Raw genomic sequence first — 54381 nt, forward strand, 5'->3', positions numbered from 1 at the left:
GCCATGGCCGGGATCAATCGAAATTCGCCTCGAACACAAAATTACTGACACTCCCTTGAGTTGAACGGGTTCATGTCCGGGTTGAACAAGTTCAAGTCTGACTTGATCTTGTTCAAGGTTTACTTGAAGTGGTTCAACCCGAAGGTGAATGGCTTCATCCCGGATTTGAACAGGTTCAAGTCGGACTTGAATTGATTCAAGGTTTATTTGAACCGGTTCAAGTAAAACTTGATCTGCTGGAGCCGCCGCGGGTTTGTTGCCGCTTGAAGGGAACTCGCGCTGCCAGAAAGGGCGAGTCTTTCCGCTATTTCCCGTTCTTATCCCCGAAGGTCTTCAGCATTTCCACCGCCAGCCCGGGTGCGCCGGTGAGGGCGCTGGCGGTAAAGCCGCGTTCGAAGAACTGGGCGTAGCCCGGCCAGGTGGCGGCGTCGGCGGGGGTGAGGGCGCGGAAGCCCATGCTCCAGGTGCCAAACTCGCGGGCGGCCACCGGGCCTGCGCACAACTCGTAGATGCTGTGGTGGCGGGGGTCGGCGCGGATGCGCGACATGGTTTCGGCGACGGCGGCTTCGTCGCCTTCGAGCACCTGCATGAACGCGCCGTTGGCATACAACAGCATCCCGGTGACGGCCTGGGGCGTGTTGTGGCGCACGGAGGATTCGAGGATGGCGCGCAGCGCCTGTTCGTCCAGAAGGTGCGAAGCGCTGCTGACGTAGATGAGCTGAACAAGCCGACCCATGGCATCCGGAAGCTGTGTGTGGAAACGGCATCAGCATACACCAGCGGCGTCGGGTGGCTCGCCGGTGGCTTGCGTATGGCTTATTCCGGCACGCTGCCGGTGAGGCTCTCCACCAGCGCTGCCGCAAAGCCCGAGAGCTGCTCGCGCTTCTTCACGCATACCTTGAGATCGCGCTGGGCCCAGGGCTCCTCCAGCTCGAGGATGGCCAGCGCGGCGCCGTCGGGGATGGCGCTCCTGGGCACCATGCCGAGCCCGACGCCGGCGCCCACCATCCGGCAAACGGCCTCGAAGCTGCGTACCTGGATGCGCACTTCCAGATGCCTGCCCAGCGCGGCGGCGGCGTTCATGGTGAAGGTGTGGATCGCCGAGCCGGCGTGGAGCATCACGAAGGGGTGGTCGAGCACTTCCACGAAGGCCATGCTGGGCTGCGCGGCGATGGGGTGATCCACCGGGGCGATCAGCACCAGCCGGTCGGCCCGGTAGGGGATGCAGACCACCTCGGCGCCCTCGACCGAATCGGCCACCACGCCCACTTCCACCTCGCCCCGCGCCACCGCCATCACGATCTCGGGGCTGGTGTGTTCTTCCAGCGTGATGCTCACCTGCGGGTGGCTGCGTAGAAAGGCCGACAGGCTCTCGGGCAGGAAGGTGTGGGTGGCGTGGGTGTTGGCCCACAGATTGACGTGGCCCTTCACGCCCTTGGCGAAGGGCGAGAGGTCGGCGTGCATCTGCTCCAACTGGGCAAACACCTGGCGGGCGTGGCGCAGCAGCGCTTCGCCGGCGCGGGTGAGCTTGACCCCGCGGGCCTCGCGGATCAGCAGCGGGGTGCCGATGGATTCTTCCAGCAGACGGATGCGATGGCTGGCCGACGACGGTGCCAGATGCACCCGCTCGGCGCCGCGGGTGAGGTTGCGCAGCTCGGCAATGGCCACGAAGAGGCGCAGGTCGGTGAGGTCGTAGTGCATCAGTGTTGGTGAGTAACGAATGCTGGCTTGGGGAAAAGCCAATTTTCAGGGGCAGGGCTGGCCTTCATCATTCGTTTTATCACAACACTGGCAGGAGCGCCCCAAATGCCCTGGAAACATTGGTCCACCGAACGGATGGGCGTTGCCCTCGCGGTGCTGGCTGCCTTCGGGTTCTCGTTCAAGGCGATCTTCGTCAAGCTGGCCTACGCCGCCGCGTCGGTGGATGCCATCACCCTGCTCACCCTGCGGATGAGCTTCTCGCTGCCCATCGTGCTGGGCGTGGGCCTGTGGATCGGGCGCGCCGCGCCGCCGCTGGCCCGCGCGGACTGGGGCATCCTGGTGATGCTGGGGCTGCTCGGCTACTACGGCAGCAGCATCCTGGATTTCGTCGGGCTGCAGTACATCTCGGCGGCGCTGGAGCGGCTGATCCTGTTCGTCTATCCCACCCTCACCGTGCTGATCGGCGTGCTCTTCATGGGCAAGCGGCTGGAGCGGCGGCAGGTGGCGGCGCTGGTGCTCTCTTACGCCGGCATCGGGCTGGCCTTCGCCCACGATCTGAAGATCGCCGGCGACACCCACGCGGTGTGGCTGGGCGTGGCCTTCGTGTTCGGCTCGGCCCTCACCTACGCGCTGTACAGCGCCGGCACCGAGCTTGCGGTGCGCCGGCTCGGGGCGATCCGCTTCGCGGCGCTGGCGATCACGGTGTCCACGCTGGCCACCCAGCTCCACTTTGTGGCCACCCAGCCCCTTTCGGCGCTGGCCCAGCCGCTGCCGGTGTATCTGTATGGCGCGGGGATGGCGATCTTCTCGACGGTGTTGCCGGTGTTCTGGCAGTCGGTGGCGATCCGCCGCATCGGCGCGGCGCGGGCGGTGCTGATCGGCACTCTGGGGCCGGTGCTCACCATCTTCTTCGGCTGGGTGCTGCTGGACGAGTCCATCTCTCTGCAGCAGATGCTTGGGGCCGCGCTGGTGCTGGGCGGCGTGCTGATGGTGACCCGGCGCGCCAGCCCGCGGCCGGCCGTGGGGTTTGATGGAAAACCCGCCTGAGTGGAGACATGTGCATGACGCTGTGCGCACGTCATGGCGAAACCTTAAAATGTGTGGGCTGCCGCCCGGCCTTGTGAGGTGCCTGCGGAAGGGCTCCCCCACCAACCGGAATCAAGGAATCGTCATGAGCAGGGTTCAATCGGGTTGTATCTCTTCAGTCAAACGCATCCTGCTGGCCGTGCCGGCGCTGATGCTGATGGGCGCCGTCGCCCATGCGGACACCACCGCCACCGGGCCGACCTTCGGGCAGTGGGGCGTCGAGACCCGCTACATCGCCCCGGAGATCGCGCCGGGCGACGACTTCTACCGCCACGTGAACAAGGGCTGGCTCGACACCGCCCGGATCCCCGCCGGCCTGCCCATGAACGGCGCCTTCGTGGCCCTGGCCGTCAGCACCGAGCAGCAGCTGCAGGTGTTGATCGACGAGCTCCAGGCCCAGCGCCCGGCCCCCGGCACGCTGGCCCAGCAGGTGGCCGACCTGCAGGCCAGCTACCTGGACGTCGCGCGCCGCAACGCCCTGGGCAGCCGCCCGCTCCAGGCCGGGCTGGACGAGATCCTGGCCCTCGATGACCGGCGCGCCCTGTCGCGCCACATGGGCAAGCTGGGCCAGCGGCCGGTGGTCGACGTCGTGGTGGACCGCGACGCGGTCGATCCTTCCCGCTACCTGCTGCAGATCGCCCAGGGCGGCCTGGGGATGCCGGGGCGGGATTACTACCTCACCAACGAAGAACCCTACATCGGCCTGCGCAGCGCCTACCGCGACTACATCGAGGGCGTGTTCCAGCGCGCCGGTGTCGGCGACGGCAAGGCCCGCGCCGAGGCGATCGTCGCCTTCGAGACGGCGCTGGCCGCCACCCAGTGGACGCCGGAAGCCCAGCGCGACCCGATCCGGACTTACCACCCCGTGTCGGTGAAGGCCCTTGCCCGCTACGCCCCCGGCATCGACTGGCAAGGCCTGTTGGCCGAGCGGGGCTTCGACGGCGTGAAGCGCGTCAATCTGATGAACGACACCGCGGTGAAGGGCGCGGCCGAGCTGTTCAGCAAGACGCCCGTCGACACCCTGCGGGCCTACCTCGCATTCCACTATCTGGACAACCGGGCCCCGCTGCTCTCCCAGGCCTGGGTGGATGCCAGCTTCGACTTCCACCAGCGGCGCCTCGGCGGCATCGCCGAGCCCCGGCCCCTCGACAAGCAGGCGCTGGATTTCCTCGGCACCGAGCCGATGGCCGAACAGGTGGGCCAGCTTTACGCCGCGCGCTACTTCCCGCCCGAGTACAAGGCCGCCATGGAGAAGCTGGTGGGCTTCCTGCGCGCCGCCTTCCGGGAGCGCCTGGCCCAGGCCGCCTGGATGGACGCCCCCACCCGCAAGGCCGCCATCGCCAAGCTCGACGCCATCACCTTCAAGATCGGCTACCCGGACAAATGGCACGACATGAGCAGCGTGAAGGTGGCCCGCGACGACCTGCTGGGCAACGTGATGCGCTACGAGGCCTGGGCCCGTCAGGACGCCCGCGCCAAGCTCGCCGGCCCGGCGCGCACGTGGGAATGGCCCGAGTACATCACGCCCCAGGTCATCAACGCCGACTACAACCCCAACGCCAACGCCATCGCCTTCCCGGCGGGCATCCTGCAGGCGCCGTTCTTTGATCCGAAGGCCGACCCGGCGATCAACTACGGCGCCATCGGCATGGTGATCGGCCACGAGATGGGCCACGGCTTCGACGACCAGGGCAACCGCTTCGACGGCAAGGGCGTGATGCGCAACTGGTGGACCGAGAAGGCCCGCGCCGGCTTCGAGCAGCGCGCCCGGCAGCTGGTGGCCCAGTACGACCGCTATTCGCCGCTGCCTGGCCTCAACGTGAGCGGCAAGCTCACCCTCGGCGAGAACATCGGCGACCTGGGCGGCCTCACCATCGCCTGGACGGCCTACCAGAAGCTGGTGGCCACCGAGTACGCCGGCAAGGCGCCGGTGATCGACGGCTATACCGGCGAGCAGCGCTTCTTCCTGGGTTACGCCCAGCTGTGGCGCTCGCAGTACAACGAGGGCTTCCTGCGCCGCATCACCCTCACCGATGCCCACAGCCCGGGCGAGTTCCGGGTCAATGGCGTGCTGCGCAACTTCGGGCCGTGGTACGACACCTTCAACGTGAAGCCCGGCAACGCGCTGTATCTGCCGCCGGAAGCGCGGGTGAGCATCTGGTGATCGGGGCGCCGCTTACCGGGCGAGCAGCGTGAGCGTGCGCGCCCGGTAGTCCCACACCGTCACGTACTGGCGGAGAAACTGATAGCCCAGCCCCACCCGGTTGTGGGGGGGCAGTGGTGAAGCTGAGCGCCCCCACGTCGTGGAGCGCCTGCCCGTCGTGGCTGAGGCCGCCGAGGCTGGCCACCCGGCGGGCCTCGTAGGCGCCGTAGGTGTAGGGGCTGGCGCTGATGTGCAGCCGGCCCTGGCTTTCCAGCCGGGCCTGCATGGCCGCGGTGAGCTCCAGCGTGCCGAGGTTGCCGGTGTCGAAGCGGGCGGTGATCGTCTCCTCGCCGATCCGGATATCCACCTCGGGCATCTTTCCATCCACCCCGGTGGGGGTGAAGGGCAGGGTGGCGACCACCCGCGCCGGGTCGATCACCCGGTCATCCCGGCCGTAGGGGTGGAAGGCGATGGTCTGGGCGTCGTAGTCGATCACGAACACGTAATCGCGGTTGAAACCGTGGCCGATGCTGCCCAGGAAGGCCGGGGTGTAGGCGGCTTCGAGAAACTGCCAGTCGGTGTGGATGAGGCCGGGCACCGCGTCGAGGCGCACGTCCCGGCCGATCTCGATGGCGACCGGCGCGCGCTGCCGGTACAGCACCATCGGCTGCCCGGATGCCGCGTGGCCCTCGCCGATCCGGCTGTCCTTCGCCAGCGGCAGGTAGTGGTTGTTCAGGAAGAACGGGAACTCGGTGCCCGTATCGAACATGAACTTGCCCCGCCGGCCATCCACCGCCCCGTCGATCAGGATGTGCCCGTTGAAGGTGTAGAAGGGCAGCGTGAAGCCGGTTTCGGCGGCGGGCCGGGCCTCGTCGGCGGACGCCAGGCCGGGTGCGAGGAGGCTCATCCCCGCGAGCATCCATCTGGCGAGCATCGTGTGGGGCTTTCGGTTCATGGGCACGGCTTTCCGGGTGGGGATCGAGGGCGCATTAGAGCACCGGGCCATGACGTCGGCAATTGCCGGCAGCGGTGGCCCGCCCGGCGGGAGAATTCCGTTTCCCTTTTGCCCGGCCCGGGCCATACTGCACTGACGATGCGGTGCACCAAAAGGCGCGCCGGCATCGGTTCATGCCAACTTGACCACCGATCGACGCCTGCCAGCCGGGCGCCGGTGCCTGGCATCGCTCCGCCGGTATGGCAGCGGGGAAACCCGTGGCGGTGCGGCAAGCGGTCGCGCGCAGTGCCGTCCATTCAATCCTCCCCGAAAGGACGGACGCGTCATGCCCAACCGCGACAACGAGCGCTGGCAGCAGTGCTGGCGGGATCACGAGATCGGCTTCCATCAGGCGGCGGTCAATCCGCTGCTGATCCGCTACTGGCCGGCGCTCGGGCTTGCCGCGTCGGACAAGGTCTTCGTGCCCCTGTGCGGCAAGAGCCGCGATCTGCTGTGGCTGCACCAGCAGGGCCACGAGGTGATCGGGGTGGAGCTGAGCCCCATCGCCGCCCGCGCCTTCTTCAAGGAAAGCCACCTCCAGCCGGTGCGCCACAAGCTGGGCGCCTTCACCCGCTGGAGCAACGGCCGGCTGGCGATCCACTGCGGCGACTTCTTCGCACTCACCGCCGCCGATCTGGGCGACGTGAAGGCGATCTACGACCGGGCGTCCCTCACCGCGCTGCCCGAGGAGCTGCGGGCCGCCTATCTCGCCCACCTGCGCGCCATCGTGCCCGCCGATTGCCGGATTTTGCTGCTCACCACCGAGGACGCCGAAGACCACGAGACCGACGAGGAAATCCTCGCCATCTCGGCGGAGATCGCCGGGCTTTACGGGCGGCTCTTCAATGTGGAGCTGAAGAGCGCCCAGTGCTTTCTCGAGGCCCTGCCCGACGGCGCCCCGGGCGAGCTGGGCCGGGTGGTCCAGAAGGTGTACTTCCTCACCCCGAAGCCGGTTTAGCCGGCCATCGTTGCCCGTGCGCGATCCGGCTTCAATCCGCTGCCCGTGCTGCCGTTAAAACTGTCTTTGAACAGGGATGGAGCATGAGCCTGCGATATTCCCACGAAGAACTGTTCCGCAGCCTGCAGGCGCTCGAAGAAGCCACGTTTCCGAAGGTGTGCCGCAACTGTGGTCAGGCGTATGCCGACGCCGAGGAGTTTCTGGCCGCCACCCGCCAGGTGCGGGCCGATCATTCCGGGCTCAAGGCGAGCATCGACGATGACGGTAGCGCCGTCGTCGAGGTCTTCCGCAACTGCGTGTGCGGGTCGACCCTGCTCGAAGTCTTCTACGATCGCCGCGACCAGACCGCGAACGGGCTCAAGCGGCGCCAGCGCTTTGGCGAGCTCCTCGACAAGCTGCTTGCCGACGGCGTCGATTTTCAGGTGGCGCGCACCGAGCTGCTGAAGGTCGTCCGCGGCCAGCCCCACAATCTCATCGGCCTGATCCGCGCCACCAAGGACGGCGCCGGCGACTGAGCCCGCCGGGGGATTCCCGGCCCCGCGGCAACATGGGACGATGGCGCCCATCCGATCCCTCGCCCCGCTGCCGCCATGTACATCCCGCCCGCCTTCCGCGAATCCGACCCCGACGCCCTGCACGCGCTGATGCGTGCGCACCCGCTGGCCTTGCTCGTCACCCACGGGCCGGGCGGGCTGATGGCCTCGCCGGTGCCCTTTCTGATCTACCCGGATGAAGGCGAGCACGGCGTGCTGCGCGCCCACGTGGCCCGGGCCAATCCCCACTGGCGGGAGCTGGCCGGGCTGGACGAATGTCTGGTGGTGTTCCAGGGCGAGGAGGGCTACGTGACGCCCTCGTGGTATCCCTCCAAGGCGGCCACCGGCAAGGTGGTGCCCACCTGGAACTATGCCACCGTGCACGCCTGGGGCCGCCCGACGGTGGTGGAGGACGCGGGCTGGCTGCGCCGCCAGATCGGCGACCTCACCCGGCTGCAGGAAGATCGCCGCCCCGAACCGTGGGCGGTGGATGACGCCCCGGCGGATTTCATCACCGCGCAGATGAAGGCCATCGTCGGCATCGAGATCCCCATCGTGCGGATCGAGGGCAAGTGGAAGATGAGTCAGAACCGCCCCGCCGAAGATCGGGCCGGCGTGGCGGCGGGCCTGGCGGATGCTGCCGACCCCCACCACGACGCGGCGCTGGCCGACGCGGTGAAGCGCCGCCTGTAAGCCCGCCGGGCTCAGGCCCTCAGGGCGCCAGCCGGGCCTTGTGCCACTGGCTGCCCTGCAGCCGGTAGGCGATGCGGTCGTGCAGGCGCGACGCGCGGCCCTGCCAGAACTCCCAGTAATCCGGCACCAGCCGGTAGCCGCCCCAGTGGGGCGGGCGGGGCGGGTTGAGGCCAAACTTGAGCCCGTACTCCGCCGCCCGGGCGACGATGGTGCCCCGGCCCGGGATGGTCTCGCTCTGGGGCGAAGCCCAGGCGCCGATGCGGTGAGTCAGCGGCCGGCTGGCGAAGTAGGCGTCGGATTCCTCGGCCGACACCTTCTCGACGCGCCCCTCGATGCGCACCACCCGCTCCAGCTCCACCCAGTGAAACTGCAGCGCCGCGAAGGGCTGGTGTTCCAGCTCGCGGCCCTTGCGGCTGGCGTAGTTGGAAAACCACACGATGCCCCGGGCGTCGCAGCCCTTGATGAGCACCACGCGGGTGGACGGCCGGCCGTCCGGGCCGACGGTGGCGAGGGTCATCGCGTTGGGTTCGGGCAGGCCGCGGGCGAGGGCTTCGTCCAGCCAGGCGGTGAACTGGGCGGTGGGTTCGGCGGCCACCTGGTCTTCGTCCAGGCTGCCGTGCTCGTAGCTCTTGCGCAGGTCGGCGAGGTTGGGCTTGTCGGTCATGGTGGGCTCCGGGTCAGGTGGTCGATTGGACGCCGGCCGGGGCGCGCAGGTTCGCGATGGCCCGCGGCGCCACGCCCAGGTCGCGCCAGTCTTCCGGGTGGCAGCTGAACAGCAGGATCTGGTGGCGGGTGGCGGCGTCGAAGAGCACGCGCTTCATCTGGGCGAGGCGTTCGGCGTCGCTGTGGACCAGCGCGTCGTCGAGGATGATCAGTGTCGGCCGGCCGGCTTCCTTCAGCAGGTCGGCGTAGGCGAGGCGGCTGATGACGCCCATCTGCTCCCGGGCGCCGAAGCTGAGGGCATCGAAGGGGCCGGTCTCGGTTCCGGCGCTGCCGTTGGGCCCACGGCGGGTGAGGGCGCCGGGCTGCAGGCGTTCGTCGATCTCCAGGCTGGCGTCGGGGAAGAGCAGGTGCAGGTAGTGATCGAGATGGTGCTTGAGGGGCGCCTGCAGGCGCCGGGTGAGGGCCTTGCGGCGGGCCTGCAGCAGCCCCAGCAGGTGATCGAGCGCGCCGGCCCGGCGGGCGAGCTCGGCCCGGCGGCGCTGGGCCTGGGCGAGGTCGCGGGCGACTTCGGCGCGCTGCTCGTCGAGGCCCAGGGCGCCGGCGGTCTGGAGCTCCACGTCGAGGCGCAGCAGGGCGTCGCGGCGTTCGGCGAAGCGCTTTTCGTGGAGTTCGGCGCTGCGGGTGAAGCGCTCCACGTCCTGCCGGAGCAGCTCGGGGCGGGCCGCGTCGATCTGGCGGGCGAGGGCCTCGATGCGGCTGGCGAGGGCGGCCTGGGCGGCCTGGGTGTCGATGAGGTCGGTGCGCGCGCGGGCCACGCTGTCGGCCCGCCCGGGGGCGTCGAGCACGGCCTGGGCGGCGGCGGCTTCGCGGCCGGCGGCGGCGTGGGCGGCTTCGGCGGTGGCGGCGTCGGCCTGGGTTCGGGCGAGCTGCGTGGCGAGGGTGTCCGCCGCGTGGCGGGCGGCGTCCTCGGCGGCCTCGGCTTCGGCGATGGTGGGCGGCGGGGTGTCGGGCGCGGCGGGCAGGCGGTCGAGGGCCTGCTGGGCGTCGGCGGCGCGGGCGAGCTGGGCGTCGCGCTCGTTCCGCAGGGCGTCGAGGCTGCGGGGGGCGAGATCCTTCAGCCGGGCGGCGGCGGCCTTCACCTCGAAGTCGAGCTGCTGGCCGGCGCGCTGGCGGGCCTCGGCGGCTTCGAGGGAGTCGAGGCCCAGGCGCGCCAGGTGGGCGGCGTGGGCGTCGGCGAGGTCGATGCCGGCCTGGGCCAGCCGGGCCAGATCGGCGCCGCCGGGGGTGATGGTGAGCTGGCCGATGCCGGGCAGCGCGACGCGGGTGGCCTCGAGGAGCTGGCGCTCGCCGCTGCCGCTCACCGGGTCGTCGCCGATGCGGATCGTGCGGCCGTCGTCGAGGGCGAACTGCAGCCGGGTGGCGGCGGCGGACTGGCGGATGCGGTTTTCGTCGAGCTTGCGCTGGCGCTCGCGCAGGGCGGTGAAGTCGGCGTCGTCGAGGCGGCTGGCGGCGGCCTGGGCCTGCAGGGCGCGCAGGGCGGCCTGGGCGGTTTCGGCCTCGGTGAGGCGGGCGGCGCCGTCGGCGGCCTGCTGGCGCAGGGTGGCGAGCTGGGCGGCAAGCTGCTGCCGGGTGTCTTCCTGGCGGGCGAGGCGCAGGGCCTGGCGGGCGGTGTCGGCGGCGCGGGCGGCGTCGGCGTGGCGGGCCTGCCACTGGGCGGACTGGCGGCGGGCGTCGTCGGCCCGGCGCGCGGCCTCGATGACGTCGGTGTGGCGGCGGCGGGCGTCTTCTTCCTGGCGGGCGAGGGTGTCGAGCTGCTGGCGCAGCAGGCGGACGCGCGCGTCGAACTGGCCGGCCTGCTGGCGGGCGGCGGAGAGGTCGCGCTCCACGTCCTGGATGGCGGCGAGGCGTTCGGCGGCGTCCCGGGCCTGGGCGCGGAAGCCGAGCCAGGGCTGCTCGGCTTCTTCGGCGCGGTGCTCGCGGCGCAGGGCGGCGAGGTTGTCCACCTGCCGGCAGTAGCTGGCGATGGCGCCGTCGAGTTCGGCGAGGCGGGCTTCGAGGGCGGCGACCTGGCTTTCGGCGTCGGCGAAGGGGCCGCGGGGACGGCCGCCGGCTGGCGTGAGAAGCTCGTTGCGGGCGGCTTCGACCTTGGCGAGGATGGCGTCGCCGCGGCTGCTGGCGACTTCGCCGAGGGATTGGTCGAGAGATTGGCCGAGCACCCGGTTGAGGTGGCCGGCGGCGTGGCTGACCGGCTCGGCGATGGAGTGGGCGGTGCCCTGAGTGATCCACAGCAGGCCGGGGATGCCCCAGTGCTCGCTCTTGCTGCTGCCTTTCTGGGCGAACTGGAAGCCGAGGAGTTCGGCCAGCTGGTCCTCGGCGTCGGCGCCGTCGAACTGGCGGGCGCCCAGTTGGAGGTCGCAGCGGGCGCGGCCGAGGAAGCGCTTGGCGAGCCGGCAGGGCTGGCCGTTGAGGGTGAAATCCAGCTCGATGGTGGGCGCGGCGGCGGTGTCGCCCCAGGGCTGCAGATCATCGACGCTCTTGGAGCGGTGGCGCTCGAAGAAGGCGGCGCGGATGGCGGCGACGAGGGTGCTCTTGCCGGCTTCGTTGGGGCCGGTGAAGACGTTGAGGCCGGGCTCGAAGCCGGTGATCTCCAGCGGCTGGCGGAACTGACGGAGCTGCTCGACGCGCAGGCGGGTGAGTTTCATCGGGCGGCGCTCCGGTCGTCGGCGAGAAAGCCGGCCAGCAGGGACAGGGCGTCCCGGGCGGGGCCGTCGGGGCGGGCCTTGAGGTCGGCGCCCAGCTCGGCGATCACGTCGCCCAGATAGCCGTCGGCGTCGAGGGCGGCGATGTCGGCGTCGGTGGGTTCGAGGCGCAGGGCGTCGAGATCGGCGCTGAGGCTGCGGGCCTTGCCGCCGGCGCGGGCGATGGCGTCCTGCAGGCGGCGGTGGCCGGCGAGGTCGGTCTGGCCGCTGACGTTGATCTGCACCACGTCGGCCGGGCCGAAGGCGTCGATGCGTTCGAGGGCGGCGTCGAGATCGGTGGGCACCTGCAGGTCGATGGCTTCGCTCAGCCAGCGGTACTGGCCGGTGGCGACGGGCGTGACTTCGGGCAGCGCGCCGGGGCCGGCAAGGCGGACGAGCAGGGCCTGGCCGGAGTCGTTGGCCCGGTGGCGGTCGGTCTCGGGGGTGCCGGCGTACCAGCAGCGTTCATCGACCCGGCGGGTGCCGTGCCAGTCGCCGAGGGCCAGATAGTCGAGGCGGGCCTGGGCGGCGCGGCCGGCGGCGATGGGGTTGGAGGAGTCGATGCCGTCGGCCAGCAGGCCCTGCACGCTGCCGTGGGCGAGGCCGATGCGCGGCAGGCCCGCGGGGGTGTCGGCGCCGGCGAACCATTCGGTGAGGTCGGTGTGGGTGATGCGCTGGGTGAGGGGCGCGGGGAGGATCGCCAGCCCGGCGACGATGAGCGGGGCGGGCTGCAGGCACACGTGCACGTTGGCCGGGATCGCGCCCAGCCGGGCGGCGCGAGTCCACACCGATTCGGCGAGGCCGGCGTCGTGGTTGCCGGGGATCATCACCCACGGCCCGGCAAAGCCGGCCATGGCGTTGAAGAGGCGGTAGATGGTGCGGTCGGCGACGCCCTGGGCGTCGAACACGTCGCCGGCGACGAGCACGGCGTCGGCCCGGTGATCGGTGGCGAGGTGGGCGAGGCGCTCCACGGCGGCGAAGCGGGCCTCGGCGAGGAGGGCTGCGTCGTCGGGGTCGAACTGGCCGAAGAGCTTGCCGATCTGCCAGTCGGCGGTGTGCAGGAGGGTGATCACGGGCGGCAATCGAAAACGGGGAGGCGGCGCGGATTGTGGCACGCCCGGCCCGCGGACGGGGCTGGGTGCCGGGTCAGGCGAGGCAGAAGGCTTCGAGCTGGTCGGCCGGCACCGCGCGGGAATACAGGTAGCCCTGGGCGTAGTCGCAGCCGATCTGGCGCAGCAGGTCGCGCTGGAGCTCGGTCTCGACGCCTTCGGCGATGACCTTCAGGCCCAGCTTGTGGGCCATCACGACGATGGCTTCGCAGAGGGCGAAGTCGGGGGCGTCGGGGCTCAGGTTGCGGGTGAAGGACTGGTCGATCTTGAGCACGTCGATGTCGAACTTCTTGAGGTAGGCGAGCGACGAGTAGCCGGTGCCGAAGTCGTCGATGGCCACCCCGATGCCGGCGTCACGGAAGCGCAGCAGGATGTCGAGGATGCCCGGCTCGGTGTTCATCAGCAGGCCTTCGGTGATCTCGATGACCAGGTTGGCGCCGGGCAGGTCGCCGCTGGCGAGGAGTTCGGCCCACTGGCGGCAGCTGGGGCCGCTGACGTTGAACTGCACCGGTGACAGGTTCATGCTCACCTGGAAGTCTTCGCCGAGGGTGTCGCGCCAGCGGCGGGCCTGGCGGATGACCTGGCGGAAGACCCAGTCGCCCAGGTCGTGGATGATCCCGGTGTCTTCGGCGACGGGGATGAACACCGCCGGGCTGACCGTGCCCTGGGTGGGGTGCTTCCAGCGCAGCAGGGCTTCGGCCTTGGTGACGCGGTTGGTGTCGAGCTCGACGATGGGCTGGTAGTAGACCTCGAGCTGTTCGGCCTCGACCGCCCGGCGCAGCTCGCCGGCGAGGTGCACGCGCTGCTCGGCGCTCTGCTGGAGGGCGCGGGTGAAGAAGCGGAAGCAGCCCCGGCCGGCGTCCTTGGCGAGGTACATGGCCTGGTCGGCGTGCTTGATGAGCTCGCTGATGGTGAGGCCGTCCTCGGGGAACACCGCGATGCCGATGCTGGCCGAGACGAAGTGTTCCTGGTGGGCGAGGAGGAAGGGTTCGGACAGGCGGTCGATGATGTCCTGGGCGATCCGGCCGATCTCGCTGCCGCCGTGGAGCTCGGACAGGATCACGGTGAATTCGTCGCCGCCCAGCCGGGCCACGGTGTCGTAGTCGCGCACGCACTGGCGGATGCGGCTGGCGGCTTCGATGAGGAGCAGGTCGCCGATCTCGTGGCCCTGGGTGTCGTTCACTTCCTTGAAGCGGTCGAGGTCGATGAACAGCAGGCCAACCGTGGTGCCGTTGCGCTGGGCCTTGCGCACCTCGCGCTCCATGCGGTCGTTGAACAGGCGGCGGTTGGGCAGGCGGGTGAGGTGGTCGTAGTTGGCCTGGGTCCAGATGAGGTTGTCGACCTTCTTCTTCTCGGTGATGTCGGAGAACAGCACGACGCGCCGATGCACCGAGGCGTCCTCGCGATACACGGTGCTGACGGTGGCCCAGGCGATGAACTCGCGGCCGTCCTTGCGTCGGCTGGTGATCTCGCCCTGCCAGCGGCCGGTGGTGTTGACCGCCGCCCACAGGTGCCGGTAGGGCTCGGGGTCGGAGGGGTCGGCGGGCAGCATCACGGGTTCGTGGCCGGCGGTTTCTTCCTGGCTGAAGCCGGTGATCTCGGTGAAGGCCGGGTTGACGGTGAGCACCCGGTTGGTGGCGTCGATCACCATCACCGCCTCGGAGGTGGTGGCGAACACCGTGGCGGCCAGGTGGAGTTCTTCTTCGGCGCGGACCCGGCTGGTGATGTCGCGGTTGCTGCCGCGGCTGCCGAGGAAGCGCCCGCGGGCGTCCACCACGGGCTGGCAGATGTGCTCGATCCAGCGCTCGGAGCCGTCCCGGGCGCGGATGCGGAAGTTGAGCAGGTGGTGGCCGCTGGGCGAGGGCTGCTGCTCGTCGTGGGCGTCCCAGATGGGGAGGTCGTCGGGGTGGATGATCTTGCGCATCAGGCCGGGGTCGCCGACGAAATCCACCGCGCTGTAGCCGGAGACGTCCTGGCAGGCTGGCGAGACGTACAGGTAGCGGCCCTGGGGGTCGATCCAGTATTCCCAGTTGGGGGAGTACTCGGCCAGGATGCGGTACTTCTCCTTGCTCTCGGCGAGGGCCTCGTTGGCTTCCTGCAGCGAGGCCATGCGCTCTTCGATGAGCTGTTCGAGGGAGCGCTGGAGGCGGCTGAGATCCAGGTGGGTGCGCACCCGGGCGCGCACTTCGTCAATGTCGAAGGGCTTGGTGATGTAGTCGGCGGCGCCGATGGAGAAGCCGTGGAGCTTGTCCACCACGCTGTCGGCGACGGTGACGAAGATCACCGGGATGCGGCCGCCGCTGGGGCTGGACTTGATCCGCCGGCACACCTCGTAGCCGTCCATGCCCGGCATGATGATGTCAAGGAGCACCAGATCGGGCGGGTTGGGGCCGGTGGCCAGTTCGACCGCGCGCTGGCCGTTGGCGGCCACCATGATTCGGTAGTCTTCGTGGAGCGCGGTGGACAGGCCGTGGAGGTTCTCGGGGATGTCGTCCACCAGCAGCAGGGTGGGCTTCTCGGCGCGCAGCACGGCTTCGGCGCCGTTGCCGGCGGCGGTCTTGCGGCGGTGGCAGCGCAGTTCGAGCTGGTTGCGCACGCGCAGCAGCAGGAGCTCGGGATTGACCGGCTTGGTGACGTAGTCGGCGGCGCCCAGGCGCAGGCCGACGGCTTCGTCGGCGGTTTCGGCCAGGGCGGTGACGAAGATCACCGGGATGTCGGCGGTGGCGGGATCGGACTTGAGGCGGTGGAGCACCTCGTAGCCGTCCATCCCGGGCATCCGGATGTCGAGGAGGATCAGCTCGGGGGCCGGCTGGCGGGTGGCCAGATCGAGGGCCTTGGGGCCGGAGGTGGCGACGACGACGGCAAAATCGTTGCGCAGGATGCCGACCAGCACGTGCAGGTTCTCGTGCACGTCATCGACGATGAGGATGCGCGGCTTGTGGTTCTTGTCGGCGGGTGCGGCGGGGGTCTCGTTCATGGCGGGCCGGCCAGTTCAGCGTGCAGGCGTTTGAGCAGGGCGATGGCTTCGTCGATCTCGAAGAGATCGAGCTTCTCGGCGATCTCCCGGATGACGGTTTCCACCGCCGTGCCGGCGACGCCTGCGCGCAGCGTCGTCATGACCGCCTGGGCAGCGCCCAGGTCGGATTCCAGCAATTCGATCAATTGTGCCACCTGTTGGCCTGCCTCGGCAGGCTCCATGCTGGCGGCGGATGGCGCGGCTTCCGGCGGGGTTTCGAGGCGCTCGATGTCGGCCATCACCTCGCCCAGCAGCCGGGCCATCCGGGACAGATCGGCGGGCTCGGGGCGGGTCTCCTGCTTGAGCTGGTTGTCGATGTCGGTCACGCAGGCGAACAGGGCGTCGGCGCCGATGTTGCCGCAGACGCCCTTGAGGGCGTGGCAGAACTCCTCGGCTTCCCGCAGGGGGCGCTCGTCGATCATCGTGGCGAGGGTGTCGGCGGCGCCGGCGTAGCGGGCCCGGAAGCGCAGGAGCTGCTTGCGGTAGGCGCCCTGGTCGCCACCGATGCGGCGCACGCCCTGCTCGCAGTCGATGGTGGTCAGGCGGTGCAGGTCGTCATCGAGGTTGCTGGTGCTGGCGGGCAGCAGCTGGGCGGTCTGGGGAATCTGGAGCCAGCGGGCGAGGGTGGCCTGCAGGCGATCCGGCGCCACGGGCTTGGTGATGTGGTCGTTCATGCCGGCGGCGAGGCTGCGCTGCTCGTCGTGGGCCATCGCCAGGGCGGTCATGGCGATGATCGGCAGATCGCGGAAGCGTTCGCCGCCGGGCTGATTGCCCAGGGCGCGGATCTGCCGGGCGGCTTCGAGGCCGTCCATCACTGGCATGTGGATGTCCATCAGTACTGCCGCGTAGGCGTTTTCGCGGACCATTGCGACGGCCTCGGCGCCATTCACGGCGGAATCGACCACGGTGTTCATGCTGCGCAGCAGCTCGGTGGCGAATTCGCGGTTGATGTCGTTGTCTTCGACCAGCAGCAGGCGCGCGCCGCGCAGATCGCAGCTGCCCGGGCGCAGGGCGCTGGCGCGCCGCTCTTCGAGAATGCGCCCGCGGCCGAGGCTGGTGAGGATGGTGTCGAGGAGCATCGACGGCGACACCGGCTTGACCAGGAAGGCGTCGGCGCCGGCCTGCTCGGAGGCGCGGATGACGTCCTCGCGGCCGTAGGCGGTGATCATCACGATCTTCGGCTTGTGCTGGATGGCCGGGTTGGCCTGGATGCGCCGGGTGACTTCATCGCCGTTCATCATCGGCATGCGCCAGTCCATCAGCACGATGTCGAAGGGTGGGTCGGCGGCCTGGAGCATGGCCATCGCGGTGGGGCCGTTGGAGGCGACGCTGACTTCCAGGTGGAAGAAACGCAGCATCTCGGCAACGATCTCCCGCGAGACCTCGTTGTCGTCCACCACCAGCACGTGGATGCCGGCGAGCAGCGGGCCGGCCTTCTCCACAAGCCGCTGGCGGTGGGTGCGGGCTTCGGGCGAGACCTTGAGATGCACGGTGCAGCACACCGTGGTGCCCTTGCCCGGGGCGGATTCCTCGATCCAGATCCGCCCGTCCATCAGCTCGACCAGGTGCTTGCTGATGGCGAGGCCGAGGCCGGTGCCGCCGAAGCGGCGGGTGGTGGTCTGGTCGGCCTGGGTGAATTTCTGGAACAGCCGGCTGACGAGTTCGGGCGTCATGCCGATGCCGGTGTCGCGGATCGAGAAATGCAGGGTGAGGTCGGTGTCGGTGGCCTCGATGCAGCGGAAGGCGAGTTCGACTTCACCCTTCTCGGTGAATTTGACCGCGTTGCTGCACAGGTTGAGCATGATCTGGCCGAGGCGCAGCGGGTCGCCCACCAGCACCGGCGGGATGGTGACGTCGTAGCGGATCAGGAACTCTATGCCCTTCTGTTCGGCCTGCAGGACGATGGTGTCCTTGAGCTGTTCGAGCACCGCGTCGAGGCCGAACTCGATGGATTCGATTTCGAGCTTGCCGGCCTCGATCTTCGAGAAGTCGAGGATGTCGTTGATGATGCCCAGCAGCGAATGGGCGGCGCCCTGGGCCTTGGAAAGGTAGTTCGAGAGGCCGGGCGGCAGCTCGGTCTTGAGGGCCAGGTAGAGCATGCCGATGATGGCGTTCATCGGGGTGCGGATCTCGTGGCTCATGGTGGCGAGGAACTCGGACTTCATCCGCGAGGCGTCCTCGGCGAGGGTCCTGGCGCGGATCATCTCGTCCATCGCGGCGCGCTCGGCGGTGATGTCCTCGACGACGCCCACCATGCCGCGGGACGGGTCGGCGGCGTCGATCACCCGGGCCGACATGCGCACCCACATCCGGCCGGCCTCGGGCTGGGGGATTTCCAGCTCGCGGCGGATCGTCTCGCCCCGGGCCAGGGCGGCCTCGACCTCGGCGCCTTCCGGGCCGCTGCGCCACAGGCTGGCGAGTTCGCTGGCGGTGACGTCGCCGAGGCCGAACATCTCGTCCATGCGCCGGTTCTGGTGGGTGATGGTGCCGTCGCGCACCAGCACGATGCCCACGCTGGCCGAGTCGAACAGGGCCTGGAGCTCGGCGGTGCGGGCCCGCACCCGTTCTTCGAGTTCTTCGTTGGCGAGCTTGAGCTGGGCTTCGTTGTCGGACAGCCGGTGGTTGCTGTTGATGAGGGCCTGGTTGCGCTCCTCGATGGCGTCGAGCATGCCGTTGAAGACATCCACCAGGGTGCCCACCTCGTCCTCGCTCTCGGCGCTGGCGCGCAGGCGGTAGTCCTTGTTGGTGGAGATCGTCTTGACGGTGCGGGTGAGGCGCTCGATCGGCCCGGCGACGACGCGCTGCCAGCGGGTGGCGGCCAGCAGGGCGATGAAGGACACCGCCAGGGCGATCAGCCCGGCGAACAGCAGGTAGTCGCGCCACAGCTGGTTGAGCTCGGCAAAGCTGGCGCGGATGAACACGGTGCCCAGCTGCACGCCGTCCTCGATGACCGGTTCGGTGAGATGCAGGTAGCCGTCTTCGATCACCGTGCCGCCAGCAGTGGCGGGGGGCGGGAAGCGGAAGGGGCGTTCCTCGCCGCTGTCGTAGCGGGCGAAGACGCGTCCGTCGGCGTCGTAGACGCAGGCGGCGACGATGGCCCGCTTGACCTTCAGGGCGGTGAGGGTCTCGCTCACGACCTTGTCGTCGTTGAAGATGAGGGCGGCGGTGCTGCGGTTGGCGACGATGCGGGCAAGCGTGGAGAGATCGCTGACCAGCTGGTCGGTGACGCGCATCCGTTCGTAGGCGACGAAGCCGGCGGCCTGGACGATCAGTGCGACCACGCTGGTCAGCACGATGAGCAGGACCAGCTTGGTCTTGATCTGCATGCGGTCGAAGAGGCCGCGCTTGTCGGGAGCGGGCTGCATCATTGCACCGTTCTCGCCAGTTCGAGCAGCTTGGCGCTGATCTTGAGGTTGGCCTGGCGGGCCGCGTCGGGGTTGATGTCGAGCTTGATCCGCCCGTTGTCGGAGAAGAAGCCGACGATGCCGCCCGCCGAGGCGAAGCCGTCCACGTCGCTGATGGTGAGGACGCTGCCGCGCAGCCGGCCGAGGATGTCCTGCCAGCGACGTTCGGAGCGGCCGATGAAGAGGGCGTTGCAGCCCGCGAGATCGGTGCCCGGGTCCATGACGACCCGCAGGCTGCGATCCTTGATCTGCTTGCCGGAGAGCTCGGCGAGGAGCTGGCCCACGGCGTCGGTGCCGGCGACGCACAGGCGCAGGGGTTCGCTGCCGGCCTGGGGCCAGTCGACGAACTTGAGCACATGAAACACGTAGGCGGCCTTGATCTTGGCTTCGAGTTCGCCGGCGGCCCAGGCCGGGGCGTGGGCGAAGGCCAGCAGCAGGCTCAGCAGCCAGCCCAGGACGAACGGGCTGCGGCGTGATCGGGAGGCAGATGCGCGCATCGCGTGGCGGCCGCGGTGATCAGTAGCGCACTTCGACGCCGGCAAACCCGCTGATGCCCGGATCGCGGAAGTCGAAGGGCATGCGGTACTGGCGATCGGTGAGGTTGTTCAGGTCGGCAGTGGCGAGCGCGGTGTAGCCGGCCGTGCGGGAGAGCACCTTCTGGGCGCGCAGGTTGATCACCCCGTAGTTGCCGAAGGACTGCCGGCTGGCCTGGTCGGTGCTGTCGTAGTACCGGCCGACCCAGTGGTAATAGGCCGCCACGACGAGTTCGCCGGGGAGCGGGACGACCAGCCCGGCGTTGGCGAGGCGATCCGGCGCGAAGGGGATCTGGCTGCCGTCGTTGCCGGGGTTGAGGTTGTCGCTGATCCGGGTGCGGGTGTGGGTGAAGTTGGCGAAGGCGGTGAGGCCGGCGCCGAGGGCGTAGCGGGAATCCAGCTCGAAGCCGGCCGAGCGGGCGCCGCCGGCGTTTTCGGAGCGCACCTGGGAGGGCACGGCGCTGACGATGTTGGTGACGATGGCGTCGCTGATGGTGTTCACGAAACCGCGCAGGTTGAGGTGCAGGGCGGAGGTGGCCTGCCAGTCGACACCCAGATCGCGGCCGATGCCGCTTTCGGGGCGCAGGGCCGGGTTGGGCAGCTCGCCGCTGGCGCCGGGCGTGGGCACCGTGCCGCCGATCTGCTTGGCGGTGGGCACCATGAAGCTGGAGCCGGCGTTGCCGTAGAAGGCGAGCCCGGGCGACAGGTTGTAGCGCGCCCCGACGCTCCAGAGGTTCTTGCTCCAGGCGGCGCTGGTGGTGGTGGGCGCGTTGCCGCCCAGCAGCGCGTAGTCGTGGTGGATGGTGTTGCGGCGCAGGCCGGCGCGCAGCACCCAGTCGTTCCAGCGCAGCTTTTCCTGGACGAAGTAGCCGGTGGAGCGGGCCTCGGCCCGGTTGGCGGGGGTGCCCACGCCGGCGGGGCTGCGGGTTTCGGTTTCGTAGTCGACCCACTGGCCATCGACGCCCAGGGTGAGCAGCGAATCCCGGGCGTGGCGGTAGCTGGCGGTCAGGTCGGCCGGGCGGATGGTCTGGCGGTTGAGGTCGCGATTGACCAGAGCCAGGCTGGATGGGTAGTTGTCGTTGGAAAAGCGCCGGTCGTAGTGGCGTTCGCCGTACTTGAACTGGAGGTGCCAGTCGTCGTTGATGGCGTTGTTGTAGGCGAAGTTGAAGGTGTTGTAGGCGTGGTCGAAATCCCGGTTCGGGCGGCCCATGGTGCTCTGGTGGGCGGTGTACTGGTAATACAGGCTGATCGTGTGGTCGGGCCGGCCCAGGGCGTAGGACAGGTTGGTGAAGACCCGGTCCTTCTCGTAGTGGGGCCGGCTGGTGGTCTGCAGCCACGAACCCGGGGTGCCGTACTGGCGGTAGTCGGCGAGTTCGTGGCTGGCGCTCACGATGTAGCTGAGCGGGCCGCTGGCGCCCTGGGTGTAGGCCCGCGCGGCGCGGGTGCCCCACGAACCGAAGCCCGCGGCGAAGCGGGTGAGCGGGGTGTCCACGCGGTTCTTCAGCACGAAGTTGGTGGTGCCGGCCAGCGGCGCCTCGTTGCCGACGAAATCCATCGTCAGGTAGTTGGAGTACAGCACCGAGGCCGGGCCCTTGTGGATCTCGATGCGCTCGATGGCCGCGCTGTCGAGGCTCATGGCGTCGGCGAAGGCGTCGATCGGCAGGCCGTCGAGGAGGTAGCTGTTGTACTTGGGCCCGAGGCCGGCGTACGAGCCCCAGTTGGAATCGTTGCGGGACAGCACATTGACGAACTGGCCGGAGGTGTGGCGCATCAGCTCGGCCAGGTTGCCGTTGGGCGTGGGCAGGCGCGCGATCTCGTCGCTCTTGAGGACGACGATGCGCTGGGTGACGGAATCCGGAGTCTGGCCGAGCTTGGTGTCGGTGACCACCAGATCGGCGAGCTGTTCGAGGCTGGTGGCCTCGACAAAACCGCTGAGGGGAAGGTTCGTGATGTCGCCGGAAGCCGATGGCGGCGCGTCGGCGTGGGCGAGCGCGCAGGAAAGAGCGATGACTGGGGTGAGATGCTGCGGCTTCATGGATCCTTCCACGATCTGCCGTGAGTATGCGATTCGTCCGGCAACGATCTTTAACAATATGAGGCCGGGATGTTATAGCGCCATCGCCTGAAGATCAAACGGGTACGGGCATATTTTTGCCATTCTGGCAGGGCCCCCGGGGCCGGTGAGGCCGTTCTGCGATCTACACCTTTCGTCGTAGGCCGATGGGGTGGCCTGCGGGCGGGCCGGATCTGGGTTAGATTCTGGCCTGTTCCAACCGATTGAGTGCCCCGCCGTGACCGCAAGACGCACTGCCACCCCCGATGCCGTCGATGATGCGCCCGCCCAAGACGCGGAGGCGGCGCAGCCCTGGCATCTGGCCGCCTCCGACGCCGAGCGGGTGGTGGCCGAGTTCGAGCATGCCCTGATCTGCCTGTGCGAGGCCTTCGGGCGTTACAACATGCAGGGGCTGGCCGGGGTGTCGGACGAGGCGAGCTTCTCCGGGCAGGACAACATGGTGCTGCACATCATCCAGACCCTCGACCGGCCCAAGAGCCTGTCGGACATCAGCCGCTTCATGAACCGGGACGACCTGGCCAACATCCAGTACAGCGTGCGCAAGCTGCTGAAGGCCGGGCTCATCGAGAAGGCCAGCGACCGCTCGGCCCGCGGCACCACCTACCGCACCACCGAGGACGGTCGCGAGGTGGTGGCCGCCTTCGTGGCCCGCCGGCGTGATCTGGTGCTGGCCCCGGCCGAGGAGATGGAGCAGCTGCGCGAGCAGCTCCGCGGCGCCACCAAAGTGATGAGCCACTTCATCGGCCTGTACGACCAGGCCGCGCGGGTGCTCACCACCCGTTCCTAGCCGGCGCCGTCGCCGAACCGGCGCTTCATCGCCAGGATCACCAGTGCCACCGCCAGGATCACCCCGTTGGTGAGCACCAGCGGCAGCGCGCCCCGGCGCAGGCCATAGACGATCCACAGGGCCACGCCGGCGATCAGCACCGCGTACATCGCCCACGACACGTCCCGCGCGCTTTTGGTCTTCCAGATCTGCCAGGCCTGGGGCACGAAGGCGGCGGTGCTGAGGCAACCGGCAATGGTGCCGATGAGGGTGTCGATGTCCATCGCTCAGAAGAACCGGTCGAAGTGGATGCGCTCGGGCGGCAGGCGGTGGGTGACCTGCAGCAGCTGCTGGACGGCCTCGACCATCGGCGGCGGGCCGGCGAGGTAGAACTCGGCCTCGGTGAGCCGTTCGCCCAGCACCGCTTCGGCCAGCTGATGGACCGGGCCCACCGGGCCGCGCCAGCCATCGCGGGCGGCGGCGTCCGGGTCCGACACCGCGGCGTGGTAGCGGATCGTTTCGCCAAAGCCGGGCAGGGCCGCCAGATCGGCCTCGCCGCACAGGTCGGACGGGGTGCGTCCGCCGTAGAAGAAATCCACCCGCCGGCCAGCCAGCGCCGGATCGGCCGCCACGCCGCGGGCGACGGAGAGCATCGGCGCGAGGCCCGAGCCGCCGGCGATGCACACGATGTCCCGCGGGCTGTCGGTGCGCAGGTGGGCGAGGCCGTAGGGGCCGTCAAGGCCGACGCTGGCGCCCACCGCGAGGCGCTCGAACAGCGTGGTGGACGCGCCGCCGCCCGCCACCTTGCGGATGCGGAAGTGCCACTCTCCCGCCCCGTTGGGCAGGTTGGCCATGGAGTATGCGCGCTCCCGGTCGAGGCCGGGGAGGGCCAGCAGCGCGTACTGGCCGGGGCGGAAAACCGCCGGGGCGTCGGTGCGCAGCACGAACTCGCGGATGTCGTGGGTGATCTGCCGGCTGGCGACGAGGGTGGCGTGGTGGCGCACCGGGCGGATCGCCGGCTCTGGCTGGGGCGGCAGGCGCAGCTTGAGGTGGACGTCGCCGGTCGGCCGGCTCTGGCAGGCCAGCACGCGGCCCTTGCGGCGGTCGCGATCCGATAGGCCCGGCGCCTCGGGCCACAGGTTGGCGACTTCGCCGGCGGTCACCTCGCAGCGGCAGCAGCCGCAGGCGCCCACACCGCACTCGTAGGGCAGCGCCAGCCCGGCGCGCAGGCCGGCGCGGAGCAGGGTGTCGCCCTCGGCACAGTCGAAGACGGCCTCGCCGTCGTTTACGGTGATCACGGACATGCGGCCTCCGTCTCGTCGATGGCGGCGTAGATGGCCTCGTCCTTCACCTCGACGCGATAGACGCGCAGCGGGATCGAGCACGGCGCGCCAGCCGGGCGGCCAGTGGCGATCTCGAAGGCGCCCTGGTGGTAGGGGCACTCGACCACGCCGTCGTCGCAGTCGATCTCGCCGTCGCACAGGGATGCGTCGCCGTGGGTGCAGGTGTCGTCGGTGACGTAGAAGCGGCCGTCAAGGTTGAACACCGCCAGAGGCGGGCGATCGGTGAGTTCGATGCGGTGGCAGCCGCCGGCGGGCACGTCGCGGGTGGAGCAGAGCTGTTTCATGGGGATGTCCTTTCTTGTCGTCGTGGGCCGGGCCGAAGCCCGGCCGGCCGGGTTACCACTTCCAGGCGTAGGCGGCGCCGATCCAGTTTTGCGACATGCGCACATCGACGCCGGCGCTGGGGCCGGTGCCCTTCACTTCCTCGCCCAGCACGCGGGCGTACACCACCGACAGCTCGCTGCGGTCGGGGAGCGTCCAGGTGGCGCCGGCGGTGACGTGGTTCTGGGGCGTGACGGGCGCCAGGTAGTTGAGGGTGGCGTCCTTCGCGGCGACGATCTGGGTGCCGTGGCTGAAGCCGCCGCGCACCTGCAGCGCCGGGGTGGCCTGCCAGCTGGCGCCGATGCGGCTGATGGTCTGGCTGTGCCAGCCAAAGCCCGCCTGAGGCGCGGTGAGGGGGTTACCCAGCGAGTTGATGTCGCCCCAGTTCACCCGCATCAGGTCGGCGGCGATCACCACGCCTTCCACCGGCCGCACAGCGATGCCCACGCCGTAGCGCTCGGGTACGTCGAACTCGCCGTTGTGGGCGAGCAGGTTGCGGTAGGCGTCGAGCTTGCCCATGCGCATCCGCGCCGCGTACATGGCGCCGAGGGTGACCTTCTCGCTTACCTGGCCGGTCCAGCCGAGCTTGAAGCCGGCGCCCATCGAGGTCTCGGCGCCCTGGCCTTCCTGGCCGTTGGCGTCGGGCACGCCGTCCACGCGGAAGCGCTGGTAGGCGAGGTCGAGCGACACGCCGACGGCCTGGGAGTCGGAGAGCTTGACCGCGTAGGTGGGCGAGACGATGACCTGCATCAGCTTGGCGCCGTCCTTGCCGCTGCCGGGGCCGCCGAGGATGTTTTTGTCGTACTTGGTGGTCACGCCGTTGCCGTACACCGACACGCCGACGGACTGGCGGCTGTCGAGCATGCGGTTGTAGCCGAACTCGGGGATCGGGATGGCCTTCACGCCGTCGCCGTCGAAGTCGGTGCCGCCAAAGGTGGAGGCGGGCTTGGGCATCACCACCGCGAGGCCCAGGTCAAGCCGGTTGCCCACGAAGGCCATGCCGGCGGGGTTGTTGGCGGCGGCCAGGGCATCCTGGGGCAGGGCGATGGACGCGCCGCCCATGCCCTGGGCCTTGATGCCGTAGCCGTGGGGCATGGTGCCGTTGGTGGCGAGGGCCGGCAGGCTGGTGGCGAGCGCGGCAGCGAGAAGGGTGAGGCGCAGGGGCAGGCGGGTCATGACAGCAGCTCCGAGATGGGGGAAGTGGCCTGCTCGGGGCCGAGCGCCGCGTAGCCGCCATCTACCGGCAGGTTGCTGCCGGTGATGAAGCGGGCGTGGTCGGAGGCGAGGAACAGCACCGCGTCGGCCACTTCGGCCGGATCGCCAATGCGTCCGAGCATGTGGAAGGGGCGGGCGACGCTGTTCACCTTGTCGCGGTCGCCGCCGGAGATCTGGTCGAGGATGCCGGACCACGTCCAGCCCGGCGACACGGCGTTCACCCGGATGCCGTCGGCGGCGAGATCGAGCGCCGCGCTGCGGGTGAGCTGGAGCACCGCGGCCTTGGTGGCCGGGTAGGTCCACCGACCGGCCTGGGCCACGCCGGCGCTGGTGGAGCCGAAGTTGATCACCGCGCTGCCGTGGGCCATGTGCGGGCGGCAGGCGCGCAGGAACATCGCCGCGCCGAACACATTCACCGCGAAGGCCTTCTCCCAGTCTTCCCGCGGCGAGGCGGGGCCGTTGTCGGCGTAGACGGCGGCCACGTTCACCAGGCAGTCGATGCGCCCGAAGGCCTTTACCGTGGCCTGCACGCAGGTGTCGATGTCGGCGTCGCGGCTCACGTCGGTGGCGACGAAGCGGGTGGTCTCGCCCAGCTCGGCCACGAGTGTCATGCCGCCGGTGCTGTCGATGTCGGCGATGACCACCTTCGCCCCCTCGGCCACGAAGGCCCGGGCGATGGCGGCGCCGATGAGGGTGGCGCCGCCGCTGACGATCACCACCTTGTCCTTGAGTCCTCTCATGTCGGTTCCTTGATGTTTTGTCGTTGGGTAGGTGGGAGGCGTCAGCGCACCGAGCCTCAGCCCGGTCCCCTCACTCCTCACCCCTTACTCCTCACTGCCCTGCCGGCAATCAGCCGGCCAGGGCCGGTTCGGCGGGCAGGGCGGCGCCGAGCTTGCCGCGACAGAACAGCAGCGGCGTGCGCTCGCTCCAGCGGAAGCGCAGCACCCGGCCGAGCAGGATCTGGTGGTCGCCGCCGGGATAGACGGCTTCCAGCGCGCATTCAAACTGCGCCGCAGCGCCGGGCAGCAGCGGCGCGCCGCCGGCGCCGGGCGTCACCGTCAGGCCGGCGAACTTGTCGGCCACCGGGCGTCCGAAGCGGTGGCACAGGTCCACCTGCTCGTCGGTCAGCACATTCACCGCAAAGTGGCTGCCTTCGGTGAAGGCGGCCAGGCTGGGCGAGCGGTTGGAGAGGCTCCACAGGATCAGCGGCGGGTCCATCGACACCGAGTTGAAGGAGCTGGCGGTGAGGCCGACGGGGCTGCCGTCCGGCGCGACGGTGGTGACGACCGTCACGCCGGTGGCGAAGCTGCCGAGGGCCTTGCGCAGGGCCTGGGGATCGCCGCTCGGGCCATCCCCCGCCCAGCGGGCGGCGTGGGCGTCAGGCTGCACAGCGTTCCTCCACGTGGCTGGCGACGAAATTGCGGGCTTCGTCCAGATCGGCGATCCACGGCCAGTAGTTGCGCGGGTTGTCGAAGCAGCGCATGAAGGCGTCGGCCACCGGCGGGTGCTGGGAGGCGGCGCCGAGCACGGTCATCACCGGCTCGCCCGGCGGGTTGAGCAGGGCGTTGGTGAAGGCGGTGGTGTAGCTGGCGGATTCGTCCCAGAAGGTCTCGAAGGTGTCCTTCATCCAGGCGGCGTCGAAGGCGGCGTTGCCGTTGGCGACGATGCGGGCGACCAGGTGGCGCACCATCCGCGCGGCGTTGTTGGAGCCCTGGCCGGCGATCGGGTCGTTGAGCACCGCGGTGTCTCCGATGGCCATCACACAGGCGCCGGAGGGCAGCTGGCCGATGGGTTTACGCACGGTGGGCACGAAGGCGCCCTTCAGCCAGGCGTCCTCATCGGTGAGCTCGGCGCCTTCCATGTGGTGCAGGTCGTCCGGGGCGAACTCGGCGATCACCTGGCGGGCGATCTCCAGCAGCTCGTGGCCGTCCTTGGCGTCCTGGAAGCGGTCCATCGGGCCGCCGGGGATGGCTTCGAACAGGAAGCTGCGGCACTCGCCGCGGGTGTGGGTGTAGAAGGGCAGCGAGAAGTATTCGCCGACGCCGGCGATGAAGTTGAAGCGCAGCGGGCGGAAGGGCACGCGCTTCCACGGATGGTCGCCGGTGAGCTTGGGGCCGGTGAGGAGCATCGCGGCGAGGTTGCGCGGCGGGGCGCTGTGCACGCTGCGCTCGTCGTCGCGGGCGAAGAAGGCGTTGATCTGGCCCTTGCCGGCGGCGACCATCGTGAGGTCGGATTCGGCGGCGATCTTCTCCAGATCGGCCACCGACACCGCCTGGATGACCAGCTTGCCGCCGCGGCGGGGGAATTCCTGCAGCCAGCGGGAGAACTTGGTGCGCTGGTCGAGGGCCTGGCCCTGCAGGTCGCCCAGGCGGCCCTGCACGGTGAGGCCGATGCTGCCGTCGGGGCCGCGGAAATCCACGTGCATGCCTTCGCCGTAGGGAACGAGGTCTTCCCAGAAGTTGAGGCCCAGCTCGCGCTCGGTGGCGAGGGTGGATTCGAACAGGAAGGCGGTGCTGGGGATGCGGCTGTTGAGCACCTGCTCGGGGCTGCGGTCGGTGTAGAGGGAGACGGAATAGCCCTTGTCGAGGAGGGCGAAACCGAGCAGCAGGCCGGCCTGGCCGCCACCGATGATGGAGATCTTGCGCATGATTGGGTCCTCGGAATCTGTGTGGGTTCAGTCGGCCGCCGGCAGGGTCTTCCAGCCGTCGGCGTGCGGGCTCAGGAGCTTCAGGTGCAGGCGGACGTGGGTGAAGCGCCAGCCCTTCCTGCCTTTCTTGAGGCGGCTTTCGTACCAGCCGCCGATCCAGTGGGCCTCGGCCTCCTCGCCGACCCGCGCCAGCTCCCACAGGTACCAGTGGCAGCGGGCGCGGCGGCCGTCGGGGGACGGCTCGACGAGGGGCGAGACCATGTAGTGCAGCGACCAGCGGATGCCCTCGCGGCCGATCCGCGCCAGCTCCGCGGAGATCTCGTCGCGACCCCGGTAGTGGCCGAAGCCTTCGCACACCCATTCGGCGTCCTTGGCGAACAGCGGCCCGAGGATGGCCGGGTCGTTGTTGCGGTCGGCGCCGAGGGCGTAGCGGGCCACCAGGGTGCGGATCGCCTCGATGTCTTCGAGGCGGGTGAGGCGGGCGGCGAGATCCGGAGCTGGCTTCATGATCGAGTGCGCTTACGCGGCGACGCGGCCGTGCTCGGCGACGAAGCGGGCTTCGTCGAAGCTGTAGGGCACCTTCGGGTCGCCGCCGTAGAGCTCGATGTGCGGCGCCACCTCGGCCAGCGACAGGGCCAGGTGGAACAGGCGCGCCGAGGCCGGCGGCAGCTCGCCCAGCGGGAAGGTATCCACGTGGGTGAGGATGTCCGGCAGGCGCGGCAGCATGGCTTCGTAGAAGGCGCGCAGCTCGCCGCGGCTGCTGTGGATGCGGCGCTGCTGACGTTCGTCCTGGGTGGCCAGCGCCCAGGTGGCGACCAGCGGCTCGAGGACTTCGAAGGACTTGGGCAGGGAAAGGTCGGTCATCGCGGTGTTCCTTACTTGGCGTGCATGTAGGCTTCGAGGGCGTGGTAGCCGTGGCGGATCAGGATTTCGTCGTCCTGCAGGTACATCACCTGCTTGGCGCCGGATTCGAGGGCGGTCTGGGTGTCTTCCATCGTCGCGGTGTCTTCCAGCCAGGCGTTGCGCTGCAGGCACTGGGCGTGCTCCAGGGCCCAGCGCTGGCTGTTGGTCTTGGCCGGGCGGACGTAGTACTTGCCTTCCCACAGGGTCTTGTTGTGGGAGATGGGCCAGAACTGGTGGGTGAACCAGATGCCTTCCGACACGTGCAGCAGCAGGTTGGGGAAGAGCACCGACAGCTCGAAGGAGAAGTCGTCGCGGCGATCCGGGTTCACCGTCGGCGGCAGCATCGAGGCGCCACGCTGGGCGACCAGGGAGCCGGTGGCCAGCGCGTTGGCGATCTTGGCGACCGGGGTCGGCTCGGCGTTGAGGGACAGGCAGATCGCGGTGGTGCGGTGGGGCCCGAACAGCTCGACGTTCTGCAGGCCCGACGAGAACACGTTGGGGAAGGAGCCGGCGTGGATGGTGGCCACGTGGTAGGCCTCGGCGAAGGCGTCGTGGGCGACCTTCCAGTTGCAGTCCAGGTAGGTGTGGTAGCTGAAGCACTGGGACAGCTCGCCATACGGGAAGCCGGACAGGTGGGTGCCGATGCCGCCGAGGAACTCGGCCAGCGGGGTGACGTTCTCGGACGGGTCGAGATTGACGAAGATGAAGCCTTCCCACACGTCGGTGTGCACCGGGGTGAGGCCGTTCCTGGCCTTGTCGAAGTCGGCGGAGAACTTGTTCTCCTCGGGCACCTGCACGATGCTGCCGTGGGCGTTGTACACCCAGCCGTGGAAGCGGCAGGTGACCACCGCGGCCTTGTTGCGGCCGAAGGTCTCCTCGCCGGTCTCGACGACGACCTTGTTGCCGCGGTGTGAACAGGTGTTGTGGAAGCCGCGGATCTGGCCGTCCTTGCCGCGCATCAGGATCACCGAGGTCTTGGCGAAGGCCAGCTTCTTGACCTTGTAGTCGCCGGGCTTGGCGATCTCTTCGACGCGGCCGACCTTCAGCCAGCTCTTGAGGAAGACCTTCTGGCGTTCCTGCTCGTAAAACTCCGGCGAGATGCAGGGTTCGACCGGGATCGGGCCGGTGCCGAGATCAGGATATTTCGCGGCCCATTTCAGGTCGTTGGGGGCATTCATGGGTGTGCTCCTTCAGTTTGGGTGGGTGTGGATGGGAGTTCAGGCGGCGTCGAGGCCGTATTGCTGGCGCACGAGGTGGCCGACGCCGATGCGGTCGAGGATGCTCATCGGGCACTGGAAGGTGACGCGCACCACGCCGGGCAGGCGGCTGATCTCGATGGAGCCGGCGATGGTGGCGCGGTTGAGGATCTCCTCCGGCGACAGGCCGGTGACCTTGGCGGCGCGGTCGACGCCGTTGTGGGTGGCGTCGTTGAGGGTGCGCCCGGTGCCGATGAAGGTGATCGGGCCGTTCTCCTCGATCGTGGCCTGGCCGAAGCGCTCGGCCAGGGCCTGCACCGCGGCGCGCTGCTCGCGGTTCATGGGGCGAGCCATGGGCGGCAGGTCGTCGGGGCGCTGGAGCAGGATCGGGCCGTCAATGTCGAGGCCCTTGATGACCTCCACCTTCACCTCGGTGATGCCCGACACGTCCGTCGCGTGGCCGGCCACTTCGCCGTTGCCCTGCTGGGCGTGCATGTCGCCCATGTAGATGCCGGCGCCGGTCACCTTGACCGGACAGATCAGGATCGCCCCGGCCCGCACCGAGTTGGTGTCCATGTGGCCGTCGGTCTTGTGCTGTTCGAGCTCGGCCTGGGTCATCGCATAGGCGTGGGGCGCATCCACCAGGAAGCTGCCGAAGTCGCCGGCGTTGTGGGAATCCGGCAGATCCTTCGACGGGGTGGTGCCGATGTTGCCGAGGAAGGGCTGCATGTGGGCCGCGAGGCCGACGATGTCGGCGCGGGCCAGCGACAAAATCGAGTGCTGCTAGGAATGCTCGGGCAGGCGGGCGTTGTCCTTGGCGTGGGCGGCGAGGCGCTCGGCGGCGGCCTTGTCGACGGTGAGGGAGACGTTGTTGTCCTTGTCGAGGACGATCACGTAGCCGTTGGTGAAGCGGAAGGCATTCACTTCAGCGCCGCACACGTCGCAATGCACGGCCTCGTCGCCGATGCCCTCGATGTGGCTGGGCGGGCTGACGGTGCCGCAGCTCGGGCACAGCTTGGCGACGAAGGGGTCGCCCAGGTAGCGGCCATCCACAAAGGCCATCACGCCCGACGAGGTGGCGAGCGAGGTGACCTCCATGCGCTGGATGTGGATCGCCACGGCGTCGCCCACCTGGGCGCCTTCGACGGCGACCGGCTGGGAGACTTCATGGCCGCCCTGGAACTTGGGGGTGATCATCGGGCCCCAGCAGCCCGGCGGCGTACCGACGCGGATGGTGCCGCCGTCGGCCACCGGGCCGAGCATCGGGTTGCCCGGCCCGACGATGCCGCGGGTGTAGGTGGAGACGACCACTTCGCGCTGTGCGCTGGTTGGCTTCTGGCTCATGGAATTCACTCCTTGCGTTGGGGGCTGGGGTTACGCTTGGCACCGGTACGCGGGGTGGGCGAGATCCCGCTGGCCGGAAGCCGATGGCTAATTTTTCAATTCGATTTACACTGTAATTTCACATTTACGAGCGTCGTTCCGTCATCGACGGCAGGTGCTGACAAGGCTATCGGCGGGGTTTCGGGGCGTAAATCGGGCGTCGCATCTAAGCGACTAGGTACAAGTGCTTATCGGCCGAAAGCAGGAGCGGCCGGCGGAGAGATGCCATGCAGGTGGCGACCAACTATCAGGACGTGTTCGATCACGCCAACGACGCGATCTTCATCCACGACGAGGACAGCGGCGCGATCCTCGACGCCAACCGGATGGCGGCCAGCCTCACCGGTTATCCGGTGGATCTGCTGCGCTGCATGGACGTGGGCGACATCAGCTCGGCCCGCCGCGGCTGCGACAGCCGGGCGGCGCGGGCGCTGATCCACCGGGTGATCCGCGATGGCCCGCAGATCTTCGAGTGGTGGCTGCGCCGGCCCGACGGCAGCGACCTGCCCGCCGAGGTGAACCTCAAGCGCATCATCTCCGACGGCCACCCGCGGGTGATCGCGCTGGTGCGCGACATCCGCGAGCGCAAGGAGGCCGAGGCCCGGCTGGTGGCCCGCGAGGCCTACTACCGGCGGCTGATCGGCAGCATCAGCGACGGCATCGCCATCCTCGACCGCCTTGGCCACGTGCGCTGGGTGGGGCCGTCGATCCGCCAGGTGCTGGGCTTTCGCGAGCGCGAGGTGCGCGGCTTCAGCGTGTTCCGGCGGATGGAGCACGACGACGCCAACCGGCTGGCGGCGCTGCTCGAGAAGGCGGCGCGGGACGAAGGCGGGGTGTTTCCGCTGGCCTACCGCATCCAGCACCGGGACGGCAGCTGGCGCCAGCACGAAGGCAGCTGCGTCAATCTGCTGGAGGACCACTGCGTGAACGGCCTGCTGGTCACCTTCCGCGACGTGACCAGCCGCATCGAGGCCGAGGCCCGGGTGCGCCAGCGGGACATGGAGCTCTCCCACATGGCGCGGCTATCGACCACCGGCGAGATGGCCTCGGCGCTGGCCCACGAGCTCAACCAGCCCTTCTTCGCGATCATGAACTTCGTCGGCGGGGCGATCCGCCGCGCCGATGCTGGCCGGCTCGACGACGCCACCCTGAAGGAAGTGCTGGAGAACACCCGCGTCCAGGCCGAGCGGGCCGGGCGCATCATCCGCACGGTGCGCAACTTCACCCGCAAGAGCGGCTACCACCGCGAGACGGTGGACATCCGCACCATCGTCGAGGAGATCGCGCCCTTCATCGAGATCGAGGCGCGCACCCGGCGCATCCCCGTGCGCTACCGGCTGCTGCGCGATCCCGCGCTGGTGGATTGCGACTGGGTGCTGATCGAGCAGGTGATCTCCAATCTCGCCCGGAACGGCATCGAGGCGATGGTCGATACCCCGCAGGAGCGCCGCCAGCTCGTCATCTCCACCACCCTCACCGCCGCCGGCACGGTGAATTTGACCATCGAAGACCGCGGCCACGGCCTGCCGAAGGCCAACCCCGACCGCCTGTTCGACGCCTTCTACACCACCAAGAAGGAGGGCCTGGGCATCGGCCTGTCCCTGTGCCGGTCGATCGTCGATTCCCACGGCGGCCACCTGTGGGCCACCCGCGTTACCGGCGGTGGTGCCAAATTTCACTTCAGCCTGCCGCTGGCTACTGGAGAATCCACTCATGTCGACTCCGACCGCTAAGCCCGCCGCCATCCCCACCGTGTTCGTCGTGGACGACGACGACGGGGTGCGTGAATCCCTGCGCTGGCTGCTCGAATCGGTGGGCCACCCGGTGCGGGTGTTCCGCAACGGGCGTGAGTTCCTCGACGGCTACGACGCCGACCAGCCGGGCTGTCTGCTGCTCGATGTGCGCATGCCGCTGATGGGTGGCTTCGAGCTGCAGGAGGTGCTGCGCATCGACAACCCGGCGCTGCCCATCCTGTTCCTCACCGGCCACGGATCGATCCCCATGTCGGTGCGGGCGATGCGCAACGGCGCCTTCGACTTCATCGAAAAGCCCTTCTCGGACCAAGCGCTCCTCGACCGGGTGCAGGACGCGGTCAATCGCGCTGCCGAACTCCACCGCCAGCAGCGCCACACGCGCTCGATCAACCAGCTGCTGGCCCTGCTGTCGCCGCGGGAGCGGGAGGTGCTTGATCTGCTGATCGACGGGCTTTCCAGCCGCGAGATCGGGGTGGAGCTGGGCATCAGCAAGAAGACGGTGGAGGTGCACCGTTGCCACATCCGCGAAAAGCTCGGCATCGGCTCGGTAGCCGAGCTGGTGCGGCTGGTGCTGAATAACGACGGGCGCTGAGGTCGGCCCGGCCAGATTTGTCCTACAGGCCAATCCGCCCTGTCGGACAGCCCGGCGCAAGGCCCGGAATTATTCTGGAATCAGCAGCACGAATCGGGAAGCACGCTTTCCCGGCCAGAATAAAGACCGAAAGGAGTTTCAAAATGAGAACCACCGCCGCCTCCCTGGCCCTTGCCGGCCTGCTCGCCTTCACCGCTGCCGGCTGCGCCGTCACCCGCGAACAATCCACCGTCGGTCAGTATGTGGACGACGCCACCATCACCACCCGCGTCAAGGCCAAGTTTGCCGAAGATTCCACCGTGAGCGCGATGGCCATCAGCGTCGAAACCCTGAAGGGCGTGGTGCAGCTCTCCGGTTTTGCCAAGAGCAGCGCGGAACGGAGCAAGGCCGAAGATCTGGCGCGCGGCACCCCGGGCGTCGTGAATATCAAGAACGACATCGTGGTCAAGCCGTAACCGGCCTGCCGAAGGGCAACAAGAAAGAGGGGCGGAAGACCGCCCCTCTTTTCTTTTGGTGTCGGGCCATCTGCAAGATGGGCTGGCCCGGCGGTGCTACTCGTTCAGTTGGTGCGTTCCGCGAGGGCCTGGACGAACTCGAGCAGCTCGTCCATCTGGAAGGATTTGTCGAAGAACGCCTCTGCGCCAAGGGCCAGGCAGCGCGACTTCACGATCGGGTGGGCGTGATTGGAAAACACGACCGTCCGCGGCGCACCGAAATCGGCGGCGTTGCTCTGGATGGCGCCGAGCACCTTGAGCCCGGTTCCCGCGCGCAGCTCAAGGTCGACGATGGCGAGCTTGGGGCGGGTGCTGCGGATCATCGAGATCGCTTCCGCTTCACTGGCGGCGGTGCCGACGACCTCGACCCGCTCGATGCCGCCCAGCATGCCGGACAGCAGCTCGAGGAGCGCCGGGTTGTCTTCGACAATCACGGTGTTCAGCGATGTAGGGGCAGACGACATGGGCATAACTCGGTACAAAGTCGGTCAGAAACAGTGACAACTACCGATCACAGCTTAGCGCCACACGCTCCGTGTGTCTGTCGGCTACGTCCTACAGCGCCTCGGGCGGTCTGCCCACATTCCTGCCAAGGCAGCCGAGGCTAAGCTTTGGGTGTCCCCTGCGGTTTCCGCGGGGGCTCAACCAGGAACCGACCGATGCGTGCCTTGCCCTGCCAGCCCACCCCATCCGCAGCCGGGCGCCCAGCTACGGGGCGAGCTTGAGTCATGGGGCTGGCCGACGCGCCCCGTCTTGATGCTGACGCGCCGTGGTTGGTGGTGGTCAACGCCGCCTCCGGCCGGCAGGAGGGCGACGCGATCGCCGCGTTGATCCGCGACACGGTGAGCGCCCGCGGGCATCAGGTGAGTGTGCGGCTCGTGACCCACGCCGAAGAACTCGAGCAGACTGCACGCCAAGCGGCCGGGCAGGCCCGGGACCGCAATGGCCTGCTGGTGGCGGTGGGGGGCGACGGTACGCTCAACACGGTGGCCGCGGCCGCCCTCGAGGTGGGGGCCGCCTACTCGGTCATCCCCGGCGGGACGTTCAATTACTTCGGCCGCAGCAACGGCTTTCCGACCGAACCCGAGGCGGCCATCCACGCCGTGCTGGGCGGCCGCCTGAGGCCGATCCAGGTGGGGCGGGTGAATGAGCGGATCTTCCTGGTCAATGCCAGTCTCGGGTTGTATCCCCAGCTGCTGGAAGACCGCGAGGCCTTCAAGCAGCAATGGGGCCGTAGCCGCCCGGCCGCTTGGGGCGCCGCGCTGCTGACCTTGCTGGGCAGGCATCGTCTGCATCACCTCCATCTCCAGTCCGGCGACGTGGACGAGCACTTGCTCGCCTCGACGCTCTTCGTCGGCAACAATCGTCTCCAGCTGAGCGACATCGGCCTGCCGGAAGCCGGCGAGGTGGATGAGGGGCAGTTGGTCGGTCTGGTGCTGCGTCCGGTTGGCCGCCTTGGGCTGGTCCGCCTGGCACTGCAAGGGGCGCTCGGCCGCCTCGCCGACGCCGAGGAGATCGAGCGGCTGGTCTTTCGCCGCTTGCGGGTGGCCCAGGGCGGGTGGTGGCGCGGGCGTCAGGTCAAGGTTGCGATGGACGGCGAGCAATGCCTGATGCGGACTCCGCTGGTGTTCGAGGTGGCATCGCAGCCCCTGTGGCTGGTGGCGCCCGATCCGCCGCAGGACGAGGCGAGCGGATGAGCGTCATCCTCCAGATATCCGACACCCATTTCGGCACCGAGCAGCCGCCTGTGGTCGAGGCGCTGCTGGCCCTGGCATGGCAGCTCCAGCCCGATCTGATCGTGCTGTCGGGGGATGTCACCCAGCGCGCCCGTCCGGCCGAGTTCGCCGCCGCCGCCGCATTCGTGGCGCGGCTGCCACCTGTGCCGCGGCTGGTCGTGCCGGGTAACCACGACATTCCGCTGTTCAATGTGCTTCAACGGGTGATCGACCCCTTTCAGGGCTACCGGCAGTGTCTTGGTTCGGCGCTGGAGGATTCGCGCCGCCTGCCCGATGTGTTCATGACCGGGGTGAACAGCGTGCGCGCCTGGCGCCACAAGCACGGCAGTCTGTCGCCCGAGCAGATCGAGGCTGTGGCGGAGCGGCTGCGCCGCGCGGGGCCGACGCCCATGCGGATCGTGGTGGTGCACCATCCGCTCGACGTGCATGACGCCGGTGATCTGGGTGACATCGTTCACGGCGCATCCGAGGCCGTGCGAGCGTGGGCGCGCGCAGGCGCTGATCTGGTGTTGTCGGGCCATGTGCATGTGCCCCTGTGCCGACCACTGGCCGTGCGCTACGGCCCGGAGGCCGGCACCTGCTGGATGGCGGTGGCGGGCACCGCCACGTCGTACCGCATCCGGGGCGGGCATCCGAATTCGGTCAATGTGATCCGGGTCGACCACTTTGCCGGGGAGGTCCGGCGCGTGCTGGAGCAGCGGGATTACGACAGCGAACGGCAGGCCTTCCGGGTGGCGGCAACCCGCGATCTCTCCGATCGCGTGCTGACGGTCATCACCCGATGAGGGCGATGTGCCTGCGGCAGTGCTGCAGATAGCCCCGCTCGTGGCTGGCGAGGGCATCGACGATGGCTTGCCACAGCCATGACGGCGCATCCACCTGCGTGCTGCGGGAGGCGCGCAGGATGCCGTGCCAGGCCTTGCGCTGCGCAGCCGACATCTGCCGGGCGTGGGCATCGCCGACGATGCGGCCGAAGTAGGCCCCCATCTCGTCGATGGCGGCCGGCGGCATGTGGTCGGGCTCGATCTTGAGCTCATGGGGCGCGAGTTCGCGCAACACCATCGGGCGGTCGAGCAGGCGCACTGCGACCATGCGCTCGCCGAGAGCGGGCGAGAGCGCCATCGCCGCCGCCACGACCCGCTCGGCGTTATCCCGGGGCATGGCGGAGGAGGTGGTGCGTGGCGCGGCGGCCGGCGGTGCGTCCTTGATGTCGAGCATGGCCAGGCGGTTCTGGCCACCCGCCTCGTCGATTTCAAGCAACACCGCGTAGCGGGGCCGCCCCAGACTGCTGCAACCCTTCACCCAGTAGGCAGCGTCGGCCATCCGTACCGCGTCGTCGGGGCGGGCGATGCCCAGGCCCACGGCGAGCGGGCCGAGGGCATCGGGGGACAGCAGAGCGGCGATCGCACGGCGCTCGGCCTTCGAGAGGGGCCAGAAGCGCTTGCCGAGGGGAATGTGCGATTGCGTGTGGGTGAGGTGTTCGCGGACCAGCTGCTTCCAGCTGCGCCCGATGGCCTCACGGAGGAGTGCCTTGATGGTCCCGGGGGCGTCCTTGTGGTGGGGGCGGCGGGTGAAGGCGCGGGCATAGCCGTCCAGCAGCGCATCGACCACCTTGACGCTGACGGCGCCCGGCAGGTTGGCGCTGCGGCAGGCGCTGGCGAGGGACAGGCCGAGGCGGATGAGGTCATGGGCCGGGTTGTCGATCACCGCCTGATCGAGATCACGGATCATGACCTGGATCCGCCCGTCGGCACCCACCACCGGGCCGAGGTTGCCCACATGGCAGTCGCCGCAGATCCAGACGGGCGGCCCGGCCGGGATCGCGTCCTGGCTGCTTTCCTCCAGCCAGTCATAAAAACGCGCGGTGTTGCCGCGTACGTAGGCGTGCGCCGAGCACGCCATCTTGCGCCATCGCCGCTGCTTGAGCAGCGACGGCCGATCGCGGGGCCTGGGCGCCGCGCGCATGGCTGAAACGCTCAGAGAAGCCAGCGTTGCGGTGCCGGATCGTCGCGCCCGCCACCGCCGCCGAGCACGATGCGATCGCCCTGCAGGTCGAGCTGGGCTACGGGAATGGCAATCTCCCCGGCGAGGCTGGCGTCCCGATCGTAGGTGGAGATCAGCGCAAAGCTGCTCCCGGTGTCGGTGCCGCGGATGATGGCGGTCAGGCGTCCGAGGGGTGTGCCGCGGATGGAGTAGACGTCGCGCCCGATGGCGTGGCTGTCGATGGCCGATGCCGCCTTGTCGCCCGTGGTGGCCGAGACGAGTTCGATCGACGGGCGCTTGGCCGAGGACAGGGTCTGGGCCGTGATCGCGCCTGCGGCGAAGGCGGCAACCAGCACGCCGGCAAACAGGCCCAGCAGGGCGGGGCTGTGGCTGAGACGCTGAAGGCGGCGGATCGTGTTCATGATGACTCCCGAGTACGTGCCTAGTCGGCGGAAGGACTACGATGCTTCCATGATCTGCCCGTTTCCACCCGGTAGCCAGTCGTTCAATGCCGATAGCGATGTAGGTGTTGTCCTACGTTTCCGGGGTTGGATGTAGGACGAGTCCTGCATCAATGTCAGACAGCGAAGACGGCCGGCCCAGAGGGTGTCCGATACAATTTGATCATTAAATCGTGGAGAACTCTCATGCTGCGTCTGGCCATCGTGGACGATCACAAAATCGTGCGGGCGGGTTTCCGGGAGATGCTCTCTGACGAGCTCGGGATTCGCGTCGAATTCGAGGCCGCCAGTGGCGAGGAGGCGATGCAGAAGCTGCGCGAGACCCCTTGCGACGTCCTGCTGCTCGACCTTTCGCTGCCCGGCCAGAGCGGGGTGGACGTGCTGCGCGCGGTGCGCCAGCGCTATGAATCCCTCAAGGTGCTGGTGCTCAGCGGTTTTCCCGAGGAGCGCTACGCGCTGCCGATGATCCGCAACGGCGCGAACGGCTATCTGTGCAAGGATTGTGAGCGGGATGAGCTCATCAAGGCGATCCGCACCGTGGCCCAGGGCCGCCGATACGTGTCGGCACGGACCGCCGAGCTGATGGCCGACGATCTGGCCGGTGCGGGTAATTCGCTGCCCCACGAGAGCCTGTCCGAGCGCGAACTGCAGGTCTTCCTGCGGCTTGCCAAGGGCGAATCCGTGTCGAGCATCGCCGAATTGCTCAACCTCAGCGTGAAGACCGTGAGCACCTATCGTTCGCGGCTGCTCGAGAAGATCGACGTGAACAGTAACGCCGAGCTGGCTGCCTACGCCCTACGCCACGGGCTGATGGTGGACTGATTCGGGTGGCGGAGGGCCATCCAGCAGGGGCATCCGGGCGTCGATGCGGGTGCCCTTGCCGGGGGCAGAGATCAGCGAGAAGTTGCCTTCGAACATCTGTACCCGGTGCTTCATCCCGGCCAGCCCGTGCCGGTTGAGGGTGGGGCTGGCGACGTCGAAACCGTCGCCATCGTCGGCGATCCACAGGTGGATGTCGCGGCCCTTCACCTCCAGCCCCAGCTCCAGGTGGTGGGCGTTGGCATACTTGCGGATGTTGGTGATGGCTTCCTGAACGATGCGGAAGAGGGCGAGGGCCTGCTGCTCCGGGCAGTGGATGTCCTTGTCGGGCAGGTTGAGCTTGAGTTCATACTCGTGGCGCAGATCGTCCGACACGGCGCGCAGCGCCTCCACCAGACCCAGCCCCTGCAGCAGCGGCGGGCGCAGGTCGTCGATGATGCGGCGCTTGATGGTGATGCCGGAGCCGATGGTGTCGATCAGGCGGCGGAAGCGCGCCTGGATGTCCGGGCTGCTGTTGGCGCCCAGGCTGCGCAGCAGCCAGCTCGCGTCCATCTTGGCGGCGGTGAGCAGGGCGCCCAGCTCGTCGTGCATCTCCCGGGCCAGCCGGGCTTTCTCGGCTTCGCGGCTGTCGGTGAGGTAGCTGGCCAGATCAGACAGCTCTCGCGTGCGCTGAACGACGGTGGATTCGAGGACGTCGTTCTCGTGTTTGAGCAGTTCGGCGATCCTCGCCCGCAGCGCGGCCTGCCGCTGCTGCACGGCAAACAGCGCGATGATGAGGCCCAGCGCCCCCGCCGCCAGCGCGGTGACCGTGCGCTGGATGCTGCTGAGGCGCCGCACCGATTCTTCGACGACCTGATGGTTGCGCTCTTCCAGGCGTGCGCGGAGGGCGTCGATCGAGGTCCGGATCTGGTCCATGTAAGCCTTGCCCGGTCCGCCCGTGCCCTGGGAGATCAGCGGCGGAGGCTGGCCTAACCGGATGGACTCGTTGAGCAGCGAGCGCTTGAGCGCCACCAGGCCGCGGAGCATCTCGAACTCGGCGCGATCGGGGCCGCCTTCAGGGAAATCCTGGCTCATCTTCTCCAGCAGCGGGCCGACCTCCTTCTCGCTCAACTCATAGGAATCGAGGTAAACCGGGTTGCGCCCGGACACCAGATAGCCTCGCACCCCCGTTTCGGCATTGAGCACCGCAACGAGCAGGGCGTCGATTCGGTCGAGCCGGGCCTTGTAATCCTGGGTGCTGCGCATGGCCTCGATGCCAAACTCCGAATGGAGCCGGCCGAAGGCGAGCAGGCTGATCACCGCCAGACAGCCGGTGGTGACGAGGAGGTAGGACCACAGCTTGTGCGGTAGCAGCCGGGTGATCTGCTGGCGGAGGGGAAGACGGTCGGACGGCGGCATGGGCGGGGGCGGCATCGAAGGCTAGGCGGGAGTCTGCCAGACTTGCCAGACGCTGGCATGGTTGGCGGGGCAGGGCCGCCCGCGCCAGCCGGGTCCGGGGCGGCGCCGCGTCAGCTTCGGCCGCGCAAGGCGTTGATGATGAAGCTGGCGATGGCCAGCACGATGAAGATAAAGAACAGGATCCTGGCGATCTCGACCGCACCCGCGGCGATCCCGCCAAAACCGAACACGGCGGCGATCAGGGCGATCACGAAGAACACGACGGCGTAGTGGAGCATGACGGTCTCCCGGGGTGTTGGCGGATCAGCGCGGGGCTTCGTTCGCCTGGTTGGCGATCGACCGGCGAACCTTGTCGAGCTTGCGGCCGGAACGCAGTTTGCGCATGTCGATCTCGTCCTCGATCCATTCATTCCAGCCGCTGCGGGCTTCACCGCGGCGGGCGGCACGGACGGGACGGGTAGGGAACTCGATGTTGACGCGCTTCATGGCCTGCTCCTGTGCTGATCCGGTGGGGCAGTCTGGCCGGGATGCATGGCCCTCGCTGCATGCTTCCACTTTAGGCGGACGTGCTATGGGGGGCCGTCGGCGCGGGCCGAATGCGATGTGGGAATCGTCTTACGACGCGGGCGTGGGACGAAGGTCTCAGCCCTTCACGCAGACCACCTGGCGCAGGGTGTGGACGATCTCCACCAGATCGGCCTGGGCGGCCATCACCGCGTCGATGTCCTTGTAGGCCATGGGAATCTCGTCGATCACGCCGGCGTCCTTGCGGCACTCGACGCCTTCGGTGGCGCGCACCTGATCGGCCACGCTGAAGCGCTTCTTGGCCTGGGTGCGGCTCATGGTGCGCCCGGCGCCGTGGCTGCAGGAGCAGAACGCCTCTTCGTTGCCGAGGCCGCGGACGATGAAACTCTTCGCGCCCATCGAGCCGGGGATGATGCCCAGCTGGCCCCGGTGGGCGGCGACGGCGCCCTTGCGGGTGACGAGCACCTCGCGCCCGAAGTGGTTCTCGCGCTGCACATAGTTGTGGTGGCAGTTCACCGCCTCCACGTCGGCGGCGAAGGGCTTGGGGATGATCCGCCGGGCGGCGGATACAACCGCGCGCATCATCAGCTCGCGGTTGTGGCGGGCGAAATCCTGGGCCCAGCCGACGGCCTCGACGTAGTCGTCGAAATGCCGGCTGCCTTCGCTGAAGTAGGCCAGATCGCGGTCGGGCAGGTTGGCGATGTGCTGGCGCATGTCGTCCTGGGCCAGTTCGATGAACAGGTTGCCGATGGCGTAGCCCACCCCGCGGGAGCCCGAATGCAGCATGAACCACACCCGCCCGGCCTCGTCGAGGCACACCTCGATGAAGTGGTTGCCGGTGCCGAGGGTGCCCAGGTGCAGGCGGTTGTTGGTGCGTTCGAGCTTCGGGTATTTGCCGGTGATCTGCGCGAAACGCCCGGCAAGCTGGCGCCATTCGGCGTCGACGGCCTGCGGGGCTTCGTCCCAGGCGCCGGTGTCGCGGCGGCCGAAGGTCTTGCCGTGGGGCACGGCGGCCTCGATGGCGCTGCGCAGGGCGTGGAGGCTGTCGGGCAGATCCGCCGCGGTGAGCGAGGTGCGCGCCGCCATCATGCCGCAGCCGATGTCGACGCCCACCGCCGCCGGGATGATCGCCCCGACGGTGGGGATGACGCTGCCGATGGTCGAGCCCTTGCCCAGGTGCACGTCCGGCATCACCGCCAGGTGGCGGAAGATGAAGGGCATCCGGGCAGTGTTCATCAGCTGCTGGCGGGCGTCGTCCTCGACGGGGACGCCGTGGGTCCACAGCCGGATCGGCGCGCCGCCGGGAACGGGGAGGATGTCGTGGGTGGGCATGGGCGGATTATCGCCGATCGCCCGCCACAAACTTGATCCAGATCCGGTTGGCGGGGTGCTTCCGGCCGTAAAGTAGGTAGTGGCCCGTTCGCGATCGGTCCGATGAAGATCCACCCGCTCGCCATTCCCCAAGTCCTCGCCAGCGTGCGCGGTTCGGCGCGGGGGCTGGCGCGGCTCGCCGCTGGCGGGCCCGAAACGAATCCGGAGCGCTGTCATGACCGCCGACACCTTTGAAACCCTCCCCGCCACCATGCGCGCGATGGTCCTCCGCCGCCCGGGCGAACCGCTCGTGCCGGAGACCCGCCCCGTCCCGCGGCCCGGCCCCGGCCAGGTGCTGCTGAAGGTCGAGGCCTGCGGCGTGTGCCGCACCGACCTGCATCTGGTCGATGGCGAGCTGCCCGACCCGGTGCTCCCCATCATCCCCGGCCACCAGATCGTCGGCCGGGTGGCCGGGCTGGGCGACGGGGTGAGCGGCTTCGCCCCCGGCCAGCGCATCGGCGTGCCCTGGCTGGGCTGGACCTGCGGCACCTGCCACTTTTGCGCCAGCGGCCGCGAGAACCTGTGCGACCACGCCCGCTTCACCGGCTACCAGATCGACGGCGGCTACGCCGAATTCACCGTGGCCGACGCCCGCTACTGCTTTCCGCTGATGGAGTGCGCGGCGCTGCCCTCGGCGCTGGAACTCACCCCGCTGCTGTGCGCCGGGCTGATCGGCTACCGGGCGCTGCGCCTGGCGGGGGACGCGCAGCGGGTCGGCATCTACGGCTTTGGCGCGGCGGCCCACATCGTGGCCCAGGTGCTGCGCCACCAGCAGCGGCCCTTCTACGCCTTCACCCGCCCGGGCGATGGGGAAAGCCAGGATTTCGCCCGTCAGCTGGGCGCCGCGTGGGTGGGTGACGCCAGCCAGCGGCCGCCGGAGCGCCTCGATTCGGCGCTGATCTTCGCCCCCGCCGGGCCGCTGGTGCCGGCCGCGCTGGGCCATCTGGAGAAGGGTGGCGTGGTGGTGTGCGCCGGCATCCACATGAGCGACATCCCGACCTTTCCCTACGCCGACCTGTGGGGCGAACGGATGATCCGCTCGGTGGCCAACCTCACCCGGCAGGACGGCATCGACTTCCTCGACCTCGCCCCCCGCGTGCCGGTGCACACCGCGGTGACCCGCTTTGCGCTGGCGGATGCCAACCTCGCGCTCGACACCCTCCGCCGTGGCGCGCTGCAGGGTGCGGCGGTGCTGGCGATGGATTGAATCAGGTCGCGTCGCGCAGCGCCCTGGCGAGGTTCTGCAGCGCGGTGCGCAGCCCCTCTTCGACCACCGGATGGTAGAAGGGCGCGGCGAGGGCGTCCGTCACGGTGTCGCCGCGCTGGATGGCCCAGGCGAGCAGATGGGCGAGGTGCTCGGCGTCGGGCCCGAACAGTTCCGCCCCCAGCAGACGGCCGTCCGCCTTGCCGGCATACACCCGCAGCTCCCCCAGGTTGCGGCCCATCGTCCGGGCCCGACCCTGGTCGGCGAAGGACGCCGCGCCCTGGGCGAAGGCCACGCTGCGGCGGGTGAGGTCGGCGTGGCTGGCGCCCGCGATGGCCATCTGGGGATCGGTGAACACGATCGTCAGGGGCGTGCGGCGTTCCGCCGGACGCACGTCGGGGTAGCGGCCCGCGTTGTCGCCGGCGATGCGCCCTTCGTCGGCCGCTTCGTGGAGGACGGGACGATCGTCGTCCGCGTCGCCGGCGATGAACACCGGTGTGTCGCCGATCTGTCCGGTGGCCGGATCAAAAACCGGCCTGCCCCGCGCGTCGAGCGGAATGCCCGCCTTGTCGAGATCGAGCCCGGCAAGCGCAGGGCGGCGGCCGGCGGCGGCGAGCACGAAGGCAAAGCGTTCGCGGCACTCGTGGCCCCGCTCATCCTTCCAGGTGACGACCACGCCATCCCCGTCGCGGTCCACCTCGGGTTCGCCGACATTGCCGCTGTAGGGCAGGGTTGCGTTGATCCACGCCGCAACCGCGGCCTGCAGGGCCGGGTCGGTCAGCGGGCCGACCCGTTGGCTGCGCCCGAACAGCCGCACCCGCACCCCGAGCCTGTGCAGCGCCTGGGCCAGCTCCAGCCCGACCACGCCGGTGCCGACCACCGCCACCGATTCGGGCAGGGCGTCCCACTCGAACACGTCGTCGTTCACCACCAGTCGGTCGCCCAGGCGCTCCCGCCAGCCGGCCGGCACCGCGGGCGTGGCGCCCGTGGCGATGATGACGCGCGCCGCTTCGACGCACGTGTCGGCCACCCTCAGCCGGCCGGGCGCCTCGAAGCGGGCCCGCCCGGAAAGCTTGTGGGCGTCGGGCCAGCCATCGACCGTGTCGAGCACGAAGCCGACAAAGCGATCCCGCTCGCGGCGCACCCGCGCCATCACTGCCGCGCCGTCGATCTTCAGGCCGGCGACGGTGACGCCGAAGGGCTCTCCGGTGGCCACGGCGTTGGCGTGATCGGCGGCCGCGATCAGCAGCTTGCTGGGCATGCAGCCGACGCGGGCGCAGGTCGTGCCGTACGGGCCTTGCTCGATCACCACCACGCGGTCGGTGTGCTTGCGGGCAGCCTTGTATGCGCTCATTCCGGCCGAGCCGGCGCCGATGATCGCGACATCCACCTTGAGAGAATTCATGGAGAGGGCTCCTGTGGGGCGGCGGGGGCGTCCCGCCGGGTCTGCACGTACAACACGCACGCGCCGTAGAGGAAGATCTGCGCCGACGCGTAGCACCACACCAGCACGGCCGCCAGCGAGCCCGCGGCGCCGTAGGCCGAGGCGACACCCGCGTGGGTGAGATAGGCGGCGATCAGGTAGCGCCCGATGGCAAACAGTACCGTGACCACCAGCGCCGCCGGCAGCGCATCGAGCCAGCGCGTTCGCCCCGGTGCGAGGCGCGCCAGGAGCAGCGCGAACAACGCGGCGCTGAAGGCATTCATCAGCGTCAGGTCCACCAGCCCGGCGGCGATGTCGAGCCCCGGCATGTCTTTCCCCAGCCACGCCACCGCCGCGTGCATCGCGGCCTCGGCGAGCAGGGTCACGCCCAGCAGGAAGCCCACGCCGAGCGCCAGGGCGAGCCCGTTCAGGCGCCCGATGATCAAGGCCGACGTGGCGGAGCGGGCGACGGGCCGCACGTCCCAGATCGACGCCAGCGCCGCCTTGAGTTCGAGGAAGGTGACGCTCGCCCCCAGCAAGGTGCTGCCCATCGCCAGCCACGCGGCGGCGCCGCTGGCCTGGAGCCGTTCGAGCGCATTGCGGGTCATCGCGGCGATCACCAGGGCCTCCTCCGGGCCGAGCATGCGCTGGATGTACTCCCCGATGGCGTTCTGGGCGGTGGCGGTGCCCAGTAGTACCGCAATCCCCGCCGTGATGACGACCAGCAGCGGGGCGAGGGAGAACACCGTATAGAAGGCCAGCGCCGCACCGTGCCGGGGCGCATCGCGCTCGACGAACACCTTGGCGGCGGGCCACAGGGCGGCGGGTAGCGTGGCGAGGCGCGACGCCTGCCGCGCGGGCGCAGTCTCGGAGGCGGTTGGCGGGCGGGTAGGGGGCATGGCGCTCGACCCTGCTGAAGCGGCCAACGCGGAGGCGTTGGCATCACCCAGCCATTATGGGCGGATTGGCCGGCCACGCCATCGGGCCTCGCCGACATCCACGTAGGACTCGTCTGGCGCGGCGCGCTGGCTGTGGGCGCTGTCCTACGCGTGTTCTCGCGTCAGTCCGACAGCCTCGGGCGCGCGCTCCGGTTGAAATGACGACAGGCAGACTCGTAAAGAGGGCAGGACGCGGCGGCGCCCAAGGAGGAAACTGGTCAGGGTTCGAGATCGACGCTATCGACGAGATCGGGAATCCGCAAGACCACCTCACCCGGCGTGAGCCGCGTGAAAGCAGTGAGCAGCGACTCATCCGCCGTGACCGAGTAACCCATCGACCAGTTGCGGAACAGCCGGGGGCCGGCAAACGGCGTGGAGAGCAGCTCGGTGAACTGATGATGGCGCTCATCCTGACGAAGTTTCCGTACCAGATCGAGCACGGTGTCGTCGGCTCCTTCGATGTATTGAAAAAAGCGCCAGCCGTCGAAGACCAGGATGCCGGTGATGTTCGCGTTCCGGTTGTTCTTGCGTGAAACCTGAACGATTTCGTACACCCGGGTGAGGCTGACCTCAGGGCGGATGCAGCTGAGATAGGCGTACTGGTAGAGGTTTTCCATGGAATTTCCGTTCGGCGCAGTGAGTCCGGAGGAAATCTAGCGCGTCTGGCGAATCCTGGGTACGTCATAAGACATTGTGGTTGAGCGGTGTTTCTGATCTGTACAGAACCTTGTCCAGAAAATGGACACGGGCGCAATTTTCAGGGGGGTGACATGAGCGATACGTCTTGTGCGGCGTGCCCGCTGCGGGCGCAGGGGGGCTTCACGCGGGTCAGCGATGCGGAGCTGGCCTTCATCGAGAAATCCCGCCGGCGGGAATCCACCCTGGGGCCGGGCGAGGCGATCCTGCGGGAGGGCGAGTCCTCCAATCTGCTGTTCACCCTGAGGTCGGGCTGGGCGTTCCGGTTCCGCAGCCTGCCCGACGGCCGGCGGCAGATCCTCAATTTCCTGCTCCCCGGCGACTTCATCGGGCTCCAGGCGGAGCTCTCCGGCCAGGTGCCCCACGGTGTCGAAGCGCTCACCCCCGTGCGCCTGTGCGTCTTCCCCCGTGACGAGCTGTGGGATCTCTACCGCGGCTTTCCGGGGCTCGCCTACGACCTCACCTGGCTCAGCGCCCATGAGGAGCTGATCGTCGACGAGAACCTGCTCGGCGTTGGCCAGCGCAGCGCCATGGAGCGCATCGCCATGCTGCTGGTCCATCTCTACAAGCGCGCCCGCAGCGTGGGTGAGGGGGATGAATCCGGCGTCAATTTTCCCCTGAACCAGCAACACATCGCGGATGCCCTGGGCCTGTCCCTGGTGCATACCAACAAGTCGCTGCGGCGTCTGCGCGCCTACGGGCTGCACGAACTTTCTGCCAATCGTCTGCGCATCCTCAAGGTCGAAGCGCTGCAGCGGCTCGCAGACTATTACGCCTTGCCGTTGCGGGCGCGTCCCCTCATCTGATCACCGAGATGCTCACTCCCCATGAAGACATTCCGATGCAGCCAATGTGACCAGCCGGTCTATTTCGAGAACACCGCCTGCGCCGCCTGCGGGGTGGCGCTGGGCTACCTGCCCTCCGAGGCGGCCATGGCCGCCTTCGAAGCCGCGCCGGAAGGCCCCTGGAAGGCGCTTGGGAAACGCGTCACAGGCAAGTGGAAGCCCTGCGCCAACTACACCGGCCCGCAGGTCTGCAACTGGATGGTGCCCGCCGACGACCCGGCGGACCTGTGTTCCTGCTGCCGGCAGACCGAGGTGATCCCCACCCTGGAGAAGCCCGACAACCGCCTTTACTGGGCGCGCCTGGAGGCGGCCAAACGGCGCCTCTACTACGCCCTCGATACCCTGGGCCTGGATCGCCCGGGCCTCACCGAGGACCCGGAGCGTGGCCTGCGCTTTCAGTTTCTCGAAGCCGTCGAAGGCGGCGACCCGGTGCTCACCGGCCACGACAGCGGCTGCATCACCGTAAACATTGCCGAGGCCGACGACGCCGAACGCGAGGCACGCCGGGCGGCGATGGGCGAGCCCTACCGCAGTCTGCTGGGGCACTTCCGCCACGAGATCGGCCACTACTACTGGGATGCGCTGGTGGCTCAGGGCGGTTGGCTCGAGCCGTACCGCGCCCTTTTCGGCGATGAGCGCGCCGACTACGCCCAGGCGCTCGAGACGCACTACAGGGACGGCCCCCGTCCCGACTGGCCGGCGCATTTCATCAGCGCCTATGCCGCGTCCCACCCCTGGGAAGACTGGGCCGAAACCTGGGCCCATTACCTGCATGTGGTCGACGCCCTGGATACCGCCGACCACTGGGGGCTTCACCTGGACGGCTCAGCCGAGGGCCCGGCCGCTGCCGACCCGGGCGAGTCCTTCAGCAAGCCCTTCCGGGAGCGCCTGACGTTTGCGTGGCTGCCGCTCTCGCGCTTTCTCAACAGCATGAGCCGCAGTCTGGGTCATGGCGACGTCTATCCCTTCGTCCTGCCTGACCCCGTTCTCGACAAGCTGGCCTTTGTGGATGAGGTGGTGCGCAGCGCGAACGGCCTGGCCTGGCGCGACTGGCCCCCCGCACCACGGGAATGATGCTCCCACTCAAGTCCTGATTGCCCGGCGGCGCCCGATCGTGAGGATGTGATGAAACCCGTCTCCCTGTTTTCCCAGCATCTGTGGCGCCGCTTCTGGGCCATCGCCTCACCCTACTGGCGGGGCGAGCAGCGCCTGCGGGCGTGGGGCCTGCTCCTCGTGCTGGTGCTGCTGATGCTGGCCGAAACCCGCCTCGCGGTGATGCTCAACGCCCAGACCGGCGAGTTCACCTCGGCCCTCGCGGGTGGCGACCGGGATCGCTTCTGGACGGCGATCCGCACCTGCCTGCTGGTGCTGGCGGTCTTCGTGCCGGTGCACGCCCTGTACTACTACGCCCGCGACTACATGGGCATCCACTGGCGGCGCTGGCTCACCTACAGCCTCCTTGGGCGGTATTTTGCGCGGCGTCGGTATTACCGGCTGGGCATCAGCGACGAGATCGACAACCCCGACCAGCGCATCGCCGAGGATGTGAATGTCTTTACCCAGCGCTCGCTCTACTTCCTGCTGATCTTCATCGGCTCGTTGATGCAGCTGGTGGCCTTCAGCAATGTGCTGTGGTCGATATCGCCGAAGCTGGTGTATTTCCTCGCGGCCTACGCCACCGTCGGCACCGCCCTCGCGGTGGGTGTGTTCGGCATGCCGCTGATGCGGCTCAATTTCCTGCAGCTGCGGCGCGAAGCCAACCTGCGCTACGGCCTCGTGCGGGTACGCGAGAACGCCGAATCCATCGCCTTCTACGGAGGCGAGGCGCCCGAGCTTCAGCAGATCAAGGGGACTTTCGCCGCGGCGTACGCCAACTACCGCCGGCTGATCCGCAAGCAGTTCGGACTCAACCTGTTCCAGCAGGCGTACAGCCAGCTCACCCTCGTCCTGCCGAGCATCATCATTGCCGACGCGGTGTTGTCGGGCGAGGTCGAGGTCGGGCGCGCGATCCAGGCCGCCGGCGCGTTTGCGGTGGTGCTCAGTGCGGTGTCGTTGATCGTCGAGAACTTCGAGAGCCTCAGCCGGTTTACCGCCGGCATCGACCGGCTCGACACCCTCGCCCGGGCGCTCGAATCGGAGCCGGGCGCCGGCCCGTCCGAGCGCCGCATCCGCAGCAGCGACGGCAGCACCCTCGCAGCCCGCCACGTCACCGTCGAGACGCCCCAGGGTGAGCAGACCCTGGTCACCGACCTCAACTTCGAGCTGCCCACTGGCGGCGGGCTGCTCATCGTCGGCCCCAGCGGCTGCGGCAAGAGTTCGCTGCTGAGGGCGATCTCGGGCCTGTGGAACAGCGGCGAAGGCGAGATCCAGCGCCCGCCCGACATCGACACCCTGTTCCTGCCCCAGCGGCCCTACATGCAGATCGGCAGCCTGCGCAGCCAGCTGCTCTACCCACGCCCAAACCGCGATGTGGACGACGCCCACCTCGCCGATGCACTGGACGCCGTGCAACTTGGCGGGCTGATCGAACGCTGTGGCGGACTCGACCAGGAACTCGACTGGTCGCGGGTGCTCTCCATCGGCGAGCAGCAGAGGCTGGCCTTTGCCCGGCTCCTCCTCATCAACCCCCGGGTGGCCATTCTCGACGAGGCCACCAGCGCCCTCGACAGCGCCAACGAAGCCGTGCTCTACCGCCGCCTGCGCGAGCGCAACACCACCATCGTCAGCATCGCCCACCGGGAATCCCTGCTCACCTACCACACCCATGTGCTCGAACTCACGGGCGGAGGCGGCTGGCGTCTGCTGACGCCGGAAGAATTCAGGCGGCGGAACGACGTCGATACCCCGGCGCCGGCGGTGGCGGTGGTCTGACCCGTCGCGGCGCAAACGAAGCCGACCCACCCGGCGATCCCTCTGATGGCCTGCCTGATGTGCTGCATCGGGCAGGCCATTTCCTTTTTCAGGATTCCCACACGGCCGTAAGCGCATTCTCACATTCCATTCGGATGGGGCCGACTGCCCGGGAAAACGCGCACCGCTAAAGTAGAACCATGCAGAAACCACTGCATCACCGCGAAACAGGGCCTCAGCCCGGATCGCAGATCAACCCGAAAAGGAGAAGCACCATGAACCGCGACATCATCGAAGGCAACTGGAAGCAACTCAAGGGCAAGCTCAAGGAACAGTGGGGCAAGCTCACCGACGACGACATCGACGTGATCGAAGGCAAGCGCGAAGCGCTCGCCGGCAAGATCCAGGAACGCTACGGCATCACCAAGGACGAGGCCGAAAAGCACGTCAAGGAATGGGAAAAGAAGTTCGACGCCTGATCGTCGCGCCCTGACCTCAACCTGAACCCAGGAGAACCGCCATGCTGCACTACGCCGTCGTCTTCTTCGTGATCGCGCTGATCGCCGCCGTTTTCGGTTTTGGCGGGATCGCCGCGGGTGCGGTGGGAATCGCGAAGACCCTCTTCTTCATCTTCCTGATCCTCGCCATCGTGAGTTTCATCTTCAACGGCGCACGCGGTAAGGGATAAGCCCGCCGCCAGCCAAGGAAAGTCGGGGGCAGATCGAAAGGTCTGCCCCCGACTTCTTGCGTGGACGGCGGGTTTCCGCGCGGGCCGCCAGGGCAAAGCTCAGGGCTTGGCCGGCGTCTCCCGGCGTTTGGCGAGGAGGGCGGCGCACGGCGTGTCTTCCGCGCCACCGGTCTCGATGAGGGCAAGCAAGGCAAGCGGCGGGGAGATCAGCCCCAGCGCCACCGCCCCCGCGATCCGCGACCCCAGGGGGATCGGTTCCGGTCCGACCACCGGCGCGGCAAAGCTGCCGCCGAGATACAGCGGCCCGCGCAGGGCCAGCAGGCTGCCGTCCTTCGGTTCCGTCCGCAGGTGCAGGTCGAACTGCTCGTCGCGCAGGCTGATCGTGCCCTGGCCGATCACCCGGCTGCGGGTCGTGTCGAGCACGAGGGTGCGCGGCTTGAGCACGCCGCCGCTGGCCGTCATGTCGCCCACCAGACAGCGGATGTCCTCCTTCTGGCCTCCCGACAGCCAGGTGAGCAAGGCATTGGCCACGTCCAGGTTGGCCAGCCGCACCAGCAGGCGGTTGGTGCTGCCGCCGGTCATCGCCACCGCCACCTCGCCGTCGGCGCTGCCCAGCAGCTCGGCCACCGACTGGCCCCGCATGGCGAGTTTCGCTTGGCCGCCCAGGAGCCCCGACGTGAAGTTGCGCGATTCGGTGCCGGGCATCAGTTCGCGCAGCTGAAGCCGGGTGGCGCGCACATCCAGCATGGCCTTGGCAGGCTGACTGCGGGCGTCGAGTTCCAGCCGCCCATCCACCTTGCCCTTGGCCAGCCCCAGCCGCAGGGGCGCCAGGGTGACGCGACGGTCGTCGATGCGCAGATGGCCTTCCGCCGCCTCCAGGGGCAGGCCGGTGTTGCGGATGTCGTCGATGGCGAAATCAATGTCCACGTCGGCCGCGGCGATCTTCTCGAAGCCGAGAGCGCGGGATGGCAGCACCTTGCCCGGCCGTGGCGCGATCTCCTGCCCCGATGGGGCGCGGGCGCCGATGAAGCCCGACAGATCCGATAGATCCAGGCGGCGCGAGCGCAGGCGCCCTTCCAGCCGTTGGGGTTGGGTGCTGCGATCGACTAGGAAGGTGCCGCGCAGGTCGCTCGACCCGACCAGGCCGTCCAGGTCGTCGAACTGCCAGCGCTGGCCGCTGTGCACCAGATGCCCGGCGAGCCGATAGGGCGGGGTGGCGGGCAGCGGCACGCCGGTCAGGGCGTAGAGCGGCGCGAGGCTCGGGCCGGCGAGGGTGAAGCGGATGTCCAGCCCGTCGAGGTCCGGCAGGTTTGCGGCGCTGCCGGCCACGCTGAAACGGGTGGCGCCGATGTTGCCGCTGGCATCCACGGGATAGGGCTTCGCGCCATCGAGATAGCCCTCGACGCTCCCTGCCTTGCCCCGGATGTCGAGGGCCTCGCCCTGCCAGCGCCCGGTGGCGGTGAAGCGCAGCGCGCCGCCCGTGTCGTCGCTGGCGACGCGTAACTGCACGTCGGTGCGGCGCGAGGGCAGGCGGGCCGAGAGCACGCTGTCGCGAATGCGGATCGTGCCCAGGCGCAGCGCCGGTGCGCTGCCGCCGGAGTCCTTGCCGAGCAGCCAGTTGCCTTTGCCGTCGGCGTCTTCTTCAAGGTGAATGTTGGCGCCGTCCAACTCGATGCCGTCCAGCACCCACTCGCCCCGCAGCAGGGCACGCAGGTCGACGGAGAAACTCAGCCGCCCGACGGCGGCCAGATGGGGCGCCTTGCCCCCGGTGACATTCGCCACCGAAAGCCCGTCGGCGCTGAAGCTCGGGTGCAGGCTCCACGGCCGGACCGACAGCGGCCCGGTGATCCGGAAAGTCCGCTCCAGGCGGTCGCTCGCGATGTGCTCGATCGGCCTGCGCAGCAGGTTCCAGTCGAACAGGGCGACGCCGAGCCCAATGACGGCGAGGGCCGCCGCGGCGGTGCGCAGGCGTCGTTGGCGGCGCGTGGAAGGGGAGGCGGATGGGGAGGCGGATGGGGAGGCGGATGGGGAGGCGGATGAGGGCATGGCGGTGGTACCAGACGTATACAGCTCACATCTTATGCACGTCCGTCCGGCGCCGGTGTCGGTGCCGGACGAGCCCGTTGTCGGAATCCTCCTTCAGTATGACACGGCACAACCCGCCATCCGGCGGGCCTGGCGCGGCTGACGTGCCGCGCCGCCCCCGCGCCCCTCCCACGCCGCCGACGGTCGATTCCTACATTGCATTCGGCGCTTGTCGGACATATCGGCTCCCGGCCCACGCATAAAGTGAAGCCATGGAAACGCGGACGTCAGCCTTCAAACGACAGACGTGCTTCCTCAAACCCCAGAACTTCAGGAGAACGCCATGAAACAGCCCGTTACCCGAATCCTCGTTGCCAGCCTGCTGGCCCTCGCCACGGCCTCCTCGGTGTATGCCGCCGACAAGATGCACACCGAGAAGACCGACAAGTCTGCCGCCGCGCAGTACGTCGATGACGCCTCGATCACCGCGAACATCAAGGCCAAGCATGCCGAAGACAAGTCGGTCCGGGTGACGGCGATCGGCGTCGAAACCAAGAACGGTGTCGTCCAGCTCTCCGGCTTCACCCCGTCCAACACCGAGAAGGCGCGTGCCGAAGAGATCGCCAAGACGGTGCCCGGCGTGAAGTCGGTGAAGAACGACATCATCGTCCGCGCCAACTGATCGTGACCTGAGCCCGCCCGGCAATGTCGCCAGCGGCGGGCCTGCAGCCCCCACAACCCCGACAGGAGATTGTCATGAACACCATCGAATCCACCCCCGCCAGCACCTCCACCCCGAGCAGCCTGCGCCAGGTTGCGAGCGAACTTCAGGACAACGCGCGCGACGCGATCCCGGGTGTCCGCCGTCAGGTGGACGCCGCCGCCGACGCCACCCGCGATGCCGCCTCCAGCCTGATCGACAACCTGCGCTCGGCGGCCAAGGATGCGGCCGGCGTGCTCCGCCGCGATGCCCACCACTCGAAGGACGTGGCCGAGCGCTACATCGGCAGCAACCCGTGGCGCGCAGCCGCGATGATCGGCGCCGCCGGCCTGCTGCTCGGCGCCGTGCTCACCCGCCGCCGCTGAACCGGGTCGTGAATGACCCCCAGGCACCGGCCCCGGCAGCTGTCGGGCCGGTGCACCAAGACAACAACAGGAGC

The 54381-nt window shown here is 68.9% G+C and carries 51 protein-coding genes and 1 pseudogene; 20 read left to right on the forward strand and 32 right to left on the reverse strand.

What is annotated here, in order from left to right:
• Nucleotides 1-304: 304 nt before the first annotated feature.
• Nucleotides 305-736, reverse strand: coding sequence for a BLUF domain-containing protein (locus Q0672_RS10840; protein ID WP_298622100.1), 432 nt, complete (start codon nt 734-736; stop codon nt 305-307).
• An 80-nt stretch (nt 737-816) separates the two neighbouring features.
• On the reverse strand, nt 817-1701 hold the full coding sequence (locus Q0672_RS10845) for a LysR substrate-binding domain-containing protein (RefSeq protein WP_298622102.1): 885 nt from the start codon (nt 1699-1701) through the stop codon (nt 817-819).
• A 105-nt stretch (nt 1702-1806) separates the two neighbouring features.
• On the opposite strand from Q0672_RS10845, the gene Q0672_RS10850 reads away from it, so the two are divergent.
• Both Q0672_RS10850 and Q0672_RS10855 read left to right on the forward strand, forming a co-directional pair.
• On the forward strand, nt 1807-2748 hold the full coding sequence (locus Q0672_RS10850; protein WP_298622104.1) for a DMT family transporter: 942 nt from the start codon (nt 1807-1809) through the stop codon (nt 2746-2748).
• A gap of 124 nt (nt 2749-2872) precedes the next feature.
• Nucleotides 2873-4951: a M13 family metallopeptidase gene (locus Q0672_RS10855; protein ID WP_298622106.1), complete on the forward strand. Its 2079-nt coding sequence runs from the start codon at nt 2873-2875 to the stop codon at nt 4949-4951.
• Here the strand turns inward: Q0672_RS10855 and Q0672_RS10860 are convergent.
• A complete protein-coding gene (locus Q0672_RS10860; protein ID WP_298622108.1) occupies nt 4890-5885 on the reverse strand; it encodes a hypothetical protein in 996 nt (331 codons plus the stop codon). The two genes, Q0672_RS10855 and Q0672_RS10860, sit on opposite strands and share 62 nt — an antisense overlap.
• A gap of 325 nt (nt 5886-6210) precedes the next feature.
• Between Q0672_RS10860 and Q0672_RS10865 the strand changes: the two genes are divergently transcribed.
• The 3 genes from Q0672_RS10865 to Q0672_RS10875 all read left to right on the forward strand — a co-directional run bounded on the left by Q0672_RS10865 (nt 6211) and on the right by Q0672_RS10875 (nt 8108).
• Complete coding sequence (locus Q0672_RS10865) at nt 6211-6882, forward strand: thiopurine S-methyltransferase (RefSeq protein WP_298622110.1); 672 nt, start codon at nt 6211-6213, stop codon at nt 6880-6882.
• A gap of 83 nt (nt 6883-6965) precedes the next feature.
• Entirely contained in the window at nt 6966-7397 is a 432-nt protein-coding gene (locus Q0672_RS10870; RefSeq protein WP_153163285.1) for an oxidoreductase, read from the forward strand.
• 75 nt (nt 7398-7472) lie between these two features.
• On the forward strand, nt 7473-8108 hold the full coding sequence (locus Q0672_RS10875) for an FMN-binding negative transcriptional regulator (RefSeq protein ID WP_298622112.1): 636 nt from the start codon (nt 7473-7475) through the stop codon (nt 8106-8108).
• Between the two features lie 19 nt (nt 8109-8127).
• On the opposite strand, the gene pdxH is transcribed toward Q0672_RS10875, so the two are convergent.
• The 7 genes from pdxH to Q0672_RS10910 all read right to left on the reverse strand — a co-directional run bounded on the left by pdxH (nt 8128) and on the right by Q0672_RS10910 (nt 21606).
• Nucleotides 8128-8772 (reverse strand): pyridoxamine 5'-phosphate oxidase, encoded by a 645-nt coding sequence (gene pdxH / locus Q0672_RS10880; protein ID WP_298622114.1) that lies wholly within the window; start codon nt 8770-8772, stop codon nt 8128-8130.
• A 13-nt stretch (nt 8773-8785) separates the two neighbouring features.
• Entirely contained in the window at nt 8786-11473 is a 2688-nt protein-coding gene (locus tag Q0672_RS10885; RefSeq protein ID WP_298622116.1) for an AAA family ATPase, read from the reverse strand.
• Nucleotides 11470-12582, reverse strand: a complete 1113-nt coding sequence (locus tag Q0672_RS10890) for a DNA repair exonuclease (RefSeq protein ID WP_298622118.1) — start codon at nt 12580-12582, stop codon at nt 11470-11472. The genes Q0672_RS10885 and Q0672_RS10890 overlap by 4 nt, the downstream gene beginning before the upstream one ends.
• Nucleotides 12583-12655: 73 nt before the next feature.
• On the reverse strand, nt 12656-15595 hold the full coding sequence (locus tag Q0672_RS10895; protein WP_298622120.1) for an EAL domain-containing protein: 2940 nt from the start codon (nt 15593-15595) through the stop codon (nt 12656-12658).
• On the reverse strand, nt 15592-19002 hold the full coding sequence (locus Q0672_RS10900) for a response regulator (protein WP_298622122.1): 3411 nt from the start codon (nt 19000-19002) through the stop codon (nt 15592-15594). Before Q0672_RS10900 ends, Q0672_RS10895 begins: the two co-directional genes overlap by 4 nt.
• Nucleotides 18999-19535 (reverse strand): YfiR family protein, encoded by a 537-nt coding sequence (locus Q0672_RS10905; protein ID WP_298622124.1) that lies wholly within the window; start codon nt 19533-19535, stop codon nt 18999-19001. Before Q0672_RS10905 ends, Q0672_RS10900 begins: the two co-directional genes overlap by 4 nt.
• A gap of 19 nt (nt 19536-19554) precedes the next feature.
• Complete coding sequence (locus Q0672_RS10910; RefSeq protein WP_298622126.1) at nt 19555-21606, reverse strand: TonB-dependent receptor; 2052 nt, start codon at nt 21604-21606, stop codon at nt 19555-19557.
• 256 nt (nt 21607-21862) lie between these two features.
• Between Q0672_RS10910 and Q0672_RS10915 the strand changes: the two genes are divergently transcribed.
• Nucleotides 21863-22432, forward strand: coding sequence for a winged helix DNA-binding protein (locus Q0672_RS10915; protein ID WP_298622128.1), 570 nt, complete (start codon nt 21863-21865; stop codon nt 22430-22432).
• Here the strand turns inward: Q0672_RS10915 and Q0672_RS10920 are convergent.
• The 11 genes and pseudogenes from Q0672_RS10920 to Q0672_RS10970 all read right to left on the reverse strand — a co-directional run bounded on the left by Q0672_RS10920 (nt 22429) and on the right by Q0672_RS10970 (nt 31380).
• Nucleotides 22429-22695, reverse strand: a complete 267-nt coding sequence (locus Q0672_RS10920; protein ID WP_298622130.1) for a SemiSWEET family sugar transporter — start codon at nt 22693-22695, stop codon at nt 22429-22431. The genes Q0672_RS10915 and Q0672_RS10920 overlap by 4 nt on opposite strands.
• A gap of 3 nt (nt 22696-22698) precedes the next feature.
• Nucleotides 22699-23715 (reverse strand): 2Fe-2S iron-sulfur cluster-binding protein, encoded by a 1017-nt coding sequence (locus Q0672_RS10925; protein WP_298622132.1) that lies wholly within the window; start codon nt 23713-23715, stop codon nt 22699-22701.
• On the reverse strand, nt 23706-24038 hold the full coding sequence (locus Q0672_RS10930; RefSeq protein ID WP_153163273.1) for a non-heme iron oxygenase ferredoxin subunit: 333 nt from the start codon (nt 24036-24038) through the stop codon (nt 23706-23708). The genes Q0672_RS10925 and Q0672_RS10930 overlap by 10 nt, the downstream gene beginning before the upstream one ends.
• A 52-nt stretch (nt 24039-24090) precedes the next feature.
• The gene (locus Q0672_RS10935; protein WP_298622134.1) at nt 24091-25251 is read right to left on the reverse strand and encodes an OmpP1/FadL family transporter; all 1161 of its coding nucleotides are present in this window, start codon (nt 25249-25251) and stop codon (nt 24091-24093) included.
• On the reverse strand, nt 25248-26030 hold the full coding sequence (locus Q0672_RS10940; RefSeq protein ID WP_298622136.1) for an SDR family oxidoreductase: 783 nt from the start codon (nt 26028-26030) through the stop codon (nt 25248-25250). The genes Q0672_RS10935 and Q0672_RS10940 overlap by 4 nt, the downstream gene beginning before the upstream one ends.
• A gap of 109 nt (nt 26031-26139) precedes the next feature.
• Entirely contained in the window at nt 26140-26679 is a 540-nt protein-coding gene (locus Q0672_RS10945) for a flavin reductase family protein (protein ID WP_298622138.1), read from the reverse strand.
• A complete protein-coding gene (locus tag Q0672_RS10950) occupies nt 26669-27937 on the reverse strand; it encodes a styrene monooxygenase/indole monooxygenase family protein (protein ID WP_298622140.1) in 1269 nt (422 codons plus the stop codon). Before Q0672_RS10950 ends, Q0672_RS10945 begins: the two co-directional genes overlap by 11 nt.
• Before the next feature lie 27 nt (nt 27938-27964).
• Entirely contained in the window at nt 27965-28444 is a 480-nt protein-coding gene (locus tag Q0672_RS10955; RefSeq protein ID WP_298622142.1) for a nuclear transport factor 2 family protein, read from the reverse strand.
• Nucleotides 28445-28456: 12 nt separating this feature from the next.
• Nucleotides 28457-28801: a hypothetical protein gene (locus Q0672_RS10960; RefSeq protein WP_298622144.1), complete on the reverse strand. Its 345-nt coding sequence runs from the start codon at nt 28799-28801 to the stop codon at nt 28457-28459.
• 11 nt (nt 28802-28812) lie between these two features.
• Entirely contained in the window at nt 28813-30018 is a 1206-nt protein-coding gene (locus tag Q0672_RS10965; RefSeq protein ID WP_298622146.1) for an aromatic ring-hydroxylating dioxygenase subunit alpha, read from the reverse strand.
• A 39-nt stretch (nt 30019-30057) separates the two neighbouring features.
• Nucleotides 30058-31380: pseudogene (locus Q0672_RS10970) on the reverse strand (acetamidase/formamidase family protein).
• Between the two features lie 266 nt (nt 31381-31646).
• Between Q0672_RS10970 and Q0672_RS10975 the strand changes: the two are divergent.
• The 3 genes from Q0672_RS10975 to Q0672_RS10985 all read left to right on the forward strand — a co-directional run bounded on the left by Q0672_RS10975 (nt 31647) and on the right by Q0672_RS10985 (nt 34220).
• Entirely contained in the window at nt 31647-33152 is a 1506-nt protein-coding gene (locus Q0672_RS10975) for a PAS domain S-box protein (protein ID WP_298622148.1), read from the forward strand.
• On the forward strand, nt 33133-33765 hold the full coding sequence (locus Q0672_RS10980) for a response regulator (RefSeq protein ID WP_284188180.1): 633 nt from the start codon (nt 33133-33135) through the stop codon (nt 33763-33765). The genes Q0672_RS10975 and Q0672_RS10980 overlap by 20 nt, the downstream gene beginning before the upstream one ends.
• 143 nt (nt 33766-33908) lie before the next feature.
• On the forward strand, nt 33909-34220 hold the full coding sequence (locus Q0672_RS10985) for a BON domain-containing protein (RefSeq protein WP_298622150.1): 312 nt from the start codon (nt 33909-33911) through the stop codon (nt 34218-34220).
• A 104-nt stretch (nt 34221-34324) separates the two neighbouring features.
• Here the strand turns inward: Q0672_RS10985 and Q0672_RS10990 are convergent, their stop codons facing one another.
• Nucleotides 34325-34723, reverse strand: a complete 399-nt coding sequence (locus Q0672_RS10990) for a response regulator transcription factor (RefSeq protein WP_153163261.1) — start codon at nt 34721-34723, stop codon at nt 34325-34327.
• Nucleotides 34724-34987: 264 nt separating this feature from the next.
• Here Q0672_RS10990 and Q0672_RS10995 point away from each other — a divergent pair, with 264 nt between their 5' ends.
• On the forward strand, nt 34988-35956 hold the full coding sequence (locus Q0672_RS10995) for a diacylglycerol kinase family protein (RefSeq protein WP_298622152.1): 969 nt from the start codon (nt 34988-34990) through the stop codon (nt 35954-35956).
• Nucleotides 35953-36780: a metallophosphoesterase gene (locus tag Q0672_RS11000; RefSeq protein WP_298622154.1), complete on the forward strand. Its 828-nt coding sequence runs from the start codon at nt 35953-35955 to the stop codon at nt 36778-36780. Before Q0672_RS10995 ends, Q0672_RS11000 begins: the two co-directional genes overlap by 4 nt.
• Here the strand turns inward: Q0672_RS11000 and Q0672_RS11005 are convergent.
• On the reverse strand, nt 36770-37960 hold the full coding sequence (locus Q0672_RS11005; protein ID WP_298622156.1) for a DUF2252 family protein: 1191 nt from the start codon (nt 37958-37960) through the stop codon (nt 36770-36772). The genes Q0672_RS11000 and Q0672_RS11005 overlap by 11 nt on opposite strands.
• 11 nt (nt 37961-37971) lie before the next feature.
• Entirely contained in the window at nt 37972-38400 is a 429-nt protein-coding gene (locus tag Q0672_RS11010) for a hypothetical protein (RefSeq protein ID WP_298622158.1), read from the reverse strand.
• A gap of 225 nt (nt 38401-38625) precedes the next feature.
• On the opposite strand from Q0672_RS11010, the gene Q0672_RS11015 reads away from it, so the two are divergent.
• Nucleotides 38626-39261, forward strand: coding sequence for a response regulator transcription factor (locus Q0672_RS11015; RefSeq protein ID WP_153163256.1), 636 nt, complete (start codon nt 38626-38628; stop codon nt 39259-39261).
• Here the strand turns inward: Q0672_RS11015 and Q0672_RS11020 are convergent.
• From Q0672_RS11020 to Q0672_RS11035, 4 genes are all read right to left on the reverse strand, one after another.
• Complete coding sequence (locus tag Q0672_RS11020; RefSeq protein ID WP_298622161.1) at nt 39235-40656, reverse strand: CHASE3 domain-containing protein; 1422 nt, start codon at nt 40654-40656, stop codon at nt 39235-39237. The two genes, Q0672_RS11015 and Q0672_RS11020, sit on opposite strands and share 27 nt — an antisense overlap.
• Nucleotides 40657-40766: 110 nt before the next feature.
• On the reverse strand, nt 40767-40934 hold the full coding sequence (locus Q0672_RS11025; RefSeq protein ID WP_153163254.1) for a DUF1328 domain-containing protein: 168 nt from the start codon (nt 40932-40934) through the stop codon (nt 40767-40769).
• A gap of 25 nt (nt 40935-40959) precedes the next feature.
• On the reverse strand, nt 40960-41142 hold the full coding sequence (locus Q0672_RS11030; protein WP_153163253.1) for a hypothetical protein: 183 nt from the start codon (nt 41140-41142) through the stop codon (nt 40960-40962).
• Between the two features lie 156 nt (nt 41143-41298).
• Complete coding sequence (locus Q0672_RS11035; protein ID WP_298622164.1) at nt 41299-42513, reverse strand: RtcB family protein; 1215 nt, start codon at nt 42511-42513, stop codon at nt 41299-41301.
• 214 nt (nt 42514-42727) lie between these two features.
• Between Q0672_RS11035 and Q0672_RS11040 the strand changes: the two genes are divergently transcribed.
• Nucleotides 42728-43759 (forward strand): zinc-dependent alcohol dehydrogenase family protein, encoded by a 1032-nt coding sequence (locus Q0672_RS11040; RefSeq protein WP_298622166.1) that lies wholly within the window; start codon nt 42728-42730, stop codon nt 43757-43759.
• Between the two features lies 1 nt (nt 43760).
• Here the strand turns inward: Q0672_RS11040 and Q0672_RS11045 are convergent, their stop codons facing one another.
• The 3 genes from Q0672_RS11045 to Q0672_RS11055 all read right to left on the reverse strand — a co-directional run bounded on the left by Q0672_RS11045 (nt 43761) and on the right by Q0672_RS11055 (nt 46734).
• Nucleotides 43761-45161: a dihydrolipoyl dehydrogenase gene (locus Q0672_RS11045; protein WP_298622168.1), complete on the reverse strand. Its 1401-nt coding sequence runs from the start codon at nt 45159-45161 to the stop codon at nt 43761-43763.
• The gene (locus Q0672_RS11050) at nt 45158-46078 is read right to left on the reverse strand and encodes a YihY/virulence factor BrkB family protein (RefSeq protein WP_298622170.1); all 921 of its coding nucleotides are present in this window, start codon (nt 46076-46078) and stop codon (nt 45158-45160) included. The genes Q0672_RS11045 and Q0672_RS11050 overlap by 4 nt, the downstream gene beginning before the upstream one ends.
• Nucleotides 46079-46335: 257 nt before the next feature.
• Nucleotides 46336-46734: a BLUF domain-containing protein gene (locus tag Q0672_RS11055; RefSeq protein WP_298622172.1), complete on the reverse strand. Its 399-nt coding sequence runs from the start codon at nt 46732-46734 to the stop codon at nt 46336-46338.
• Between the two features lie 153 nt (nt 46735-46887).
• On the opposite strand from Q0672_RS11055, the gene Q0672_RS11060 reads away from it, so the two are divergent.
• From Q0672_RS11060 to Q0672_RS11080, 5 genes are all read left to right on the forward strand, one after another.
• The gene (locus Q0672_RS11060) at nt 46888-47619 is read left to right on the forward strand and encodes a Crp/Fnr family transcriptional regulator (RefSeq protein ID WP_298622174.1); all 732 of its coding nucleotides are present in this window, start codon (nt 46888-46890) and stop codon (nt 47617-47619) included.
• A 21-nt stretch (nt 47620-47640) separates the two neighbouring features.
• Nucleotides 47641-48732, forward strand: coding sequence for a putative zinc-binding metallopeptidase (locus Q0672_RS11065; RefSeq protein ID WP_298622176.1), 1092 nt, complete (start codon nt 47641-47643; stop codon nt 48730-48732).
• A 51-nt stretch (nt 48733-48783) separates the two neighbouring features.
• A complete protein-coding gene (locus Q0672_RS11070; RefSeq protein WP_298622178.1) occupies nt 48784-50529 on the forward strand; it encodes an ABC transporter ATP-binding protein/permease in 1746 nt (581 codons plus the stop codon).
• A 254-nt stretch (nt 50530-50783) separates the two neighbouring features.
• A complete protein-coding gene (locus tag Q0672_RS11075; protein WP_153163245.1) occupies nt 50784-50987 on the forward strand; it encodes a CsbD family protein in 204 nt (67 codons plus the stop codon).
• A 41-nt stretch (nt 50988-51028) separates the two neighbouring features.
• Nucleotides 51029-51196 (forward strand): DUF1328 domain-containing protein, encoded by a 168-nt coding sequence (locus Q0672_RS11080; RefSeq protein WP_284188196.1) that lies wholly within the window; start codon nt 51029-51031, stop codon nt 51194-51196.
• A gap of 99 nt (nt 51197-51295) precedes the next feature.
• Here Q0672_RS11080 and Q0672_RS11085 read toward each other — a convergent pair whose 3' ends face one another.
• A complete protein-coding gene (locus Q0672_RS11085) occupies nt 51296-53242 on the reverse strand; it encodes an AsmA family protein (RefSeq protein WP_298622181.1) in 1947 nt (648 codons plus the stop codon).
• 322 nt (nt 53243-53564) lie between these two features.
• Here Q0672_RS11085 and Q0672_RS11090 point away from each other — a divergent pair, with 322 nt between their 5' ends.
• Entirely contained in the window at nt 53565-53903 is a 339-nt protein-coding gene (locus Q0672_RS11090) for a BON domain-containing protein (RefSeq protein ID WP_298622183.1), read from the forward strand.
• A 74-nt stretch (nt 53904-53977) separates the two neighbouring features.
• Nucleotides 53978-54307 carry a hypothetical protein gene (locus Q0672_RS11095; RefSeq protein ID WP_298622185.1) on the forward strand — a complete coding sequence of 110 codons (330 nt, stop codon included), beginning with the start codon at nt 53978-53980 and terminating at the stop codon, nt 54305-54307.
• The last annotated feature ends 74 nt before the right edge of the window (nt 54308-54381 follow it).

This window comes from uncultured Zoogloea sp. (assembly GCF_937894855.1).
Taxonomy (GTDB): Bacteria; Pseudomonadota; Gammaproteobacteria; order Burkholderiales; family Rhodocyclaceae; genus Zoogloea; species Zoogloea oryzae.

What these genes read in the sequence shown, in the direction of transcription:
- Q0672_RS10840 (WP_298622100.1), bottom strand. Translation starts at nt 736, where the DNA reads ATGGGTCGGCTTGTTCAGCTCATCTACGTCAGCAGCGCTTCGCACCTT.
- Q0672_RS10845 (WP_298622102.1), bottom strand. Translation starts at nt 1,701, where the DNA reads ATGCACTACGACCTCACCGACCTGCGCCTCTTCGTGGCCATTGCCGAG.
- Q0672_RS10850 (WP_298622104.1), top strand. Translation starts at nt 1,807, where the DNA reads ATGCCCTGGAAACATTGGTCCACCGAACGGATGGGCGTTGCCCTCGCG.
- Q0672_RS10855 (WP_298622106.1), top strand. Translation starts at nt 2,873, where the DNA reads ATGAGCAGGGTTCAATCGGGTTGTATCTCTTCAGTCAAACGCATCCTG.
- Q0672_RS10860 (WP_298622108.1), bottom strand. Translation starts at nt 5,885, where the DNA reads ATGAACCGAAAGCCCCACACGATGCTCGCCAGATGGATGCTCGCGGGG.
- Q0672_RS10865 (WP_298622110.1), top strand. Translation starts at nt 6,211, where the DNA reads ATGCCCAACCGCGACAACGAGCGCTGGCAGCAGTGCTGGCGGGATCAC.
- Q0672_RS10870 (WP_153163285.1), top strand. Translation starts at nt 6,966, where the DNA reads ATGAGCCTGCGATATTCCCACGAAGAACTGTTCCGCAGCCTGCAGGCG.
- Q0672_RS10875 (WP_298622112.1), top strand. Translation starts at nt 7,473, where the DNA reads ATGTACATCCCGCCCGCCTTCCGCGAATCCGACCCCGACGCCCTGCAC.
- pdxH (WP_298622114.1), bottom strand. Translation starts at nt 8,772, where the DNA reads ATGACCGACAAGCCCAACCTCGCCGACCTGCGCAAGAGCTACGAGCAC.
- Q0672_RS10885 (WP_298622116.1), bottom strand. Translation starts at nt 11,473, where the DNA reads ATGAAACTCACCCGCCTGCGCGTCGAGCAGCTCCGTCAGTTCCGCCAG.
- Q0672_RS10895 (WP_298622120.1), bottom strand. Translation starts at nt 15,595, where the DNA reads ATGAACGAGACCCCCGCCGCACCCGCCGACAAGAACCACAAGCCGCGC.
- Q0672_RS10900 (WP_298622122.1), bottom strand. Translation starts at nt 19,002, where the DNA reads ATGATGCAGCCCGCTCCCGACAAGCGCGGCCTCTTCGACCGCATGCAG.
- Q0672_RS10905 (WP_298622124.1), bottom strand. Translation starts at nt 19,535, where the DNA reads ATGCGCGCATCTGCCTCCCGATCACGCCGCAGCCCGTTCGTCCTGGGC.
- Q0672_RS10910 (WP_298622126.1), bottom strand. Translation starts at nt 21,606, where the DNA reads ATGAAGCCGCAGCATCTCACCCCAGTCATCGCTCTTTCCTGCGCGCTC.
- Q0672_RS10920 (WP_298622130.1), bottom strand. Translation starts at nt 22,695, where the DNA reads ATGGACATCGACACCCTCATCGGCACCATTGCCGGTTGCCTCAGCACC.
- Q0672_RS10925 (WP_298622132.1), bottom strand. Translation starts at nt 23,715, where the DNA reads ATGTCCGTGATCACCGTAAACGACGGCGAGGCCGTCTTCGACTGTGCC.
- Q0672_RS10930 (WP_153163273.1), bottom strand. Translation starts at nt 24,038, where the DNA reads ATGAAACAGCTCTGCTCCACCCGCGACGTGCCCGCCGGCGGCTGCCAC.
- Q0672_RS10935 (WP_298622134.1), bottom strand. Translation starts at nt 25,251, where the DNA reads ATGACCCGCCTGCCCCTGCGCCTCACCCTTCTCGCTGCCGCGCTCGCC.
- Q0672_RS10940 (WP_298622136.1), bottom strand. Translation starts at nt 26,030, where the DNA reads ATGAGAGGACTCAAGGACAAGGTGGTGATCGTCAGCGGCGGCGCCACC.
- Q0672_RS10950 (WP_298622140.1), bottom strand. Translation starts at nt 27,937, where the DNA reads ATGCGCAAGATCTCCATCATCGGTGGCGGCCAGGCCGGCCTGCTGCTC.
- Q0672_RS10955 (WP_298622142.1), bottom strand. Translation starts at nt 28,444, where the DNA reads ATGAAGCCAGCTCCGGATCTCGCCGCCCGCCTCACCCGCCTCGAAGAC.
- Q0672_RS10960 (WP_298622144.1), bottom strand. Translation starts at nt 28,801, where the DNA reads ATGACCGACCTTTCCCTGCCCAAGTCCTTCGAAGTCCTCGAGCCGCTG.
- Q0672_RS10965 (WP_298622146.1), bottom strand. Translation starts at nt 30,018, where the DNA reads ATGAATGCCCCCAACGACCTGAAATGGGCCGCGAAATATCCTGATCTC.
- Q0672_RS10975 (WP_298622148.1), top strand. Translation starts at nt 31,647, where the DNA reads ATGCAGGTGGCGACCAACTATCAGGACGTGTTCGATCACGCCAACGAC.
- Q0672_RS10980 (WP_284188180.1), top strand. Translation starts at nt 33,133, where the DNA reads ATGTCGACTCCGACCGCTAAGCCCGCCGCCATCCCCACCGTGTTCGTC.
- Q0672_RS10985 (WP_298622150.1), top strand. Translation starts at nt 33,909, where the DNA reads ATGAGAACCACCGCCGCCTCCCTGGCCCTTGCCGGCCTGCTCGCCTTC.
- Q0672_RS10990 (WP_153163261.1), bottom strand. Translation starts at nt 34,723, where the DNA reads ATGTCGTCTGCCCCTACATCGCTGAACACCGTGATTGTCGAAGACAAC.
- Q0672_RS10995 (WP_298622152.1), top strand. Translation starts at nt 34,988, where the DNA reads ATGGGGCTGGCCGACGCGCCCCGTCTTGATGCTGACGCGCCGTGGTTG.
- Q0672_RS11000 (WP_298622154.1), top strand. Translation starts at nt 35,953, where the DNA reads ATGAGCGTCATCCTCCAGATATCCGACACCCATTTCGGCACCGAGCAG.
- Q0672_RS11005 (WP_298622156.1), bottom strand. Translation starts at nt 37,960, where the DNA reads ATGCGCGCGGCGCCCAGGCCCCGCGATCGGCCGTCGCTGCTCAAGCAG.
- Q0672_RS11010 (WP_298622158.1), bottom strand. Translation starts at nt 38,400, where the DNA reads ATGAACACGATCCGCCGCCTTCAGCGTCTCAGCCACAGCCCCGCCCTG.
- Q0672_RS11015 (WP_153163256.1), top strand. Translation starts at nt 38,626, where the DNA reads ATGCTGCGTCTGGCCATCGTGGACGATCACAAAATCGTGCGGGCGGGT.
- Q0672_RS11020 (WP_298622161.1), bottom strand. Translation starts at nt 40,656, where the DNA reads ATGCCGCCGTCCGACCGTCTTCCCCTCCGCCAGCAGATCACCCGGCTG.
- Q0672_RS11025 (WP_153163254.1), bottom strand. Translation starts at nt 40,934, where the DNA reads ATGCTCCACTACGCCGTCGTGTTCTTCGTGATCGCCCTGATCGCCGCC.
- Q0672_RS11030 (WP_153163253.1), bottom strand. Translation starts at nt 41,142, where the DNA reads ATGAAGCGCGTCAACATCGAGTTCCCTACCCGTCCCGTCCGTGCCGCC.
- Q0672_RS11035 (WP_298622164.1), bottom strand. Translation starts at nt 42,513, where the DNA reads ATGCCCACCCACGACATCCTCCCCGTTCCCGGCGGCGCGCCGATCCGG.
- Q0672_RS11040 (WP_298622166.1), top strand. Translation starts at nt 42,728, where the DNA reads ATGACCGCCGACACCTTTGAAACCCTCCCCGCCACCATGCGCGCGATG.
- Q0672_RS11045 (WP_298622168.1), bottom strand. Translation starts at nt 45,161, where the DNA reads ATGAATTCTCTCAAGGTGGATGTCGCGATCATCGGCGCCGGCTCGGCC.
- Q0672_RS11050 (WP_298622170.1), bottom strand. Translation starts at nt 46,078, where the DNA reads ATGCCCCCTACCCGCCCGCCAACCGCCTCCGAGACTGCGCCCGCGCGG.
- Q0672_RS11055 (WP_298622172.1), bottom strand. Translation starts at nt 46,734, where the DNA reads ATGGAAAACCTCTACCAGTACGCCTATCTCAGCTGCATCCGCCCTGAG.
- Q0672_RS11060 (WP_298622174.1), top strand. Translation starts at nt 46,888, where the DNA reads ATGAGCGATACGTCTTGTGCGGCGTGCCCGCTGCGGGCGCAGGGGGGC.
- Q0672_RS11065 (WP_298622176.1), top strand. Translation starts at nt 47,641, where the DNA reads ATGAAGACATTCCGATGCAGCCAATGTGACCAGCCGGTCTATTTCGAG.
- Q0672_RS11070 (WP_298622178.1), top strand. Translation starts at nt 48,784, where the DNA reads ATGAAACCCGTCTCCCTGTTTTCCCAGCATCTGTGGCGCCGCTTCTGG.
- Q0672_RS11075 (WP_153163245.1), top strand. Translation starts at nt 50,784, where the DNA reads ATGAACCGCGACATCATCGAAGGCAACTGGAAGCAACTCAAGGGCAAG.
- Q0672_RS11080 (WP_284188196.1), top strand. Translation starts at nt 51,029, where the DNA reads ATGCTGCACTACGCCGTCGTCTTCTTCGTGATCGCGCTGATCGCCGCC.
- Q0672_RS11085 (WP_298622181.1), bottom strand. Translation starts at nt 53,242, where the DNA reads ATGCCCTCATCCGCCTCCCCATCCGCCTCCCCATCCGCCTCCCCATCC.
- Q0672_RS11090 (WP_298622183.1), top strand. Translation starts at nt 53,565, where the DNA reads ATGAAACAGCCCGTTACCCGAATCCTCGTTGCCAGCCTGCTGGCCCTC.
- Q0672_RS11095 (WP_298622185.1), top strand. Translation starts at nt 53,978, where the DNA reads ATGAACACCATCGAATCCACCCCCGCCAGCACCTCCACCCCGAGCAGC.